Genomic DNA, 56459 nt, shown 5'->3' with positions numbered 1-56459 from the left:
GCACCTGATTCAGAAACCCGGCCAGGTAATACTCCCGAAAGGCAAAGCCAAAATCCATGGCTACACCGAGCCGGTTCGCGGTATACCGCCAGCGCCAGGCCGACAGTGCGATCTGAATCAGCGAGACCACCAATACCGCAAGGATGATCGTCGGCGAAACCATCGCCAGTCTCTGGGCGAGCCTATCGATGTCGACGAAAACAAGGACAATCCCCAGGAGCAGCAGGGTGACACACCAGCGAAACACTCCTCGGCCAAAGCCGGGGACCGGCCTCTCCGGGTTCAGGCCTGCTTCGGCCATGCCAGCAGATCCGAATGGCTCACGGTGATGGCGAGGGCGTCGGCATCCAGCTGTTGCCGCCGGGTTTCAAGCCAGGATTGGATGGCGTTCGCCTGTTCCGGCTGCTGTTCTGTGGCCGCCTCAGCCCAGCCCTCAAGCAACATGGCGGCGAGGTTTGCCTGTTCACCCGTCAATACCCAAGGGCTATCTGCCGTCTGGATTTCGTAGCCCTTGCCGGACATTAAACGACTCAAACAGGGCGTGGCGTCCGGGCCGAGCGCGGCACCGCTGCCCTTCTCCCGGTGTTGATGAGCATTGACCAGAGCGCGCAGTTCGTCATCGAAGGGATGAGCAGGTTCCAGAGCAAATAATCCGCTGTAAGTGATGACGACCAACAATGCCGCCTGACGTTTGGCCACCGCTGCAGACAAGGCGCTCAACCAGGGTTCGGAAACCAGGTCGATCAAGGCCGAAGACGTCACCAGGTCCGCGTTTTCGGGCAACGCCGTACTGAGGTTATCTTTCGTCAAGACCATTGTTTCCAGCACAGCCGGTGCATCCAGTTTTTCAACCCGCTGAAGGGCGATCCCGGCCAGGGTTTGGTCCGGCTCAACCAGCGTCCAACGCTGGGGTACCGGTAGTCTCGGGCAAAGGTAGACGGGATTGGAGCCTCGCCCGGTGCCCAGATCCACAAAGTGAAGAGGCGCGCCCGGTTCACTACCTGACGCCCGGCAGTCATATCGTTCGGTAAGCCATTCGGCGAGCCGGGCCGTCAGCCCCGCATCACGGGCCTGGTGATCGGCGGGCTCCCTTGCTTCCAGCCAATCCGCGGCAAATTGAACCGGGTTACGCGGCCTGCCCTTTTCCAGGCCGGAAAGGAAATCTTGCGCGGTTTCAGACCAGCGACGGATCTCGCACCGGGCCTGCATGGCGCCCGCGACCAGTGTCTCAAGGGCGTCCGGTTCGGCAAGCAGCCGGGTCAATTTGGTGGCCAGAGCCGCTACATTGCCCGCTTCATACAACGCAACGCCTGGTTTGGCGCCAGTCGAAACCAGCGCGCCGCCGTTGGAACTCAACACGGGCAGCCCGGCTGCGAGAGCTTCATCGATGACCATGCCATAGCCTTCGTAAAGCGAGGGAAACACAAACAGATCGGCTTGCTGATAAGCCGTCAGCACATCTGCTTCTTCCAACTCGCCAGCAAACTCAACACGGCTTTCCAGACCGGATTCTCGGACCAGGGCACGAACACCCGAGGCATAATCCGTGGCTCGCTCCGCACTGCCAACCAGTGTCAGGCGCCAGTTCAGTTGCGTGAGTTGAGCAAGCGCCTGAATCAGCTGATGCTGCGCTTTTCGGGGTGACAGATGACCCACACACAACAGATGAATCGCCCTGGTGGCATCACGCCGGTTAATCAGGGGCGCTTGCTGAAAAAAAGCGTCGTCGACGGCGGGCAAGGCGGTGGTCACTCGCGCCGGCGTCACTCCGAATGCCAGCAGCCGTTCCGCGGTGTAATAGCTGGTGGTGAATACGGCGCCAACACAGGCCAATGCCGTCGTTTCCGAGTGCTTGAACCAGGCCTGCTCCTGCTCGCTCAGGCCGTTCTCATCCGCCAGCGGGTGATGCACCAGCGCCATCAGGTTCAGGCGCCTCTGGTGTCGCTGTAAAACCTCAGGCAGGCCGCCCATGGCCAGGCCATCCAGCACGACCCGGGTTCCGTCTGGCAAGCCCGCAAGGAACCGATCCAGCGACTGCCGGGCAATGTCATCCGGTTGGGGAAACGTCCCTTCCAGGCCGGTTAACTGTACCGGAATGCCCGCCTTGGCCAACGCCGAAACCAGGCGCCGAACATAACGGTAACCGCCGGTGTTCTGGCCAGGGTCTCCCGGCACCACGAACCAGAGTTCAGATGCCGGCATGGTAGCTGGCCCACGCGATATGCGACTCGCTGAGGGTCACTTTCAGGCTGACCACGCCCTTGCCATCCTCGCCCAGGCGCCCGACGTGAATGGCCGCCGCCATGCGGTCGAACACCACCTTGGCCATGAACTCCGTGGTGGTGTTTCGTCCCGCAAACTGGGGAATATCATCCAGGTTCTTCATGTTGAATTCCGACAACACGTCCTTGAGCAACACCGAAGCCTGCCCGATGTCGACAATCAGGTCGTTGTTGTCGAGTACGTGGCGCTCGAAAGTAACATCTACCACATAGGTTGCCCCGTGAACGCCCTGGGCAGGCCCGAAAATCTCACCGTTAAAGCTGTGGGCGATCATCATGTGATCACGAACGGTCAGGCTGAACATGGTCTCTCCCTGGTTAGTAAACGATTCGGTGGCAAAGCGCATCGGCGCCCGGCATCAGGATATCTCTGGCGACTTGCGGAAGCTGGTCAAAGCTCGACTCTCCACTGATCAGCGCATCCAGAACCGGCTCTGACAGCAGGGAAAGCGCCAGCTTCAGGCGGCGGCGATGGTTCCAGCGCGGCCTCCGCTCCGGCGATAGCTGCCCCACCTGGCTTGATTTCAGAGTCAGCCGGTTCGGGTGAAACGCGTGGCCCAGCGGCACGGAAACAGGCGTGTCGCCATACCAGCTCAATTCAACCACACGGGCATCCGACCCCGCCAGCGCCAAGGCTTTGGCCAATCCCGAGGGGTGCCCTGAGGCATGAAAAACCAGGTCACAGTCCTGGATATCCGGCTCGGTTGTGAACGGTACGCCAAGTGCTTGAGCCACCGATCTTCGCCCTTCATTGGTATCAACCGCAATCAATTCCACGCCGGGAATGCGATTGACCAGCCAGGCCACCAACAAGCCCACTACGCCCAGGCCGATCACCGCGACTCTGTCACCAATGGCAGGCTGCCCGTCCCAGACGCCGTTGATGGCGGTCTCCATATTGGCTGCCAGCACTGCTCTCTCAGCTGGAACCTGGGCTGGCAAAGGCAGAACTGCGGATGCGGGCACCGCGTATCGCTGCTGGTGAGGGTGGAGGCAAAATACGTTCTGCCCCAGCAGGGCTTCCGGCCCGTCCACAACCTCTCCTACACTGGCATAGCCGTATTTCACCGGGAACGGAAAGTCACCTTCCTGAAACGGTGCCCGCATTCGCTGATATTCGTTTTCAGGAACCTGGTTGTTGTAGACGAGGGATTCCGTCCCCCGGCTGATGCCGGAATAGCGGGAACGAACGATCACATACGGTGTTTCAGAAGCGGGAAATGTCGGCTCGGGCACTGGCCCTAACCTGGCCTCCTGATACCCGGTAATCCAAAAGGCAGTGTTGTTCTCAACGTCCATGAATAGTCCATTTTATGAATGGCCGCGTACGCAAAAGCAGTCTCTCCAAACTATAGTCATAGAATGGGAGCTTGCGAACGCCACTCACAGGCTATACGGACGCAATGGCGTATGGATTCCACCAGCACCTCAATGAAAGGAAGTTTCAGCCCCATCAGTGATCTGATCCTGGGAATGCTGGGCCTGGCTGGCGTTTCGTTTTTTCTGGCCAAAGCCTTTGGTCTGCCAACCGGCTTCTGGCTAATCACCTTTGCGTTCTATCTCGGGCAAAGTGTCCTTATCCTCCGGCACTGGCGGTGGAGGGCCGACTTCGGCTGGGCCAACCGCGCCACGCTGCTGCGCTCGGTTCTGGTGCTGGCGCTGGTTGGCTGGGCTCCGTTCCTCGGCGACCACTCATCTTCAGCAACTTCACCCGCGCTCTGGAGTTATGCGGTTATCAGCCTGATCGCCCTGTTGTTGGACGGTGTCGACGGCAAAATCGCCCGGGCAACAGGAAGCCATAGCGCCTTCGGTGCCCGTTTCGATATGGAGCTGGACGCGCTCTTTATCCTCGGGCTGTGCGTTGCCACACTGGCTCTGGAGAAAGCCGGTAGCTGGGTACTTGCCCTGGGTCTGATGCGCTATCTGTTCATATTGGCCGGTTGGCCGTTGCCCTGGCTGAATAACCCGCTGCCAGACAGCTTCCGACGGAAGACCATCTGTGTCTGGCAGGTGGTCACTCTGATGGTAGCTGTTGTTCCCATTACCCCTGCACTGTTTGCCAGCGTAACACTCGGGCTCGCTCTGGTATTACTTGCCTGGTCCTTTTTTCTGGACGTGCGCTGGCTCTTCCAAAGGAGACAAAATCATGAAACTGTCATTTCCTGAAGCACTGGCAACCTCGATTCTGCTGACGATGGCTACGAGTGTCTATGCAGAGCCGGCGAAGTTCGAAGTGGACGAAGAGCACTTCTCCATGAGCTTTGAAATCATGCACATCGGCTACGCCCCGGTGATGGGCATGTTCCGGGATATTGAAGGTCAGTTTGAATACAACGAAGAAACCGGAGAACTGAATTCCGGGAAGCTGGTTTTCAAAGCCAGCAGTGTCTTTACCAACCACGATAAACGGGACGACCACCTCCGCAAGCCCGATTTTCTGGACGCCAGCAAACACCCGGACATTACCTTCGTAGTGAGTGACTTTGAAAAAACCGGGGACAATACCGGCATAGTGACCGGTGACCTGACCTTGCTGGGGCAGACCCGGCCGGTCTACGTGAACGTTACCCTCAACAAAGCGGCGGAGTATCCCATCGGTCATGAGGACTACACCCTGGGCATCAGCGCAGAGGCTGTCATCAACCGCAGCGATTGGGGCATGACCTACGGCCTGGAAAACGGACTGGTGGGAGATGAGGTGCGGCTGCGCTTCGGCTTTGAGGCCATCAAAGACAGTGGCTGGTTCTGAGTTTGAGAACCGTCTCGCAAAACGACACAAAACCTCTGCTATTCCGGCCTAATTTTTTGCCGTTTAAGACAATCCGATCCTATGGTTAAAAGTTAACCAAGCCTTCAATAACAATAACGGGGTCTGACAATGCCGTACCGGGCATTAAGCCTAACCCTGGCCATCACCGCCGGTGTGGCCGGCACCGTGTGGCTGCTCTCTGCCGAGAACGAGGGCAGCTTCCGGGGCCTTCAGCAAGACACCACCACTTCCGTTCCGGAAACGGTTTCCAGTCAGGAGTCGGCCGCCGAGGCCAAACCTGCCGCGCCTGTTTCCAAACCACCCTCCGATAACGCATTGGGGTTCATGCTGGCAAGTGTCGCAGACGAATACCAACAGACCATTCGGTACCCGGACTATTCGGTGCCGCTGACCAAAGCTCAGGCAGAGGCTTACCAGGGTAACCGCTACCACCCGGTCGTGCTTCCGCTGGAGGGCGATGGCAGATTTGTAGTGACGCTGGACAAATTCCGCTTCAGCCAGGGTGAGCCGATTCTGGTGGTAGCGTCCCTGAAAGGTCGCCAGGTGTTCGGCCAGTCTCTGTCCGCCACCCTGGAGACCGCCGTAGAGCGGGACCGGGTAGCCTCTGCCGAGCTGGAGAATGCAGACCCCGGTTATTTCCAGGGCGCCGTCAGTTCCGATCATCCCCCCGGCGAGTACCGATTGATTGTGGAGGCCCGGGTAGACGGCAAGCCCGTTCGACATGTGTCTTCACTGACCATTGAACCCGATCTGGGCAGCTTCGAGGGTCTGGAGACTGCCTATGTGTCTGGGAACGACCTGGTCATCCCTGTGCGCTTCGATCCGGAGCAATCCGGCTATTACGCCCTCTCTGCCCAGCTCTACAGTGGCGAAACCCCGCTGGCCCAATTGCAACAGGAAACGTCTCTGGGCAGCAGCTCGGCCGTCATTCGCCTGAAAGCCCATGGCAGCGTGTTAGCCAATCGCGACATTCAGGGGCCCCTGCAACTACGGCATTTGCAGATACGCCGTTTACCCGCCACCCCGGGCGACCGGACCGATTACGCCTTCGGCCCCGAGGAAGGCTATGAATTTTCACCGCCGGATCTGGACGGCCTCCGAGACCAGCCGGCGATGAATCCCGAATCAGAACAACGTGCTGCCCTGCTGCGGCAACTGGCGGACAAGTTCTGATAACACCACAACAATAAATCGGAAAGAAACGGAGCAACCAATGACAATGAAAAGAAGAGGATGCCTGACGAAAACCGCCCTTGCGACAGCGCTGGCTGGCGGCCTGTTTGCCACTGGCGCAAGTGCGCAGTTGGCCGGCCACAATGTGATTCTGGTTCACGGCTTCATGATGGATGATCTGTCCAATCCACCGGCCAACTTCCAGGAAGTCCAGCAGGCCGGCGAAGATAACTGGCGGGAATACTGGCTGAACCGGGCCGAAGCCCGTATCGACTGGGCCAGCAATGGCCGGGTAGAAGGTCAGATCGCCCAGCAGGCTTTTCAGCAACTGCGGCAGATCAGTCAGCAAGGGCTGTGTAATGACTACTGCGTTGTTGTTACCCATTCCACCGGCGATCTGGTAACCCGCCATCTGCTGGAAAACCAGGCGCGCTGGCTGCAATCGGAAGGCCTGCAACCGCTGAAAATCCTGGCAGTACTGGACATGGCCGGTGCCGGTGGTGGCACGGAACTGGCCGACCTGGCCGTGAGCATTGCCTACAACGACAGCTGGTACAACTGGCCGGTGAAACAGGCGGTCAAAGCCTTTACCGGCATTGACCCGGAGCCGGATAATCTGGGTGTGGTCAACGACCTGCAGACCAACGTTGCCCGCAACCTGGCCGTCAGCCCCAACAGCATTCCGCGCCTGCGGTTCGTTGGCGGTGGCTCATCCTACGGCGGCATCACCAAACCCTTTATTGATGGCACCGACGATGGCGTGGTTCCCACCCATTCAGCCTGCGGAGCAACCAGTGCCAGCGGCATTGATTCCTGCTCCAACAGCATCAGCCTGGCCGGTAAAGTCAGCGGACAGAACGGCCCGTCCGGGTTGTATTACAACCACTACCCGGTGCTTATGAGCGAGGGCGCCAACCATGGCGACGTGATCAATACCCAGACCGGCAACACCGCTGTCCCCGTGGTGAACAACACCACTCTGAACGGCCTGCGTGTGGACTTTGCCAGCCGCACCTACAATCAGCGTGCGTGGTGGCAGTTCTGGGGCTCTGGCGACCAGTACATTGAAGTGCCGAACTCCAGCCAGACCAGTCTGTCCAATCTTGTATACACCACACTCAACAACTGATCGATCGTTGTTACAATGGCTCAGGGATGAGCCACTCCCTCGGTTTTCGCTGCTATCTTTTTTAATTCGCAAACTATAGATTGAGCCCTCTGATTTTTGTTGATGCCGGTTCAATCATGTCTGACGCCCACAAATCCGATCTTTACCTGGTACTCGTTACCCTGCTGGCGGCGATTGGCTGGATGCTGTCTAAAGAGGCGGTTTTAATGATGCCTCCCCTGATGTTCATGGCGGCTCGCTTTCTGATTGCCGGCGCCTTTCTCGCTCTGCTGGCCCTGCCCTCACTGTTGAGGCTTAGCCGGGACCAGATACTCCGAAGCCTGGGCGTGGGCTTTGTGTTCGGCATTGCCATGACCTGCTGGATCATGGGGCTGTATCACACCGACAGCATGGGCGAGGGCGCGTTTCTGACCAGCCTGGGCGTGGTAATTGTCCCGATCATTGCCCGCACAGTATTTGGCGAACAGCAGCCTTTGAGCACCTGGCTGGCGATACCGATTGCGGTGGCCGGTCTGGCGCTTTTGTCCCTCGAAAACGGCTTCAGGCCAGACCCGGGGCAGCTCTATTTCGTTCTGGCGGCAACCATCTTTGCCCTGTACTTCACGCTCAATACCCGCGCCGCCAACCAACGCATCGTGGTCGACAAGCAAGGCAAATCGGTGGAGAAAAAGAAAGTACCGGCACTGCCGCTGACGGCCATTGCCCTGCTTACCGTTGGGACCGTGACCCTGGCGGAGTCCGCCATCAGCGAGCGTTGGACTCACACACTGACCAACCCCGAACCCATGCTCTATGTCTGGGTACTGGCCAGTGCCTTGATTGCCACAGCTGGACGTTTTCTGTTGCAGACCTATGCCCAGAGCCTGTCGGTGAACAGCCACGGTGTAGTGATACTGGTACTGGAACCGGTGTGGGTTGCTGTCTTCGCGGTTGCCTGGTTCGGCGAGACCATGACCCTGCTGCAAATAGCCGGCTGCGCGCTGATTTTTGCCGCGCTTCTGGTCAATCGCTGGAACGCCCTGAGCCGCGCCATCAAGGCCCTGATGAAAGCGAAAAATCCCCCGCAAAGAGGTTGACCAGGGCACCCGAAATCCGTATATTTCCACCCCGTTGCAGGACAGGACCATAGCTCAGTTGGTTAGAGCGCTACCTTGACATGGTAGAGGTCCGCGGTTCGAATCCGCGTGGTCCTACCAATCCTGCAGAAGAAGTCGCTTACAGCTTTGCTGGGCGGCTTTTTTTGTGTCCGGGAGTTTTCGTTGACCATCATCTAAGCTGGAAAGTTGGAACTGGTTCATGGTTCTGGCGCTACCAGCTATCCCCGTCTTTTTTATCCTTTGCCTCCTGTTCCGCTTTGCGCTGACGAATCTTCTCAAGCTTTTCTTTGGGGATTTTCATATTTGCCCCATCTCGCAGTAAAAGCAGGCTTCCGACAATCATCGCGAAGGCGGCGAATATAAACAGCCAGCCAATCATTGGCATGTCGATAACTCCTTGAGGTGGCTTTTACTCAGTGTACACCCTCAGCGCTTTCTGTCATCAATGTGCCTTGAGGTACAAGCGCCTTGTCGACACTTTCCCCGCTCCGTATTATTGCCGGCAATCATCTTGGATCTTCTCCTTCCGGATAAAAACGCCGATGCGCAAACAGTTTGATGTCACCGTAGACCAGAGCACGACGGCTGTGGATGCGCTTGCAGACGCCTCGGGCCTGCCCAAGCAGCGCATCAAGGATGCCATGGCCAAAGGCGCGTGCTGGTGGACACAGAAGGGAAAACACGTGCGTTTACGCAAGGCCAAGCGGGAACTGAAACCCGGTACCCGTATTCAGCTTTTCTACGATGATCAGGTGCTGGCGCGCAAGCCGGAAACACCGACGCTGCTGGAGAACAAAGGTCGTTACAGTATCTGGTTCAAACCCCACGGGCTGTTATCACAAGGGTCTCAATGGGGCGACCACTGCAGCTTGCTGCGCCTGGCAGAAATTAAACTGAACACACCCTGCTTTCTGGTACACCGCCTGGACGCTGACGCTGCGGGCCTGATGTTGATTGCCCATGATGGCAAGGCCGCGGCGGCCCTTTCAGAATTGTTTGCCGGGCGCGCCATGACCAAGATCTACCGGGCGCGGGTCGCCGGCAACCTGATGGCGGATGATCTTCGCCTCGACACGCCACTGGATGGCAAGGACTCAATCAGCCGCGTGACGACACTGGGCCGGGATGAGGAATCAGACACAACGGACGTGCAGGTACGAATCGAAACCGGCCGTAAACACCAGATCCGTCGACACCTGGCCGGCCTGGGGCACCCGATTGTCGGGGATCGGCTGTATGGAGGCGCTCGGTCAACCGTGCTTGAACTAGAGGCCATCTACCTGGAGTTCAAATGCCCCATGTTAGGCAAAGTAGTTAAAATCTCTGTATAGACCTCCAACCTGTTAGCTATCCCTGACGCCCACCCTCACAAATGTCAGCTTTTGATACACTCCAGCTCGCCGCCGGCTATGTCCGCAACCACCAAGCCTTTGTAACATTTTGACTTATAGGCATTATTCGTCTAAATGAAAATTATGGCTCACCTTTTGCCTAGATTATTTTAGCCAACATGGGCTACAACCCGGTATCCACCGATTGAGCAGTACGGAATGGATCCCATAGAAACGACTCAACCTGGATGAGGTGAACCATGAATCTCAAGAAGTTTTTCTCCGGCCTTATTCTGGGGACTGCCGTCGCAGTATCGCCTGCGCACGCCGCCCCCATTCTTAGCGATATCGTATTTGTTGTGGATGAATCCGGCTCCATGGGTAATGTTCAGGCAAACCTACGGACTAACATCGGACTGTTTGCCAGCATTCTGACTGGCACGGGCCAGGTCAATGCCCAGTACGGGTTGGTAGGGTATGGAAGCGGCTCTCCCGCTCCAAGGTTGATTACGGACTTCACCGATGCCACAAATTTCTCAACCGCGGCGCAAGGGCTGGTAACTAATGGCGCCTCGGAGCCGGGCTATACCGCTACCGCATTCGCGCTCAACGGTTTAGATGGCCAATCCAGCCTGTTCTCCTTCCGCAACAACGCGGTTAAGAACATCATTATACTGACCGACGAGCCTTCCAATGGCGATTTCATCAGGCGTGGATCTGTAGGAGGCCAGGCGGTTTCTGAAAGCGTTCTTGACGGACTACTGACTAGCAATAACGCGCTCTACAACGGCGTTCTGAGAAACAACAGCACAATCGCATCCTATCAACAGTTGATCTCCGATCATGGCGGAACGGTATTTGACTTGAATCTGTTCAATACCACGGACCAGACCATCGTGCAGAACTTCGTTACAGACTTCGCCAATAAAAAGCTTCAGGAAACCCTGGACTTCTGTCAGCTCAATCCGACGGACCCAGCGTGCCAACCGTCTGCATCGGTGCCGGAACCGTCCTCATTGGCCCTCATCGGCCTTGGCCTGTTTGGCCTGGGACTTCGAGCTCGCCGGAAGGCCGCCACTGCCTAACCTCCAAGGTACCGTTGAGCAAAAAGGCCAGCGATCTCGCTGGCCTTTTACTATCTTAAGCAGCACCGGCGCGGGCCGAATACTGCGGCAATGATCAAGCAGGCAAAATCATACCTTGTAAAAATCCCGATACCAGTCCACGAAGTTAGCAATGCCCTCTTCCACCGCAGTAGACGGCTTGTACCCCACATCGTTGATCAGGTCATCGACATTGGCGTAGGTGGCCGGCACGTCACCCGGTTGCAACGGAAGCAGATTCTTCTCGGCTTTTTTGCCCACCCGCTCTTCAATAATCTCGATAAAACGGGACAACTCCACCGGGTTATTACTGCCGATGTTGTAGATGCGGTAAGGCGCTTTGCTCGTACCCGGGTCCGGCTGGGCACCGCTCCAGTCTTCGTTCGGCTGGGCTACGTTGTCCAGGGTACGGATAACGCCTTCGACGATATCGTCGATGTAGGTGAAGTCCCGCTTGTGATGGCCGTGATTGAACACGTCGATGGGCTCACCGGCCAGTATCTTTTTGGTAAAGATGAACAGCGCCATATCCGGCCGGCCCCAGGGGCCGTAAACGGTAAAGAAGCGCAGCCCGGTGGTGGGCAGGTTGTACAGATGGCTGTAAGTATGGGCCATCAGCTCGTTGGCTTTCTTGGACGCCGCGTACAGGCTCAGTGGGTGATCCACGTTATCGTGCACGGAGAATGGCATGGTCTCATTAGCCCCATACACGGAGCTGCTGGAGGCATACACCAGGTGCTTGACCTCGTTATGGCGGCAACCCTCAAGGATGTTCATTAACCCGACCAGATTGGCATCCACATAGGCATGAGGGTTTTCCAGGGAATACCGGACTCCAGCCTGGGCCGCCAGGTGCACTACCCGCTCGGGCTTGTGTTCACGAAAAACCGCTTCCATGGCCTCGCGGTCGGCCACGTCCTGGCGTACTTCCGTGAAACCGGGCTTGTTCAGCAGCTGGGCCAGGCGTGCTTCCTTGAGATTGACGTCGTAATAATCGTTGACGTTGTCCACACCAATCACTTCATCGCCACGATCGAGCAAACGGTGAGCAAGATGCGAGCCGATAAAGCCGGCGGTTCCCGTAACGAGGATTTTCAAGATCTGTTCTCCATGAAAAATGGCGCCCGAAGGCGCCTTTTACTGTCCTGGTCAGAACGCCACGCCAACACTGGCAAAGGGTCCGGACATTTCCACATCCAGTTTGTCATCATCGTCTTCATAGTCGATAGACATCTGGCGGTAACCGGCCCTCAGCTGCAGCATGGCGAATTCGTACTGGCCATAAGCGTTGAAGTCGTGCAGGGAGTCGCCGCTGTAGCTGATGATGTTGCCCTCAGCACCTACGGACACGCCGGTGAACGGCAGGTCGAAACGGGCAGCGAGGTAGCCCATGGGGACGACAGCGTCGACGGAGGTTTTACTAACGTTGGCAATATCATTCACGTCCCGCAAAACCAGCTCACCATCAAAATTTCTGGCAGTCAGGCCCAGATCAAGATTCACCCAGTTATCAAGTACTTCGTAGTACAGGGTGACATCCAGTTGGTCGATATCCAGATCCGAACGAACCGGAGCTCCTGGCAGAATTCCATCAAATGCTTCCAGCCCGATCTCACCACGCCCACTCTGGGAAATACTGGTGTAATTCAACCGTACGTTCGGCAGCACCGGAATCGGATGTTCGAAAAACGCTGTGAAGTTCGCGTTGCTGTCGCTGTCGAGGTTGAGATCCTTTTCAATATCAACGGCCGAGTCCTTGTTGACCACTTCGCCGGAGAAATCGGAATCCCAATAGCTAACGTTGGCGCCAACGCCTAGTACATCAGCATCGGCCAGCGGCGCGGCCAAAGCCAGTGAGCCACCTACAACAATCATCAGTTTACGCATAACGCACCCGTTTTTGTGGTTGTATTAGCCGGTCAGTCAAACTTTATGCCGAGACGACGACCGACTTCTTCATAGGTTTCAATCACTTCGCCAAGGCCCTGGCGGAAGCGATCCTTGTCCATTTTCTTGCGGGTTTCCTTGTCCCAGATACGACAGCCATCAGGGCTGAATTCGTCACCCAGAACGATCTGACCACCACTGCGGCCAAATTCCAGCTTATAGTCCACCAGCAGCATGCCGGCGTCGTCAAACAGTTTTTTCAGCACGTCGTTGACCTTATAGGTCAGCTCTTTCATCCGGGCCAGCTCATCGGCCTTGGCCCAGCCGAAGCTGACCGCCAGGGATTCGTTCACCATCGGATCGTGCAGCGCATCGTTTTTCAGAAAGAGCTCAAAGGTGGGCGGGTTCAGCTCCTGACCCTCGTCCACGCCAAGGCGACGGCACAGGCTGCCCGCAGACACATTGCGCACCACACACTCAACCGGGATCATCTCAAGCTTCTTGACCAGGGACTCGGTATCAGACAGCAGCCCTTCGAAGTGGGTAGGTACGCCGGCCGCTTCCAGCTTTTCCATGATGAAGGCATTGAACTTGTTGTTCACCATACCCTTGCGGTTCAGCTGTTCTTTCTTCTCTCCGTCAAAGGCCGAGGTATCGTCCCGGAACACCAGAACAAACCGCTCGGGATCGTCCGTGCGGTAAACCGATTTTGCCTTGCCGGCATAAAGCTCTTCGCGCTTTTCCATTACTTTCTCCAAACGGCCGGTGGCCACGGCCACCCCGTTAATCAATACAGATGTTCAAAGAGTTGGGTAAGCAGATCTGCTGAACTGCGCTCACCCCCGTAGCTGTCCTGCTGCTCGGCGGTAACGCTCATAGCGTCCGCGCTCTGCTGAATTCGAACTGTGTGGGTGTGAACCGGCTTTTCGGCATCGCTGAACCACGAGAACCAGCCCGGGCTGCGTTCGTCTTCCGTGCGGAAATCCACCTGCAACCAGCCTTCGCTCCGGTTCAGATCCAGTACCGGCAGCCCCATTTCCTCCAAGGACCGATTGACCTCTGCCCAGGTGCGGCCGAAATCCAGTTCTACCCGAATGGCAACCGCTTCTTCCTGTTCAGACTGCAAGCGTACCAATGGCTTGGAGACCATGCCTGAGGCCGCCCGCGAGAAGGATTTGTTATCCTCACGCTGTTTGAGGAAATCCCCCAGCTCCGTCAGCAGCGCCCGCTGGTGTTGCTCGGAGGTTGCATCGGCACCGGTGTCACTGTCCCAGGGCATGAGTTCTTCCGGGGCTTGCTCCAGCTCCAGAATACGCACGCGGATTTCAGTGGTTTTACGACGGATGCCAGGTGCCAGACGGGCCTGCATCACCACTTTGGGTTCAGTTGCGGTCGGATTATCAGCGAGCCCCAGCAGTGTTCGGCTGCGCTTGCTGAAGTTCGCCAGTTCACTCTGGAGAATCCCCAGTTGCGGGCTGTCATGGGCAATGCCCAGACCGCTTTCATTCATCCAGGCACTCACCACGGGCCAGAGTCGGCCCGGCACCTCATTGACCAGTAACCAGATACGGCCGTCCAGCTCTTCAATTACATAGTTTTCATCCAGAATCTCGGATGTCATATCTGGCGGACGGGGAATCGACGACGGGTAAAGATTGCGGGAATCAGCTGTGTTGATAGCCCGTATCGGCATGGTCTCACTCAGTCGGGAGCTGTCGAGACCATCTGGCACCTGAATCGGCTCGCCTTCCGGCGCATTGACATAGCCTTCGGAACGATCATTTATGAAACTGCAACCGGCCAGGGCACTGGCAAGTACCAGCGCCGAAACAGGTCGAACGAACAAAACGGTTTTCTTACGGGCTCTTGCAGGAACCTGCATCGGGTTACTCCGGTTAACGGTAACGGTGGCCTCAGAGAACACCTGAGGCCTTGAGCGCGTCTTCCACCTCGCCGTGGAACTTTTCACTGAGCGGCGTCAGTGGCAGACGGATGCCCTCACCGATCATGCCCATGCGGTACAGCGCCCATTTTACCGGAATCGGGTTGGCTTCCAGGAACAGCTTGCGATTAAGCGGCATCAAAAGCTCATTCAAGCGGCGGGTTTCGTCTTCGTTGCCCGCAATGGCCGCTTCACAGAGCTCAGCCATGGCTTTCGGAGCAACATTGGCCGTTACCGAAACATTACCTTTCGCGCCCGCCAGCATCAGATCCGCCGCTGTGGCGTCGTCACCGGAATACACCGCAAGGCGTCCATCCAGGGCTTCGATCAGCTCGGCGCCACGGGGAATGTTCCCGGTCGCATCCTTGATACCAACGATATTGGGGATATCGGCCAGGCGAACCACCGTCTCGTTCAACATATCGCAGGCAGTGCGGCCCGGTACGTTGTAGAGAATCTGGTTCATGCCCGGTACCGCTTCCGCGATGGCCTTGAAGTGCTGATACAGGCCTTCCTGGGTCGGCTTGTTGTAGTAAGGCACCACGAGCAGACAGGCATCGGCACCGAGTTTGTGGGCTTCGGTGGTCAATTCAATGGCTTCGCGCGTACTGTTACCACCGGTACCGGCAATAACGGGAATCCGGCCGTTCACACGTTTTATGATATGCCCGATCGTCCGGATGTGTTCCTCCGGATCCAGGGTTGCGGATTCGCCAGTGGTGCCCACAGCAACAATGCCATGGGTGCCGTTTTCGATATGAAAGTCCACCAGTTTGTCCAGATCCTCCCAGTGAATATCACCGTTTGGATGCATGGGCGTGACCAGTGCGACAAGGCTACCCGTAATCATAAAAGCTCCGTCCGAATAAAACCGATATGGTAATGTTGGGCTCGAACTGACACAAGGGAATTAAAGGAGATGTCATGTCATCCGTAGCATTGAATCAACCCGTGCCAGAATTTCAGGCTGAGGCCACTGGCGATCAGACCGTTCGCCTGAGCGACCTGAAAGGCCGGAACATCGTTATTTATTTCTATCCGAAAGACAATACACCGGGCTGCACCACCGAGGGCCAGGACTTCCGGGACAGAATGGAAGCCTTCGCTGCCGAGGACACCGAGATATTCGGCGTCTCGCGGGATGGCCTGAAAGCCCATGATAACTTCCGGGCGAAATACAGCTTTCCGTTCCACCTGATTTCCGACAAGGACGAATCCCTGTGCAAGCTGTTCGACGTCATCAAGCTCAAGAAGCTTTATGGCAAGGAGCACCTTGGCATTGAACGCAGCACCTTCCTGATCGACAAGGAAGGCGTGCTGCGCAGGGAATGGCGCGGCGTCAAGGTCAAAGGGCACGCCGACGAGGTGCTGGAAGCCGTCAAGGCCCTTTAACGCCCTATTCCGCAATGGCTGGTGGCGGAGGCGACTCCTTCACCGGCCAGGCCGCGAAAACCGCTTTCAGCATCGTCGCCAGTGGAATCGCAAAAAACACGCCCCACAAGCCCCAGATTCCGCCAAAGAACAACACGGCAACAATAATCGCCACCGGGTGCAGGTTGTTCACTTCCGAGAACAGAATCGGTACCAGGACATTGCCATCAAGCGCCTGAATAATGCCGTAGATGACCATGACCCAGATAAAATGGCTGCCCCAGCCGAACGCAAACAGGCCGATCACTGCCACCGGAATGGTGACCACCGCAGCGCCAATGTAGGGAATCACCACGCTCAGCCCCACCAACAGGGAAAGCAATGCCGCATAGGGCATGCCGAGAAACTTGAAGGCGACATAGGTGACGCCACCCACTATCAGGATCTCCACCGCCTTGCCACGGACGTAGTTGGCACATTGCAGATTAACCTCGTGCCAGATGCGAACCATCATTGGTCGCTGCGGAGGTAGCAGGCGGGCAAATGAGTTCACCAGGACCCGACGGTCTTTCAGAAAGAAAAAGACCAGGATAGGCACCAGAACCATGTAGATCAGCAAGGCCACAAGGTCCGGAATGCTGGAGAGCGAGAAAGACACCAGCCATTGAGTCAGGTGCCCTACTTCGGCCGAGATCTGCTGATACATGGTATTCACAGATTCAGCAGAAACCAGATGCGGATATTGTTGCGGCAGAACCTCAAGATAGGACTGCAGCTCGCGGATGATCCGTGGCGCTTCGCCGGCAAGGGTACTCAGTTGGGTCCAGATCAACGGCAACAAGCCGAAGATAAAACCCACCAGCACGCCCAGGAACACGACAAACACGCCAATTACGGCGATCAGCTCAGGCACACCCATCCGGTTCAGTTTTGACACCAGGCCCTGCAGAATGAACGCGACAATCAGGGAAGCGATGGCCGGCGCCAGCATGGCCCCGAACCAGATAATAAAGACGGTGCCTGTCACCAGCAGCAAAAAAAGGATGACGGCTTCTTCGTCTGAAAAATACTTGTGGGCTAGACCGCGCAGAATTCTGACCATGAATGACTCCGGAAATTAACCGCCGCACTTTATCACGAAACGGTATTCCCCATTACTCTCCGATTGGCTGACAAGCGTATGGGCCGACAACGCCAGCCAGGCAGGTATGTCCCTCAGTGAGCCGGTATCCGTGGCGACAACCACCAATTCCTCCCCGGGCGTCATGGAGTTGAGCTCCAGCTTGGTTTTCAGCAGCGGCATGGGACAACGCAGGCCGCTGGCATCCAGGGTTCTGTCAGCCATAATCAGCATTTACCATTACGTTTCATACAGTAATCAGGCAGGCATTATGCCGCTGGTGTTACTCTATTGCATCACAAGAGTTGGTAATACTCCGGAGAACTTGCCGGCTGCCGCCTTGTCAAACGGGCAACACGAATTCGAGGCATCCTCAGACATATGAAGTACCAGAACGAAGGCCAACACCGCTCCCCCTGGGCCCTGATCGTTTTTCTGGCCCTCAGCATGGCGGTCACCAGCCCGGCCACACGCGCGCAGTCGTCAGACCTGCCAAGCATCGGCGGTAGCGGCGGCCTGATCTCCGGACAGATGGAAGCTGATATTGGCCAACAGGTTATGGCCTCCATTCGCCGTTCAGCCCCGCAACTTCAGGACCCACTGGTCTACGACTACCTGAGCGCGATCATTTATCGTCTGGTGCCGTCCGCACCGCTGGATAACCGCGACCTGAAACTGGTTCTGATTGACAGCCCGGCCATCAACGCTTTCGCCGTGCCCGGCGGCGTAGTAGGCGTCAATGGGGGCCTGTTTCTGAACGCCGCCACCGAACAACAGTTTGCCTCGGTCCTGGCCCACGAACTGGCCCACCTCAGCCAGCGCCATTTTGCTCGCCGAATGCAGCAACAGGAAACCAGCGCTCCGTTAACCCTGGCCGGCATGATCGCCGGTATCGTGCTTTCTGCGGTTACCCAGTCAGACATTGGCATTGCCGCCATCGCCGGCACCCAGGCCATGGCGGTGCAGAACATGCTGGCCTACAGCCGCTCCCACGAACAGGAAGCCGACCGGGTTGGCATGGACATCCTGGCCAGTGCCGGCATGGACCCGAGAGGCATGCCCGAGATGTTCGAAATCATGATGCGCCAGAACCGCCTGCAGGGGAATCGCCTGCCGGAATACCTTTCCACTCACCCCCTGACCCAGAACCGGGTTGCCGACACCCGCAACCGGGCCGAACAATACCCTGATACCCGGGTGCAGGATGGCCAGGAATACCACCTGGTGCGCAGTCGCCTGCAGGTGCACTACAGCGAATCCCCGGAAACGGCGATAGAAACCTTCGAGGCCTACCTGGCTCGGGAAGACGCCCAGCGCAACGATGCTATCCGCTATGGTCTGGCGGTGGCTTATCAGGAAAGCCGGCGCTACGAACAGGCCGAACAGTTAATGCGGGAATTACTGAAAGCCAACCCCGGGCGCATCACGTTCCAGGTATCACTGGCGGAGGTACTGATCAGCCAGAAACGGTATGAAGACGCCAGAGCGCTTATGCAGGAGGCACTGGCGCGCAATCCCGGCAACTATCCAATAACCTCCACGCTGGCGGCCATAGAGATTGCCGATGGTAACGGGGCCGCCGCTGCCGACTACCTGAGGGAACTGACTCGCCGCCTGCCCAGCCAGGAGCAGCTATGGTTGAGACTGGCCGAAGCCGAAGGTATGGCTCGGAATATTGTCGGGGTGCACCGGGCGAGAGCGGAATACGACGTACTGATGGGCGATCTGAAATCAGCACAGCGGCAATTGCGCCAGGCTCAAGAAAAACTGCCGGCCGGCTCCGCCGAACGTCAGGTGGTCAGCGAGCGCCTTGGAGAGCTGACCAACCGGCTTCAGGCGCGCGAAGCCGGTTAGGAATAACCACGGAACCTTCAGGCGTTGCCGGCAGCTTTGAGGTTCATGTTGGCGGTAAAGTCCAGCATGCGGCGCAGCGGGCGCAGCGCGTCTTCTCGCAGCGCGTCATCCACATGCACTTCCTGGTCGCCATGCTCGAGCACGTGCAGCAGATTCTCCAGACCGTTCATGGCCATCCAGGGACAATGGGCACAGCTTCGGCAGGTTGCGCCGTTGCCCGCGGTGGGCGCCTCAATCAACGTTTTGTTGGGCGCCAGCTGTTGCATCTTGTAGAAAATGCCGTTGTCGGTTGCAACGATAAACTCTTCGTTCGGAAGCGTTTGCACCGCGTGAATCAGTTGCGAGGTTGAACCGACCACATCCGCCATCTGTACCACCGCATCGGGTGACTCCGGGTGCACCAGGATCGCTGCATCCGGGTACAGGGCCCTGAGGTCTTCCAGGCCACGGTACTTGAACTCTTCGTGCACGATACAGGACCCGTCCCACAACAGAACGTCTGCGCCTGTGGTTTTCTGGACATAGCCACCCAGGTGCTTGTCCGGCGCCCACAGGATTTTTTCGCCTTTGGCGTCCAGATGCTCAACAATGGCCTGGGCACAACTGGAGGTAACAACCCAATCAGCCCGGGCCTTTACCGCGGCCGAGGTATTGGCATAAACCACGACGGTGCGATCCGGGTGCTGATCACAGAACTCCGAAAACTCATCTGCGGGGCAACCAACATCGAGCGAGCAGGTCGCCTCCAGGGTTGGCATCAGAACCTTTTTCTCCGGATTCAGAATCTTTGCCGTCTCTCCCATGAAACGAACGCCGGCAACGACCACGGTGGAGGCCGGGTGCTGGTTGCCGAAGCGCGCCATTTCCAGGGAATCCGCCACACAACCACCGGTCTCTTCTGCCAGCCGCTGGATGTCCGGGTCGGTGTAATAATGCGCAACCAGAACGGCATCCTTCTCCTTCAGAGCCACCTTGATCCTGGCCTCGAGATCAGCTTTCTCTGAGGCGCTCAGGGGCTTGGGCTCCGCCTGATGGGCGAGATGTTCCTGAACCAGAATGCGGTCTTGCGCTTTAGTCATCACTTATTCTCTGATTGACGTTAACGGCCAGAGTATATCACTTCTGCCTTTGGTTTCATGATCCTGCAATGTGGGTATGCCAGGTTGCAGGGTAGCGTCCGTCCTGTGGGTATAGGTGGGTTCTTGCAGGCAAAAAAAAAGAGCCTTTCGGCTCTTTTTTCCGCAAACCCCGTAGTGACGGCTTGCCTTGTTGGTGGGTCGTGAAGGATTCGAACCTTCGACCAATTGGTTAAAAGCCAACTGCTCTACCAACTGAGCTAACGACCCCTAACTGGCTGTGCTGGCTTTTCATCCAGCGAACGCGTGGCACAAACCTCGCGCTCTGAATTTGGTGGGTCGTGAAGGATTCGAACCTTCGACCAATTGGTTAAAAGCCAACTGCTCTACCAACTGAGCTAACGACCCAAACGAGGCGCACATATTACTGATATTTTTTTGGTGATCAACCCCTTTTTTTCATGGTCGACCAACTTTTTTCAATGACCGATCAAGATCCGTGCAGGTTGACCAGATACCGATCAACCCTGGGCGGAATCCAGATACTTCTTCGCCAACTCTGCCGCTCCTGAATTCGGGTACTGCTCAACTACGGAGGTCATCCGGCGCCGAGCTTCATCTTTTTCGCCCAGACGATCCAGGGTCACCCCCAGCTTGTACACAGCGTCCGGTGCCTTGCGATGATCACTATAGCGCGTCGCAACAATGGTAAAAGCCTGACGGGCCTGCTCCAGCTGGGGTTTCGCCAGATAGACTTCACCAAGCCAGTAATAGGCATTAACGGTGAGGTCGCCCTCGGGATAGGTATCCACAAACTCGTACAGGCGCGTTATCGCCGTGTCGTAGTCTTTCTTGTTACGGATAAGGTCGATAATGTCGTTATAGGTTTTCTGCTCTTCCGGTTCCGGCGAGCGATACACCCGGGCAGGCGTCAGTCTTCCACTATCTGCTGAAGCCCCCGCTGCAGTCGGCTGCTGGGCTGCACTAGCCCCGGACTCGACGGCCTTGGACAGCTCCAGTATCCGCTGATCCAGATCCACATAGCGGTCCCTGCCCTGCTGTTGCAGACGACTGATCTGGTGTTGCTGTTCTTCAACCTGGCCCCGCAGGTCTCGCACTTCGCGCTGCAGTTGCTGAATCATGTAGAACAGCTCTGCCGTGGCCTGGTTGTTGCCGGCCTTACGCTGGGCCTCGGAACTGTTGTTCTGGAATGCGGGTGTGGACGACTGTGCATGGATGACTCCCGCCAGGCCAAGGCCCAGCGGGATCAGCACGGCCGCCATGAGCTGTTTTCTCATGGATACGTCCGTCTAGGTCGGTTTTACTGGAACACCAGCTCTACGCGACGGTTCTGTGCCCAGGCACTTTCAGTGGAACCACGCACGGCCGGCTTTTCTTCACCATAGCTTACGGTTTCAATCTGGCCACGGGAAGCGCCGTTTACGATCAGGAAGCGCTGTACAGCGTTGGCGCGACGCTCACCCAAAGCCAGGTTGTATTCCTTGGTACCACGCTCATCAGCATGACCTTCCAGGCGTACCTGCTGACGCGGGTTGTCCGCCAGGTAGCGAGCGTGGGCAACCAGCACGTCACGGGCGTCCGGCTTGATTTCAGAGGTATCGAAATCGAAGTAGAAAGTGGTGATGTCACGCAGGGCTTCCTGCTCGGCTTGCTCCTGAGCGGCCCGACGCTCGTCATCAGTCAGCTCGGAGGCGGAAACGCCGGAGCCATCCGCACCACCGTAAACGGTAGAACCGCCATCCTGATCAATCGCGGCCACGTCAGAACCGTAGGCACCCTCTTCCATGTTCTCACCGGTGGAGCTACAACCAGCAACCAGGCCGGCGGACAGGAGCATGGCAAACGCTTTTGTAGAGAAAGACATCTTCATCACGTTATTTCCTCTTTTCAGGTCTTCGTTGAATTAATTCCGTTCAGTGCATTTTCAGCGGGTAACCGGCCCCCAGGCCGGCTCCCGCACTTCGCCCTCGGAGGCCGGCAGGCTATACGCCGCACCTCCGTCTGCGGATACCACGGTCAGTACGCCTTCCCCATTCTGACGGGTTGCGTAGATCAGCAACCTGCCATTGGGAGCCACACTGGGTGATTCGTCGGAACCGGTTCGGGTGATAACCGTCTCTTCACCGGTCTCCAGATTGGTTCTGGCGATATGGAAGGCACTGTCGCGCTGATGAACGTAATAGACATAGTCACCCGTGGGGCTCGGTCGCGGCCTTGCGTTGTAGCGACTGCCAAAGGTAATTCGACGCGGTTCAGCACCCGGACGTTCCATATGATAGATCTGCGGCCCGCCGGAACGGTCAGAGGTAAAGTAGATACCCCGGTCGGCATGGTCCCATGCGGCTTCGGTATCAATCGCCCAATGGTCGGTCAACCGCGTCAGATTGCGGCTGGCAAGGTCCATTCGGTAAATCTCGGCGTTACCGTCACGGGAAAGCGTCATCAACAGCGAACGGCCATCGGCCGACCAGGCCGGTGCCGAGTTCAGCCCCGGGAAGTCCGCAACCTTCTGGCGCTCACCGGTGGCCAGTTCGTGGACAAAAATGACCGGTTTGCCAGTCTCGAAGGAAACGTAGGCCAGCTTTTTGCCATCCGGCGACCAGGCCGGTGACAGAATCGGCTCCCGGCTTTCCAGCCGGACTTTGGAGCGCTTACCATCCACATCGCTGACCTGAAGCCGGTAACGGGTCTGCTCGCCCTCACCAGACACGGTGATGTAAGCCAGCTTGGTGGAGAATACACCGGGAGCCCCGGTAATGGCTTCATACACCCGGTCACTGATGTGGTGGCCCAGCGACCGCAGGTTAGAGGCAGGAACTGCCGCCGTTTCACCAAGAATCCGCTTCTCCTGGTTAACATCAAACAACTCGTAGCGGGCCTGAATCCGATCACCATTGCGGGTCAGTTGCCCCACCAGCACATAGCGCTGCCCCAGCATGCGCCAGTCCCGGAAATACACCTCGGAGCGCTCAGAGGGAAGGCTCAGCATTTTTGATGGTTCTAGCGGACGAAACTCACCACTCATGGTCAGATCTGCCTGCACGATACTGCCCACCTTGTCCCCGGCGGGCATACTGCCACTCTCTGCGAACGGTACGACGGCAATCGGAATGGCCGACCCCGCACCTTCGGTGATGCGGATCAACAGTTCCGCCCGGGCGCTCAGGGATGCCGCCAAAAACAGCACCAGGCAGGCAATAATCGGTGTCTTCAGAAAGCTACCAGAGCAATGGGATCTGCTTTTCATAAACATTATCAACCTCACCGCAGTCTTTGCGGGTTGAATTCAATCGTGAACTGGCGGAAATAACGCTCAAACGTGTCACGATTATCCGGAATGGGATAGCGGTTCAATGATCGGACCGCACTCAGGGCCGAGTTATCAAACGCAGTGTTGCCACTGCTACCGACCAACTTCACACTGGCCAGTTCACCGGTGGGCAACAGTGTGATCTGCAACCTCGCCGTCATGTTTTCAGTCGCCGAGGACGGCGGATACCACGCCTGGCTTAACCGCTCGCGAATCAACGCCTGGTATTTCTCACTCTCGCTCAGCATCTGTGCTTCTCTGGCACGTGCTGCCGCGGCTTCCTGCTGGCGGCGGGCTTCCGCTTCACGCTCCTGTCTGGCCTGATCCGCCAGTGCTTCCAGCTGCTGTTCACGCAGGCGCCTCTCAGCCTCAAGACGTTTCCGCTCCGCCTCTTTGCGAGCTTCCTCTTCGCGGCGCTGTCGTTCAGCCTCTTCTTTCTTTCGCTGTTCTTCCTGGCGGCGCTTTTCTTCCTCGGCCCGGCGCTTAGCTTCTTCTTGCCGCTTGCGCTCTTCCTCAGCTTTCTGCCGCTCCCGCTCTTTGGCTTCGGCTTCCGCTTTCTGGCGCGCCGCTTCACGCTCTCTGGCTTGCTTCTCTGCCAGCTCCTTTGCCTGCGCCTCTTGCTGACGACGCTCTTCTTCGCGCCTGCGAGCTTCTTCCTGAGCCTTCCGTTCCGCCTCCTGCCGGGCTTTTTCTTCAGCCTGGCGCTGGCGTTCGGCTTCTTCCCGCTCGCGCGCCTGTGCCTGCTTGCGCTCCTGCTCTTTATCCGCCTCGTCCTGCTCTTCCACCACCGGTGTCGGCCTTGGTTCAGGACTGATCAGCCGGGCCGAAATACTTCTGGGCTCCGGTTCTGGTGGCGTATTCCACGACCACCCGGCCAGAGCAATACCGAACACCAGCAGGTGCAGCCCTACCGAGACCGCCACCGGTGATTTCAGAGGTGCTTTTCCGGTACTGACGATGTCCCGCTTGTGGCCCTTCAAAATGTCACCATCTTCCAATTACTGATTATCATTGGGCGCGTCGGTAATCAGGCCAATCCCGGTGGCCCCGGCAGCCTGAAGCTCAGCCATCAGGCGCACCACCACACCGTAGTCCACGTACTCATCGCCCCGGACGAGCACTTCACCGTTGCTCCGTTGGGACAGAATCTTTGCCACCTGGTTGCGCACCTCGTCCAGCGCCATCGGCTCGCTGGCGTCGTCACCCACTTCCAGGTAGTAGGCCCCATTGCTATCCACAGATACGGTGATGGATTCCACGTCTTTGTCCTGCTGAATCGGATCGGAGGTTGTCTCCGGCAGATCCACCTTCACGCCCTGGGTGAGCATCGGTGCCGTCACCATGAAGATCACCAGAAGCACCAGCATCACATCGATGTAGGGGACTACGTTGATCTCAGACATCGGCTTGCGCCGTTGCTGAGGCATCATTCCCATACCTTTCATCTCGCTATACTCCTGTTACCGCCAGATGGCAACTTATGCTGCGGCCTGATCGCTGTTGTGGACCCGGCGATGCAGAATGCTGGAAAACTCTTCCGCAAAGGTTTCATAGTTCTTCAGCAAGGCGTCTGACATGGCCGAGAACCGGTTATAGGCAATGACCGCAGGGATGGCCGCGAACAGGCCCATCGCCGTGGCAATCAACGCCTCAGAGATACCCGGCGCCACCGTGGCCAGCGTGGCTTGCTGCACCTGGGCCAGCCCGCGGAAGGAGTTCATGATGCCCCACACGGTACCGAACAGGCCAACGTAGGGACTGGTGGAACCGACCGTCGCCAGGAACGGCAGATGGGTTTCCAGGCGCTCCTGCTCCCGGGAAAAAGCCACGCGCATGGCTCTTTGGGTACCTTCCATCACGGCGTCGGCATCTCGGCTCTGCTGACGAAGGCGGGAGAACTCTTTGAACCCTGCCCGGAAAACAGACTCCATACCAGAAAACGGCGTTGGCTCCGCACTCACTTCTTTGTAGAGCTGGCCCAGATCCATTCCGGACCAGAACCGGTCCTCAAATTCCAGTTGAGCCTGACGGGCTTTCCGGAAGACCTGCAGGCGCTGGAAAATCAGTGCCCAGGAGACGACCGATGCCAGCATCAGCAAGAGCATGACCAACTGCACCAAAATCCCTGCATTCGCAATCAGATGCCAGACTGACAGTTCCGTTTCCACTGTTCACTCCCAAGTAGTTTTGTAAATCTTTCAACAAATTATACGAAATTCTTAAGAATTTCCTGCATATTTTCCGGAAGACGCCGGGGTTTACCGGTATCCAGTGCAACACAGGCCACACGGACGTCTGCATCACACAGCAACTGCCGATCATCCGCCCGATACACGCATTGCCGAAAGCCCATCCAGACCCGAGATGCCGCTTTCAGCTCAGCCGTAACCAGCAACTGATCATCCAGCTTCGCGGGCATCCGGAAGTGCAGATTCATCTTTTGCACCACGTAGCTGATGTTGTGCTCCAGCCCCGCACGAAGCCCGACACCCTGGCTACGGACCCACTCCGTTCTGGCACGCTCCATGTAGTGCAGGTATTTGGCATGAAAAACAATGCCACCGGCATCTGTATCTTCTATGTAGACCCGAACCGGCAATTCAAAGCTGGCAGAGGGATCACTCAAACAGGTCGTCCTCCCGGCCGGATCTGGGCGGCACCACTCCGAAATGCTGGTAGGCATTCGACGTTACCATACGCCCTCTCGGTGTACGCACCATGTACCCCTGCTGAATCAGGAACGGCTCCAGTACGTCCTCAATGGTACCCCGCTCCTCACTGATTGCGGCCGCCAGACTCTCCACACCCACCGGGCCACCATCAAATTTCTCGATCATGGCCAGCAACAGGCGACGGTCCATGTGGTCGAAGCCCTGGCTGTCCACCTTCAGCATGTTCAGTGCCTGGTCGGCAATATCCGCCGTGATATGGCCATTGGAGCGCACTTCGGCAAAATCCCTGACCCGGCGCAGCAGCCGGTTGGCAATCCTCGGGGTTCCCCGGGACCGGCGGGCAATCTCGAACGCCCCAGCCTCGTCGATTTCCACCGACGACAGCCGGGCCGAACGGGTAATAATATGGGTGAGGTCCTGGTGATTGTAGAACTCCAGGCGCTGGACAATGCCGAACCGGTCTCTCAGTGGCGACGTCAGCAGACCAGCACGAGTGGTTGCCCCAACCAGCGTAAACGGCGGCAGATCGAGCTTGATAGACCGTGCAGCCGGCCCTTCACCAATCATGATATCCAGCTGATAGTCTTCCATGGCCGGATAGAGCACTTCCTCCACCGCCGCACTCAGGCGATGGATCTCGTCGATAAACAGGACGTCGCCTTCCTCGAGATTGGTGAGCATGGCAGCCAGATCTCCGGCCTTTTCCAGTACCGGGCCGGACGTGGTCTTGATCGAGACACCCATCTCATTGGCAATGATGTTGGCCAGGGTGGTCTTACCAAGCCCGGGAGGGCCGAAAATCAACACATGGTCCAGCGCTTCCTGGCGGCCCCGGGCAGCGGAGATAAAAATCTCCATCTGTTCGCGTACCGTAGGCTGGCCCACATACTCGGAAAGCAACGTCGGACGGATGGCCCGATCATGCACTTCCTCATATTCTCCGGCCTTGGCCGATATCAATCGGTCCGATTCAATCATGGCATTATCCGCTTGCTGGGAATAAACAACATGCCCGCTGGCTCACCCTGTAAGTCAGGTTGCACCAATTGTACAAAGGGGCGCTTGTGAGTCACGTTACGCTCTATACACATTGGTGTCATGGTTCTGTGGCCATAGCCAACACAAAAACGCCGGGTTGTTACCCGGCGGGAATCATATTCTTCAGGGCCAGACGTATCAGCGTTTCGCTGTTCATATCCGGGCCGGCCACCTTGCTGATCACTTTGGCCGCCTCCTGGGGCTTGTAGCCAAGCGCAATCAATGCGGCCTCAGCCTCCTCCCGTGGGTCAGGGCTACCCAGGCTCGCCGTACCCGCCCCGGCTCCAGCCGGGACATCGGGCTGGGACGGGACGAACTGCCCTTCCAGCTGCCCTATCCTGTCGGCCATTTCAATCAACAGCCGCTCGGCCGTTTTTTTGCCGACACCGGGCAGTTTGACCAGCGAATTCGCATCCCGTGCCTCAACACAGCGAATGAATTGTTCCGCATCCAGGCCCGACAGAATACCCACCGCAAGCTTGGGCCCAACACCGTTAACCTTGATCAGCAGCCGGAACAGATTTCGATCCAGACGGGAGGCAAAACCATAAAGGCTCTGGGCGTCTTCACGAACGGCGAAATGGGTATGAAGGATCACTTCCTGCCCGGTCTCGGGCAGATGAAAGAACGTGGTGTAGGGAATGTCAATTTCGTAACCCAGGCCAGAACACTCCACCAGCGCCTGCCCAGGAGACTTTTCAATCAGCATTCCTCGGATTCGACCAATCAAACGGGCTCTCCTGTCGCGGCAAACCGCCGCTTATGGTTGGCGTACACGGCCGCTTCGGACTTTACCTCCGGTCCTGGCCATACGTAATACGCTCTGATTCATATGGGCATGGCACAGGGCAATGGCCAGGGCATCGGCGGCATCCGCCTGTGGTTTTCGGGACAGCCCCAGAAGCGCCTGCACCATGTGCTGCACCTGGGATTTATCCGCTCCACCAGTACCCACCACCGCCTGCTTCACCTGTCGGGCAGAATACTCATGGACCGCCAGGCCGCTGTTGGCGGCACTGACGATTGCAGCTCCCCTCGCCTGACCGAGCTTCAGGGCCGAGTCCGGATTCCGCGCCATGAACACCTGCTCGATAGCGAACTCCTCCGGGCGATATTCGCCAATCAGCACGGCGAGACTGTGGAAAATGGTCTGCAGCCTCTCCGCCATTGGCTTTTCACCTACGCGAATGCAGCCACTGTCGAGGTACTCAAGAACCCGGCCTTCAGAACGAATAAGACCGTAACCAGTGATTCGGGAGCCGGGGTCTACCCCCAGGATGATTGCCATCCGTCTGCCCTCGGAAGTGGGAGAGTTTGGCCAGGCCGGAGGTGGCGCACCACCTCCGGCATTGTGCCCTTACTCTTTGTCTTCTGCCTTGTTGCCTTCAACGGCCTTGGCAGAGCGGCGCAGGCGAATGTGCAGTTCTTTCAGCTGCTTTTCATCAACCTCGCCCGGCGCCTGGGTCATCAGACAGGTGGCGCTCTGGGTTTTCGGGAAGGCGATGACATCGCGGATAGACGAAGAACCGGTCATCAGCATCACCAGGCGATCCAGGCCAAAGGCCAGGCCACCGTGCGGCGGGCAACCGAACTTCAGTGCATCCAGCAGGAAGCCGAACTTGGCGCGGGCTTCTTCCTCACCAATGCCGAGGATGCGGAATACGGCTTCCTGCATCTTGCCATCGTGGATACGGATGGAACCACCACCCAGCTCGGTACCGTTCAGAACCATGTCATAGGCACGGGACAAGGCGTTCGCCGGGTCTGCTGCCAGATCTTCCGGACTGCAGGACGGCGCCGTGAACGGGTGGTGAATGGCGGTCAGATTGCCATCCGGCAGCTCCTCGAACATCGGGAAGTCTACAACCCACATTGGTGCCCACTCGCAGGTAAGCATATTGAGGTCGTGTCCTACCTTGATACGCAGGGCGCCCAGGGCTTCATTCACGACGGTAGCCTTATCAGCGCCGAAGAAGACGATATCGCCATCTTCCGCACCTACGCGCTCCATGATGGCCAGCGCAACGTCGTCACCCAGGAATTTCACGATTGGCGACTGCAGGCCTTCGGCACCCTTGGCCAGTTCGTTTACCTTGATGTAGGCCAGGCCCTTGGCACCGTAGATACCAACAAACTTGGTGTAGTCATCAATCTGTTTACGGGTCAGCTCGGCACCCTTGGGCACGCGAAGGGCGGCGACACGGCCTTTCGGATCTTTGGCGGGACCAGCGAACACCTTGAAGTCCACGCTTTCCACCAGATCACCCACATCCTGAAGTTCCAGAGGGATACGAAGGTCCGGCTTGTCGCTGCCGTAACGCTGCATGGCTTCAGAATACGGCATGCGCGGAAACTCCGGCAGCTCAACATCCAGCACATCCTTGAACAGGGAACGAATCATTTCCTCGTTCAGGCCCATCAGGGTTTCTTCATCAATGAAAGAAGCCTCGATGTCCACCTGGGTAAACTCGGGCTGACGATCGGCACGCAGATCTTCATCGCGGAAACACTTGGCAATCTGGTAGTAGCGATCTACACCAGACACCATCAGCAACTGTTTGAACAGCTGCGGCGACTGTGGCAGAGCGAAGAAGGAACCTTCGTGGGTACGGCTCGGTACCAGGTAGTCACGGGCACCTTCCGGGGTGGCACGGGTCAGGATCGGGGTTTCCACATCCATGAATCCGCGGCTGTCCAGGAAGTTACGGATGTAGCTGGTCACACGGGAGCGGAACCGCAGACGGTTGATCATCTCCGGGCGACGCAGATCTACGAACCGGTAGCGCAGGCGAACATCCTCACCCACATCGACGTGCTCATCCAGCGGGAACGGCGGGGTGGCGGCTGCGTTCAGAATGACCAGCTCTTTGCCCAACAGCTCGACCTGGCCGGTGGGCATGTTGTTGTTCTCGGTACCCGCCGGACGACGACGAACGCGGCCGGTCACCTTGATAACAAATTCGCTGCGGACTTTCTCCGCCAGAGCAAAACTTTCAGGGGTGTCCGGATCGACCACAACCTGAGACATGCCATCCCGATCTCGCAGATCCAGAAAGATGACCCCACCGTGGTCACGGCGGCGGTGTACCCATCCGCAGAGTGTGACTTCCTGATCGATGTGAGATTCGTTAATCCCACCGCAATAATGGCTGCGCATATCGGTTCCCGTTCGTTCTGAATGTGTTCGCGTTGAATCAAAGCATTTGGGCGCGCTGGTGGGGATGGCTTTCCGAAACCGTGGTAGCCATGGATGGCGAAGCCGAGCGTACATGGATGTATTCACAGCGTGTTTCGGAAAGCCATCCCCACCAGCGTGCTTGCCGCATCTTGGGGCTGGCTGCAAAGTTAGCGGCCAAAGCCGAAAAGCCGCCCATTATAAACACAATGACAGGGAAAATCAGGCGTCCGGAAACAGAATTGACACCGGATATCCGGCAGCGGGATGACTATCAAAAAACCGGGGGCTAGAATGCATGGTTTGACCGGACCATGGAGTAAGACGTTGGCCACCCGAGCGGAACAGAAACTGAAAACCCGTCGCGCACTGATGGACGCCGCCCTCGCTCAGCTGAGCGCAGACCGGGGCTTTGGCAGCCTGAGTTTGCGGGAAGTGGCCCGGGAGGCCGGCATTGCCCCCACCTCCTTTTATCGGCACTTCGCCGAGCTGGACGAACTTGGCCTGGCCCTGGTGGACGAAGGCGGCGTGGCCCTGCGACAGCTGATGCGCCAGGCCCGTAAACGTATTGCCCGGGACGGCAGTGCGATTTCCACTTCGGTGGATACCTTCATGGAGTACCTGGGCAACAACGCCAACCTGTTCCGCCTGATGCTGCGGGAGCGCACCGGCGTATCCAAGCCGTTCCGGACGGCGGTGAAAGCAGAGATCGACCATTTCGTAACGGAGCTGGCCGACGACCTTGGCCGGTTTGCCGACGAACAGAACAAACCCCTTGCGGAAGCCAGGATTGTCGCCGAAGCCATGGTGACACTGGTCTTCAATCAGGGCGCTGAGGCGCTGGATGCAACCCCGAAAGAGCGTGAAGAACTCAAGCAGAAACTGAAAACCGAGCTGAGAATGATTCTGGTAGGTTCCCAGACCCTGGCCCAGTGGCAGCAGGGTCTGGATTGAGCTACTAAAGCTTAGGCAAGTTGCTCAAGTAGCGGCTGCAGCTTTGCTTTCACACTGGCTAGCTGCTCTTCTGTGTAAGGCACAGGAGGCTGCTTGCCCCATACCGGGCCGGGCCACGCGGCATCGCCCTCAAACCTCACAATATGATGCAGATGAAGCTGCGGCACCATATTGCCCAGCGCCGCCACATTCATTTTGTCGCCGCCAAACAGCTGCATCATCCCCTCACTCAATGCAGAGGACTCGAACAGCAGGCGTTGCTGCTGCTCGTTCGGCAACTCATAGATTTCCCGAATGCCTGATATGCGGGGTACCAGGATAACCCAGGGCCAGGTGTTGTCGTTCATCAGCAAGACATCACACAGACGGCTTTCCCCCAGCTTGTGGGTATCCGCCGCCAAACGCTCGTGAAGCTGGAACATCAACACCCCTCCCCGACCGTCAGACCGCTGAATGGAACTGGTTACGGCCGCGGCCAATGGCGTAGTAGATCAGGCCATGACGATCCAGCATTTCCGGCTCGTACAGATTGCGACCATCAAACACCACCGGCTCACTCAGGGTTGAGGCAATCACATCAAAGTCCGGTGACCGGAATTCTTTCCACTCGGTGCAGATCACCAATACGTCAGCCCCCTTCAACGCCTGTTCCTTGGTACCGCACAAAGTCAGTCCCTCGTGATCCCCGTAGATGCGCTGGGTTTCTTCCATGGCTTCCGGATCGAAAGCCTGCACCTTCGCACCGGCTTTCCAGAGATCTTCCATCAGGGTGCGGGACGACGCTTCGCGCATATCGTCGGTGTTGGGCTTGAACGCCAGCCCCCACAGCGCCACGGTCTTGCCCTTCAGGTCACCCTGGAAGTAATGCGAGACCTTGTCGAACAGCACGTGCTTCTGGGCATAGTTGACGGCTTCCACTGCATTCAGCAGCTTGGATTCGTAATCACAGTCGCGGGCGGTGCGGGCCAGGGCCTGCACATCTTTCGGGAAGCAGGAACCGCCGTAACCGCAACCCGGGTAGATAAAGTGGTAACCGATACGCGGATCTGAACCGATACCCCGGCGCACTTCTTCAATATCCGCACCCAGCCGCTCGGCCAGGTTTGCCACTTCGTTCATGAAGCTGATCTTGGTGGCCAGCATGGCGTTAGCGGCGTACTTGGTCAGCTCCGCAGAACGGATGTCCATGAAGATCATGCGATCGTGGTTGCGGTTGAACGGGTAGTACACTTCCCGCAACAGATCCGCCGCCTTTTCGCTCTCGGTGCCAACCACAATCCGGTCCGGCTTCATGAAATCGTTGATGGCAGCGCCTTCTTTCAGGAATTCCGGATTGGACACAACATCAAAATCCAGTTCCAGCCCCCGCTTGTCCAACTGGGCACGAACCGCCGCCTTGACCTTGTCGCCAGTCCCGACCGGTACGGTGGACTTGTCCACCACCACCTTGTAATCCTCCATGTGCTGGCCAATGGATTTCGCCACGGCCAGAACATACTGAAGATCCGCAGAACCATCTTCATCCGGTGGCGTGCCAACGGCAATAAACTGGAGAGTGCCGTGTTTGACCGCCTCTTCAGTGTCCGTGGTAAATGCCAGGCGACCAGCCTCAACGGTGTGCTTGACGATGTTGTCCAGGCCCGGCTCGTAAATAGGAATCTGGCCGTTCTTCAGTTTTTCGATCTTGCCCTGGTCAACGTCCATGCACAGCACGTGGTGCCCGACATCCGCCAGACAGGCGCCGGTCACAAGCCCGACATAACCGGTTCCAAAAATCGTAATCTTCATGCAACTCTTCCTGAAAATTTAGAATGAAAACTGTCAGTGGCCTGCTTTCTTTTGCTGCCAGATCTTTTCCCAGGCCAGCGCGGTCCGCACAATGGTATTCAGATCGTCGTAATCCGGCTGCCAGCCCAGCACGCTCTTGATCCGTGTATTATCGGCCATCAGCGCGGCCGGGGCGCCGGCTCGGCGTTCGGTTTCCTGTACCGGGAAATCAACGCCGGACTCGGCTTTCACCACATCGATCACTTCACGCACGGTGAAACCACGGCCATAACCGCAATTGAGTACCTGGGACTCGCCACCTTTGGCCATATAATCCAGCGCCATAACATGGGCCTTGGCCAGATCTTCCACGTGGATGTAGTCACGGATACAGGTACCGTCACGGGTCTCGTAGTCGGTGCCAAACACGCTCATACCATCTCTCTGCCCTGTCACGCACTCGCAGGCTACCTTGATCAGGTGCGTTGCCTCCGGCGTTGCCTGCCCCAACAAGCCGTCCGGATTGGCACCGGCCACGTTGAAATAGCGCAGGATCACGTAATTCAGACTGCTGGCGGCGGCGAGGTCCATCATCATGCGCTCGCTCATCATTTTCGAGGCACCGTAGGGGTTGATGGGCGCCAGCGGAAGGCCTTCCGTCAGTACGGTTTGTTCGGGCATGCCGTAAACCGCTGCGGTGGAGGAAAACACCATGTAGGGAACCTGATGGCGCTCAACCATCTTGAGAAGATTCAGGGTGTTACGGGTGTTATTGCTGTAATACTTAAGGGGGTTGGCAACCGATTCCGGCACCACAATATTGGCGGCAAAATGCAGCACCGCCTCGAATTTGTGTTCGGAGAACACCGCTTCAAGCGCCTGCTCATCGGCGAGATCACCCACCACCAACTCGCCGGCGGTCACGGCCCAGCGATAGCCGGTAGACAAATTATCAAAGACGACAATGTCGTGACCTGCGGCCGCCAGCTGACGCACAACGTGACTGCCAATGTACCCGGCACCGCCCGTTACCAGTACTTTCATGGAGCTTCGCTTCCCTTCCCTGAGTGTTGTTTGCGACGTTGCCGGATTTCACGGCGACGCCGGCTGAAAAATTCAGATATCACCTGGCCGCATTGCTCTGCCAACACCCCAGCGGAAACCTCTACCCGCCAGTTCAGGTGCGACTCTTCCAGGGTTCGCCTGGCTGATTCCACCGCTCCGGCCTTGGGCTCAAGGGCACCAAATACCAACCGGCTAACACGGCTGTGAACGATCGCACCGACACACATGGTGCAGGGCTCCAGGGTGACGTACAAGGTGGCACCGGCCAATCGATAATTGCCCACCCGGGCCGCCGCATCCCGTAACGCCCGGATTTCCGCATGGGCCGTGGGGTCACAGCCGGAAATCGGTGCATTGAAGCCCGCACCCACTTCCTTGCCGTCAAGCACAACCACGGCTCCTACCGGCACCTCACCGGCAGCATCCGCCTGGCTGGCCAGGGCCAGTGCCCGGGTCATCCAGAACTCATCCTCAGCAGCTGTCGTCACCGTCAAACAGCTCCCGGCCGCTTATTCCCACTCTATTATCAATAAGCCATTTTTGTCTTTTATTTTCAACGGCTTATTATACTGATAATCGGTAACACCATGATAAATACCATGCTCAGAAATTCCTTAAAAATAATTTCATTTTTTACTGGCAGCTCCTCTCAACAGGGTCAGAACCAGCCAAACCGGGTAAAAAGCCACCAACCCTGTGGAGACGCCCATCCCCGCTACTGTCAGAAAAAAGGTATAACGCTGACGCTAACCATTTTACCGTATCTCTCCCGACCCAACCTAAAGAGATTTCAGTCCCCCTCGAAGCCTGCCGAAATGCTCAGGGCAAGTGTCGGGAGTTCATTGCGCCCCAATGATACTATCGTGCCCTCGAAAAAACAGCGGGAACAGCCTTAAATGCGCGAACAATTGGAGCGATATCAAGTCTGGCTTTATCTCCTAGCCATCCTGGCCGGCATGACCATCGGCTGGATGTCATCAGAGCAGACCCGTCATTGGGAAGCGCTGCTTTGGCCCGCACTGGGCGTTCTCCTGTACACCACTTTCACTCAGGTACCACTGATACATCTCAGGTCGGCATTTCGTGATCGCCGCTTTCTGGCCGCTTTGCTGACGGGCAATTTTATTCTGATACCAGTGGTCGTTGGTCTTCTATTGTGGCTGTTACCGGATGATCCCGCTATTCGTCTCAGCGTGCTGCTGGTACTGCTGGTACCCTGTACGGACTGGTTTATCAGTTTTACCCATCTCGGTGGCGGGGACGGTGCCCGGGCCATCGCGGCCGCGCCGATCCTCCTGATTGTCCAGCTCATTTTGCTGCCCGTTTACATCTGGCTCTTCATGGGCAATATCGCCATTGAACTGGCGGTTGGCAGCCACTTGTTGCCAGCCTTCTTCGGACTGATTGTCACTCCGCTGATCCTGGCCTGGTTAACCGAACGGCTGACGGAAAAGCACCAGCGAGCGCAAACACTGGTGGACTGGCTTGGGTGTCTGCCCGTGCCATTGCTGGCGCTGGTGGTGTTTCTGATTGCCGGCTCCCAGGTCAGCCTGGTGATCGACAATGGCGCCCTGCTGTGGTCCGCGCTCCTAGTCTTTGTACTTTACCTGGTTGCCGCCGCCATTATCGGCAAGGGGCTCAGCGAACTATTCGGGTTCACACCCACTACCAGCTGCACCCTCACCTTCAGCTTTGGCACCCGAAACTCCTTCGTTATGCTGCCACTGGCCCTGTCACTGCCGGAACCCTGGCGGGCCGCTGTCGTTGTCATTGTTTTCCAATCCCTGGTCGAGTTGTTCGGTATGGTCGCGTATCTGCGCTGGCTGCCGCACCTGATCAGGCATTCCGACTGAGCCGGGAACGCAGCCTTACCCGGCACAACAGGACAATTGAGTCACGTCCTTGGTAAAAGTCTGGGCGCAGTGCTTGAGCCCTTCCACTGTGGTCCGGTAGGGAAACAGCTCTTCAGCCAATTTCTGCACGGTCATATTGGCCCGCATCGCCATGACCGCCGGCATGGCGCGAAGATCGAGCATAGCGTCGCCGCCGGCCATATTGATCCCGGCCCGGCTGCCCCCGGCGGCAGCCACATAGACGAACTGCGGTTGGTCGGTGCAATCGCCCGCCACTCAGGGCAGCGCACTACGGACACACGTAACGCCATGGGAGTCCAGTCCTTTCTATGTGGTTGCCTTTCTGCTAGGCTCACGATCAAATTCCGGGACCACTTGCATGATTAAACGCTGTTTCATAGTCGCAATGACGCTGTTGATTGCTTTGCAGTCAGTGGCATCTATTGCCTATGAAGCACAACCGCACAACCCCGCAATGCCACATTATGATGAGCATTCACACGAATCAGCGGATTTTTCCAGCGAAAATCAGGCAACCAAGTCGTCTCCCGACAGCCCCAGTCATTCAGCGGACCATGGCCATCACAGCCACAGCTGCTTTCACATGGTGTTGCTGGGAACCCTCACAGACATTTCCGGCTTGGCTGCGGGAATAGTACAGTCCGACTACCAAGCCAACTTCACCACCGGGGTTCAATCCTCCCTTTTCCGCCCTCCCGTTTCCTGACCCTGCGAATACCTTCCCCACCCGGGGAACAACTGTCATTTAGACTTTCGTAGGAGCAGCCTCATGCTTTTCAGAATGCCCATGAAAACTGGGCGGCGCGCAATGCCGTCCCACTCTATTATCCATGCCTTTTCCCTTCTAGCGCTGGCATTCGGTGCTGCCCTGGCACACGCCGGGGAGAAACCGCTCACTCTGTCCGAGGCCCTCTCGCGGACCATGGCGCAAAACCCCGGCCTCCAGGTCTTCGATTTTCGCCTTCAGGGCCTTGATGGCCGCCGCATTACGGCAGATCAAAATCCTGCCCTGGAGGCCGGCCTGGAAGTGGAAAACTTCCTCGGCAGCGACAATCTGCGAGGAGTTGACGGGGCAGAGTACACCCTATCCCTGTCATCGGTTCTCGAACTTGGCGGCAAGCGTCAGGCCCGCGTCAGCGTGGTTGACTCACGATACGGGCGCGTCGAGGCCGAGCGCCGGGCCGAGACCCTGGATGTGCTCGGACAGGTGACCCAGCGCTTTGTCGCCACCCTGGCCCTGCAGGAAAAACTCCAACTCGCCGCTGAAGCCGTGGCGCTGGCCGAGGCCACCCACGAGATCGTCACCCGTCGCGCCGACCGCGGCGCGGCGCCCCAGGCCGAAGTCCTGCGCGCCAGGGCCGCGCTCACCCAGAGTCGTATTGAGCAGTCCCATCTGCGAGCCGCCTACGAGAGCCGGAAAATGGCTCTGGCTTCCCTGTGGGGTGATACCAGCCCGGACTTTCAAATGCTGGAAGGCGACCTGTTCCAGTTCGGTTCCTCCGACAACTTCGTTGCTCTGTACCAGCGGGTCAGCGACAGCCCGGCCATTCAAATCTACGCCAGCGAACAGCGTATCCGCGAAGCGGAAATTCAGCTGGCGCGCAGCCAGTCCGAGAGCGACATCCGTTGGCAGGTCGGCATCCGGCGCTTCGAAGAGACGGATGATACGGCCTTGACCGCTGGGCTCTCGGTACCGCTCTTTTCCGGACGGCGCAATCGCGGCGAGGTGCAGGCCGCCCTGGCGGCGCGGGATGAGGTCCGATTCCGCCGGGAGGATACCCTGCTGCGCCTCCATTCGCGCCTGTTCGACGCCTACCACTTGCGGCAACAAAGCATCGAGACTGTTGAGCAGATTCGCAGCCAAATGCTTCCCGACCTGACCGAGGCACTCACTCAGACCCGCGAAGCCTATGAAAACGGCCGCTACAGCTATGTGGAGTGGACCGCCGCACAGCGGGAGCTGCTCTCAGCACGGGAGGCACTGGTCGACGCCGCCACCACGGCGCTGCTCAACCAGGCGTTGATCGAACAACTTACGGCGCAGCCACTCGCGACTGTTCCGGGCGCCCCGACGCGCTAACCCACAAATTCAGGATTCACACCATGCAACTGATAAAACAACTCTGTCTGATTCTGGTGGCCACCTGCCTTGCCATCAGCCCCTTACAAGCTGCCGAGGAACAACACGACGAATCGCAGGCAGAGGCCAGGGGGCCTCACGGCGGCATACTGCTGCAACAGAACGACGCCACCGTCGAACTGCAGATCTTCGAGCAGGGGGTCCCACCGGAATACCGGGCCTGGGTCACCAGGGATGGCCGCGCCGTTACTGATGATATTGACCTCAATGTCCAGCTCACCCGCCTGGGTGGGCAAGTGGACACCTTCGACTTCGCCTACCAGGGGGACTACTGGCTGGGGGATGGCGTGGTGACCGAACCCCACTCCTTCGACGTAGAAGTGAGCCTCGCCATGGACGGCAAGAACTACCGCTGGCACTGGGAATCCCACGAAGGTCGCACCCGGATCGCCCCGGCTATCGCCCGAAAAGCGGGTATCACAACGGCCGCAGCCGGGCCGAGTGCCATCGAGCGCAGCCTCACCACCTACGGCAGCCTGACCACGGCACCGCAGCAGATTGCCCGGATCCGCGCCCGTTTCCCGGGCGTGGTCAGCCAGGTGAAGGTCAATCTGGGCGATCGGGTCGAGCGTGGTGACGTGCTCGCTCAAGTCGAGTCCAACGAAAGCCTGCAAACCTACGCACTGCGAGCGCCCATCGACGGGATCGTCATTGAGCGTCGGATCAGCAACGGAGAAATGACCGGGGAGCAACCCCTATTCGCCATTGCCGATTTGACCACTCTGTGGGCGGAATTCAAGGTCTTCCCCGGCCAACGGGCCGAGGTTGCCATTGGCCAGAAAGTCCGACTGAAGGCTGACGGCATTGACCGGGAAGGCACCATCCGCCACCTGCTGCCGGCACCCGGCAACGCGCCCTACACCCTGGCCCGGGTCGAAGTCGACAATGCCGAGGGACTGCTGACCCCCGGTTTGCTGGTGGCCGGGGATATCGTGGTGGAAACGGTGGAGGCCCCCTTGGTGGTTGACAACCGCGCCCTGCAATCCTTCCGGGACTGGACCGTGGTGTTTATTCAGGTGGATGACACCTACGAGATCCGCCCACTGGAGCTGGGCCGCAGCGACGGCAACCTGACTGAGGTGCTGGGCGGCCTGCAAGCAGGCGATCGCTATGTGGTGGAAAACAGTTATTTGATCAAGGCCGATATCGAAAAATCCGGCGCATCCCACGACCACTAACCCAGGAGGCTTTGATGATAAACGCCATCTTACGCTTCTCGGTAGAGCGGCGGTTTTTAACGTTATCCCTTATTCTGGTGCTGGTCGGCGTGGGCGTGTGGAGTTTTCAGCGCCTGCCCATCGACGCGGTGCCGGATATCACCAATGTCCAGGTACAGATCAACACCGAGGCACCGGGCTATTCGCCCCTGGAGGCAGAGCAACGCATCACCTTCCCGGTGGAAACGGCCTTGTACGGCCTGCCCAACCTGTCCTATACCCGGTCCCTGTCCCGCTACGGCCTGTCCCAGGTCACGGTGGTGTTCGAGGAAGGCACGGACATCTATTTCGCCCGCAACCTGATCAATGAGCGCTTGGGCGCCATCAAGAGCGCGCTGCCACCCGGGCTGGAGCCGGAGATGGGTCCCATCGCCACCGGTCTTGGCGAGATCTTCATGTACACCGTAGAAGCCCTGCCCGGTGCCACTCAAGCGGATGGCAGTCCGCTGGACGCTACGGCACTGCGTGAGATCCAGGACTGGATCATCAAACCCCAGTTGGCCCAGGTGCCCGGCGTGATCGAGGTCAACACCATTGGCGGCTACGACAAGCAGTACCACGTCACGCCGTCGCCCCAACGGTTGCTGGAGTTCGGCATCACGGTGGATGAACTGGTCAGCACCCTGCGGGCCAATAACACCAATCGCGGCGCCGGCTATATCGAACGCAACGGCCAACAGCTGTTGGTGCGCTCGCCCGGGCAGCTGGCCACCATTGGCGATATTGAACAGGTGGTGATTGCCAACCGGGATGGTGTGCCAGTCCGGGTAGCCGATGTAGCTGAAGTGGCCATTGGCAAGGAGCTGCGCACCGGCGCCGCCACCCGCGACGGCAAGGAAACGGTGATGGGCACCGCCATGATGCTGGTGGGGGAAAATTCCCGGGCGGTAGCACAGGCGGTGGCCGAAAAGCTGGAGGCCATTCAGCCCTCCCTGCCCGACGGCGTCAAGGTGGAGGCGGTATACGACCGCACAGCCCTGGTGGACAAGGCGATTGCCACGGTGGAGAAGAACCTGCTTGAAGGGGCACTGCTGGTGATCGTGGTGCTGTTTCTGTTGCTGGGCAACCTGCGCGCCGCCTTGATCACGGCAGCTGTCATTCCGCTTTCGATGCTCGCCACCATCACCGGTATGGTGCGGTCTGGCGTATCCGCCAATTTGATGAGTCTGGGGGCGCTGGATTTCGGCCTGATCGTCGACGGCGCGGTCATCATCGTCGAGAACTGTATCCGGCGCCTGTCCCAGGCCCAGCACCAGGGTCAGTTGGCCCTCAAGGAACGTCTGCAATTGGTGTTCGAGGCCACCAACGAAGTGATTCGTCCCAGCCTGTTTGGTGTCGCCATCATTACTGTGGTGTACCTGCCGATCTTTGCTCTCACCGGGGTCGAGGGCAAGATGTTCCACCCCATGGCGGCCACTGTCGTAATGGCACTGCTGGCGGCCATGGTGCTGTCACTGACCGTGGTGCCCGCCGCTGTTGCGGTCTTTATGGGGGGCAAGATCAGCGAAAAGGAAAGCCCGGTAATCAGCGGTGCTAAATCGCTCTACAGGCCTGCGCTGCGGGTGGCTATGAGGTTCCGCTGGCTGGTGTTGGGCGGCGCGACCACGCTGGTAGCGGTCTGTCTCTGGCTGGCGACCACCCTGGGGTCGGAATTTATTCCACAACTGGATGAAGGGGATATTGCACTCCATGCCCTGCGCATCCCGGGCACCGGGTTGGAGCAGTCCATCGAGATGCAATCGCAGCTGGAAGAACGGCTGAAGGCCTTTGGGGAGGTGGACAAGGTGTTCGCCAAGATCGGCACGCCGGAAGTGGCCACCGACCCCATGCCCCCCAGCGTAGCGGACAACTTTGTTATCTTGAAGCCCCGCAGCCAATGGCCGAACCCAGACAAAACCAAGGATGAACTGGTGGCGGAAATGGCAGCAGCGGTGGAAATGCTTCCCGGCAACAAGTATGAGTTCACCCAGCCCATAGAAATGCGCTTCAACGAACTGATCTCCGGCGTGCGCGCCGACCTCGGCATCAAGGTGTTCGGCGATGACCTGGATCAGCTGCTGGCATCGGCCAACGACGTCCTTGAGGTTGTGGAATCCATGGAGGGCGCCGCCGATGCCCGGGTCGAACAGGTGACCGGCCTGCCCATGCTGTCGGTACACCCCAAGCGCATGGCGCTATCCCGCTACGGGCTGACCGTGGATGATCTCCAGGATCTGGTGGCAGCCGGTGTCGGGGGCGAAAACGCCGGCCTGATTTACGAAGGCGACCGCCGCTTCCAGTTGGTGGTGCGTCTTCCCGAAGACATCCGCCGGGATGTGGACAGCCTCGCGGACCTACCTGTCCCCCTGCCGGACGGTGGCTATGTGCCCCTGTCGGAAGTGGCCGAGCTGGAGCTGGCTCCGGCGCCCAACCAGATCAGCCGGGAAAACGGCAAGCGTCGGGTGGTGGTCACCGCCAACGTGCGGGACCGCGACCTGGGCGGATTTGTCGAGGAAGCACAGGCGCGCATTGCGGACGACGTGGACCTACCCGCCGGATACTGGCTGGATTACGGCGGGACCTTCGAGCAACTGCAGTCCGCCAGTCAGCGGCTTGCCATCGTGGTGCCCGTGACCCTCGCCATCATCCTCGCACTCTTGGTGATGGCCTTCGGCTCCCTCAAAGATGCCTTGATCATCTTCACCGGCGTGCCACTGGCCCTCACCGGCGGGGTTCTGTCCCTGTGGCTGCGAGACATGCCCCTGTCGATCTCGGCGGGTGTTGGCTTTATCGCCCTCTCCGGGGTGGCGGTGTTAAACGGCTTGGTGATGATCGCCTTTATCCGCGATCTGTGGCACGAGCAGGGTGACCTGATGAAGGCCATTGTCGAAGGCGCCCTGATCCGCTTACGGCCGGTATTGATGACCGCCCTGGTAGCAAGCCTCGGCTTTGTACCCATGGCACTCAATACCGGCACCGGTGCCGAAGTACAGCGTCCTCTGGCGACCGTGGTGATCGGCGGGATTATCTCGTCCACCCTGTTGACGTTGTTTGTACTCCCTGTGCTCTATGCGCTGTTGCATGGCAGAAGTGCCAGTAACTCCACGCCCACAGGCGACATTAATCACGACACTGATAGTTAACCAACACTCCATCGTGGGGGGGGGAATCTCCCCATGATTTTTTCAATGTTCTTTTATTGCGGTTTATATCCTGGAAAGACTATGAACGATCCACCCAAGCAACGAATAGATGACTTGAAAGAAGCCTCACCCTTTCGAACACATCGCATCCACGCCATCAACAGTGACTGGTATTTTTTAACCCGTGAAGGTCAAAATATCGGGCCATTCCCGAACAAAAAAGCGGCCGAAGACAGCCTTGCGGAACTCCTGAAAACTGTCAAAATGGATGAGTAGCCAATGGCCCAAAATCCACAAAGTCGCCAAGGTACAGGCGACCAGGCACAGAGTAAGCTGAATACAGCAGATGCCTCTTTATAAATAGCCACCAACTAGGTTAACCCAATGAGTCACGACCATGTGCATATACCCCCCGAGACCAAGGATAAACGCGTTGCCATCGCCATCTGGGCGAACGGGATCCTGACCCTGGCTCAGATTGGGGGAGGTATCTTTGCCGGCAGTCTCGCCCTTATCGCGGACGCCTTGCATAACTTCTCTGACATGGCCTCACTCGTCATCGCGTTCGCGGCGCAAAAAATTGCGCGCCGCCAGGCTGACGCAAGGATGACCTTTGGCTACGGACGCATTGAAATCGTTGCAGCTCTCATCAACTACACTACCTTGATCATTATCGGGATCTACCTGGTTTACGAAGGTGGCATGCGGATAATCGATCCTCCAGAGGTAAAGGGCTGGTGGGTCGTCTGGCTTGGTGGTATCGCTCTGGCTGTGGACGCCTTGACAGCGTTGCTCACCTATTCGATGCAGAAAGACAGCGTCAATATCCGTGCACTGTTTCTTCACAATCTGTCGGATGCACTCGCGTCGGTCGCCGTGGTCATTGGCGGGACTCTTATTTTGCTCTACGACATGCGCTGGGTTGATCCTGCCATCACCATCGGTATCGCGGGCTATATTCTCTACCTGGGCCTGACAGAAATCGGCGGCACCATCAGAACACTCATGCTGGGTAGCCCGGTGGACATCGATACCGATGCCGTCATTGTTGCCCTCTCCAACATCGAAGGCGTTATCGACCTTCACCATGTGCATTTTTGGCAGATGGGCGAACACGATGCCTCGCTGGAGGCCCATGTGATTATCGAGGAAAGTGCATGGGATCAGCTTGAGAATATCAAATACAGGATAAAACAGGCTCTGGCGCAGGAATTCAACATACGTCATTCAACACTGGAATTCGAGCACCCGGACCACATGCACAAGGATGCCCACACCTATGGGCACGGTTGACAGAAAATTCTCCATAAGCATCGGCGAGAGCGGCGACTATTTTAATAGGCCGCCCAGGCGCGGAATTTTGCCGGCATGAATCCGAGCAGCGAGAAAGAGCCAGAGACTAATAGCGCAGTTGCAGAATACGCCGGGCGCCATTCAGCACAATCAGCCCGATGATCAGACCAATGACCAGGTCGGGATGACGGGAGCCCGTCCAGGCGACCAATACACCGGCGACGATAACCCCCACATTGGCGATGACATCATTAGCCGAAAAGATCCAACTTGCTTTCATGTGTGCGCCGCCGTGCCGGTTTCTTGCGATAAGCACCAGACACCAGACGTTGGCCGCCAGGGCCACAAGACCAAAACCCATCATTAACGCGGATACAGGTTCGCTGCCGAAGACAAATCGCCGCCCGACTTCAGCCAGGACTCCCAGCGCCAGAATCAACTGAAGCCAACCGGAAAAATGCGCAGCGCGCAGCTTCATCCGTACACTGTGTCCAACGGCATACAGTGCCACGCCATAGACGGCGGCATCAGCAAACATGTCCAAAGAATCCGCGATCAAGCCAGTGGATTGCGCCAGCCAGCCTACTGTCAGTTCAACCACGAACATAACGCCGTTGATGGCCAGCAACCACTTCAGTATACCGGCTTCGACCTGGGCGGTTGCCTCTTCCTTCTCCCTGGCCAGGACTAGATCCCCTTCCCCCACCGGGGTGGTTTTTTCCAGCGTGGCACCCAGCCCCAGGGAGCGCATCCTCTCCTCGATGGCAGCCCCATTGTCGCCATGGAATACCCGCACCTTCCGATTCGGTGTATCGAACTCCAGTAAAACGCGGGGCTCAATACTGTCCAGAGCCATGCGGATCATCCCCTCTTCCGACGGGCAGTCCATTTTTGGTACCCGGTAGTCACTGACATAGCCATGCTGCAAAGCTACGTCAGTATTCGCTATCCCAGAGGTGGGGGCACTGGCAATCTTGTTGCTCTGACAGTTGTCATTGCACGGGTCAGACATCGAATAAAGCCCTTGTGGATGTACAGACAGCCACTATAAACTCTATAACAACTATAGAGTCAATCGGAATATTGAGAGATGATGAAAATCGGCGAACTGTCGAAAGTGACTGGCTGCTCCGTGCAAACCATCCGGCATTATGAAAAGGAACATTTGATTGCCTCTGTAGAACGCAGTGAAGGCAATTTTCGCCTGTACGATGAAGCTGCCGTTGAGCATTTGCTGTTCATCAAGCACTGCCGCAGCCTGGATCTCAGTTTGCCGGAGATCCGGCAGTTGTTGGCTTTAAACCGGTCACCCGGTGCGCAATGTGATGATGTGAATCGGATGATGGATAGGCATATCGAGCAGGTGGAGGCGCGTATCCAGGAACTAACCAAACTGAACGAGCAACTGAGAATGCTGCGCCGCAGCTGTTCAAACCGTCGGACAGTCGAGCAATGCGGCATATTGCGGAATTTGTCGGCTACTCCGGTTTCGAGCGGCTGACACCCGGTTCCAAAAACTCTCCTGAACGTTCTGTAACAGGGGCATTTTTCCAGCGTAGGCGCCGACCGCAATGGTGAGAGAAGAACTGCACAGCGGAAAACCGGTCAGTCTGTTGAATGACTGGTTTACCACCTATGACGGCTATTACCTGTATTACCCGAGTCGCCGTCAATCATCCCCGCTGTTTCGCTTGCTGGTGGATGCACTGAGGTTCAAATAGAAAAACCGGGTAATTCCAGGTAATTAATCAAAGTCCAAAAACAAACAACCCGGCAATGGCGCCGGGTTGAATGAACGCCTGTCATTGACAGACGGTTACCAGAGAGTGCCCGTCGTTGCCGGCTACTCCCACTCAATGGTTGCAGGCGGCTTGGAAGAGATGTCGTAGGTTACCCGCGAAACACCGGAGATTTCGTTGATAATCCGGTTTGACACGGTTTCGAGCAATTCATACGGCAGGCGCGCCCAGCGAGCCGTCATGAAGTCGACGGTTTCAACCGCGCGAATAGCGATGACATATTCATAGCGACGGGCATCACCCACTACACCCACTGATTTCACCGGCAGGAAGACGGCAAACGCCTGGCTGGTCTTGTGGTACAGATCAGCACGGTGCAACTCTTCCAGGAAGATCGCGTCGGCACGGCGGAGGATGTCCGCGTACTCTTTCTTGACCTCGCCGAGGATACGAACGCCCAGCCCCGGCCCCGGGAACGGATGGCGATACACCATGTCGTATGGCAGACCCAGCTCAAGGCCGATCCGGCGCACTTCGTCTTTAAACAGCTCGCGCAGCGGCTCTACCAGCTTCATCTTCATGGTTTCCGGCAAGCCACCCACATTATGGTGGGATTTGATGACGTGAGCTTTACCGGTTTTGGACGCCGCAGATTCGATTACGTCCGGGTAAATGGTGCCCTGGGCCAGCCAGTTCACATCTTTGATGTTGGCCGCTTCGTCGTCGAACACGTCAATGAAGGTGTTACCGATGATCTTGCGCTTCTGCTCCGGGTCGTTCACACCCTTGAGCTTGGACAGGAACAGATCTTCGGCGTCAACCCGGATAACCTTCACGCCCATGTTACTGGCAAACATGTCCATCACCTGATCGCCTTCGTGCAGACGCAGCAGGCCGTTGTCCACGAACACGCAGGTAAGCTGGTCACCGATGGCTTTATGCAACAAAGCCGCCGTAACCGAAGAATCCACCCCACCGGACAGGCCCAGCAACACTTTGTCGCTGCCGACCTGCTCCCGGATCTGCCGAACCGCGTCATCCACGATTTTCGCCGGCGTCCAGAGCGCTTCGCAGCCACAGATGGTCATCACGAAGTGTTCCAGAATTCGCTTGCCTTGCAGCGTATGCGTCACTTCCGGATGGAACTGGACACCGAACAAGCCGCGGCTCAGATCCTGCATGGCTGCAATCGGCGCACTTTCAGTGGAAGCCAGCAGTTCAAAACCTTCAGGCATGGCCACCACTTTGTCACCGTGGCTCATCCACACATCCAGCAGAGATTCACCGGCCGGCGTCAGATGGTCTGTAATGTCCGCAAGAAGTGGACCCTTGGCACGCACTTTCACCTGGGCGTAACCGAACTCCCGCTTCTCGGAACTGGCCACCCGACCACCGAGCTGCTCAGCCATGGTCTGCATGCCGTAGCAGATACCCAGCACCGGAATACCACGATCAAACAGACCTTCCGGGGCGCGCGGGCCACCCAGCTGGGTTACCGATTCGGGGCCGCCCGCCAGAATAATCCCCTTGGGATTGAACTCGTTGAGCTCGTCATCGGTGATATCGAATGCCTTGATCTCGCAGTAAACGCCGATTTCGCGAACGCGACGGGCGATCAACTGGGTGTACTGGGAACCGAAATCGAGAATCAGGATACGGTGGTCGTGAATGTTCTGGGCCATGGAGTCCTCGGGCTGTAAAGAAACAACGCGGCCCGGAAACCGGGCCGCGTCTGATCAGGCAAAGATTAACCGATTCGGTAGTTGGGCGCTTCTTTGGTGATGGTCACATCGTGAACGTGACTCTCACGCATACCGGCATTGGTAATGCGAACAAACTCGGGCTTGGTACGCATTTCGTCCATAGTGGCGCTACCGGTGTAGCCCATGGAGGCCCTGATACCGCCAACCAGTTGATGCACGATATTGCGCATCGGGCCTTTACAGGCCACACGGCCTTCAATGCCCTCCGGCACCAGTTTCTCGATGCCTTTGCTGGCATCCTGGAAATAACGGTCGCTGGAACCCTGGCCCATCGCGCCGATAGAGCCCATGCCACGGTACGCCTTGTAGCTGCGACCCTGGAACAGTTCGACTTCGCCCGGCGCCTCATCGGTACCCGCCAGCAGGCTGCCGATCATGACGCAGTGAGCGCCAGCGGCAATCGCCTTGGCAATATCACCGGAGAAACGGATACCGCCGTCTGCGATCAGCGGCACACCGCGATCTTTCAGAGCCGCAGCCACATTGGAGACGGCAGAAATCTGAGGCACACCAATGCCGGCAACGATCCGGGTGGTACAGATGGAACCGGGGCCGATACCTACCTTCACAGCATCAGCGCCAGCTTCGGCCAGCGCGATGGCAGCATCACTGGTGGCGATATTACCGCCAATGACCTGAACATCCGGGTAGTTTTCTTTCACCCAGCGAACGCGATCAATCACGCCTTTGGAATGACCGTGGGCAGTATCCACCACGATCACATCCACGCCGGCTTCCGCCAGTGCTGCAACGCGGGCTTGCGTGTCGCCACCTGTACTGACCGCAGCACCAACCCGCAGGCGACCCTGCTCGTCCTTGCACGCCAGCGGATAGTCCTTGGCTTTCTGAATGTCTTTTACCGTGATCAGGCCACGAAGCTGGAACTCATCGTTAACCACCAGAACTTTTTCAATGCGGTGACGATGCAGAAGCTCTTTTACTTCTTCCAGATCGGCGCCTTCCTTGACGGTAACAAGCTTGTCCTTGGGCGTCATGATGTCCCGGACGGGGGTATCCATGCGGCTTTCGAAACGGATATCACGGCCGGTGACGATACCGACAAGGTCATTGCCATCGACAACCGGGAGGCCTGAGATATTGTTGGCCATGGTGATATCGACCAGTTCGCGCACGGTGGTCTCGGGAGATACGGTGATCGGATCCTTGACCACACCACTTTCGAATTTCTTGACCTTGCGGACAGCAGCCGCCTGCTGCTCCACCGTCATATTCTTGTGCATGATACCGATACCGCCTTCCTGGGCCATGGCAATGGCCAGCTCCGCCTCGGTTACCGTATCCATGGCCGCCGACACCAGCGGAATATTCAGGGTAATACCCTTGGTCAGCTGGGTTTTCAGGTCGACCTGGTGAGGGAGAACTTCAGAATATCCGGGCACGAGCAGAACGTCGTCAAACGTGAGGGCTTCTTCGGCAATACGCAGCATTGGGATCCGCCTTTTGAACATGCTAAGTTGGGAATTTCCGTGCCGCACCCGCGGCGGTGCGACAAAGCAAAATCCTTAATCGATCTATTATAAAGTGGTGCGTAAGGACAGTAAACCGCGCGGTTTTTGCCATTTGGTTGCATCTTTTTGAATTTCCGTTATTTTTGGCCACCTCTTTCGGCTATTGCTTATGAATAATCCTGGAGCCCGCCCTGTGAGCACCCCCTATCCGGACACCCGCCCACGAGCACTAACGGTCAGTGAGCTCAATCACCAGGCGCGCCACCTGCTGGAATCAAGCTTTATGCAGGTCTGGGTTGAGGGGGAACTCTCCGGCTTTTCCAGACCATCCTCCGGGCACTGGTATTTCTCGCTCAAAGATCAGAAATGCCAGATCCGGTGTGCCATGTTCCGTGGCGCCAACCAGCGCATACGCACCCTGCCCCGGGAAGGAGACCAGATCCGGATTCGCGGCAAGGTGACCCTGTATGAGAACCGCGGGGATTTCCAGATCATCGTGGAACACCTCGAACCCGCCGGCCTGGGTGCGCTCCAGCAAGCTTTTGAGGCACTCAAAGCGAGACTCCAGAGTGAAGGCCTGTTTGATCCGGCCCGAAAGAAACCGATTCCCGCCACGCCCAGGCATATTGGTGTGATCACCTCACCAACTGGCGCCGCCATTCACGATATCCTGACGGTACTCAAGCGACGTTGCCCGGCTATTCCGATCACGCTCTATCCCACCGCCGTTCAGGGCCAGGCGGCCACCGCAGATATCGTCCAAGCCATTGACCGTGCTCAACGGCACGGTCTCGCTGACGTCCTGATCATCGGCCGTGGTGGCGGCTCCCTGGAAGACTTGTGGTGCTTCAACGAAGAAGCCGTCGCGCGGGCCATTGCCGCCTGCCCCATCCCGACCGTCAGCGCCGTTGGCCATGAGGTCGACGTCACCATTGCTGATTTTGTCGCGGACTTGAGAGCCCCCACGCCGTCGGCTGCCGCTGAGAAGATCTCGCCCGACCAGCAGGACTGGCTCCGTCGACTGGCCGAGCAACAGGGGCGTCTTGGCCAGTCTGCACGCCGCTTATTGCAAAGACTGCATAACCAATTGGGGCACCTGTCTGCCCGGCTCCGGGATCCTCGACGGGAACTACTGGAAAAGGCGCAACGCATGGATGAGCTTGAGCTGCGGCTGAACAAGGCGATCCGTGACAGACTGGACCAGCAGAAGCAGAAAACCGATTACCTGCTTCAAAGGATGAGCGCACAATCCCCACGCCGAACGCTGAAAACGGTAAAAGAACAGACCCAACGTCTCGAGGAGCGCCTGACACTCGCGACCCGTCACCAGCTGCGCCAAAAAGACGAGCGATTACAGCATATTGCACAAACCCTTCATGTTGTCAGCCCCCTGGCCACCCTCGGAAGAGGCTACGCCATCGTCAAAGACGACAATGACCGGATCGTTCGCAAGGCTGGTGATCTGGAAACTGGCAGTCAGATTACCGCAAGACTTGGTCACGGCTCGGTGTCCGCCCGGGTGACAGAGATCAATTCTTCGAGCGAATAGAGCCGCAGAGCCTGGCAACTACGCCTATGGTCTACTAGCCCCGGATTTCAAAGCTCCTAAAGTTGTCGATAACAACGATAAAACAACAACACGGACAACCGAGGTGGAGCACAATGAGCTACAACTCCGAATTTCGCCGGTCCATTGACCAGCGGGATGATTTCTGGCGTGAGCAGGCGCAGCACATCGACTGGATCAAAGCCCCGAATACGATCTGGCGCGCCCTCGACAATGGCCACGGCGAGTGGTTTCCAGACGGGGAACTGAACACCAGCGACGTTGCTCTGGATGCCAATATCCGTGCCGGCCGTGGCGACCAGAAAGCCCTGATTTACGACTCCCCGGTCACCAATACCAAGCAGTCATTTACCTACAACGAACTGCGTGATGAAGTCGCTCTGTTTGCCGGCGCCCTGCGCGCCCGCGGAGTCGAAAAAGGTGACCGCGTCATCATCTACATGCCGATGAGTCCTCAGGCAGCCATAGCCATGCTGGCCTGCGCCCGGCTCGGCGCTATCCATTCGGTGGTCTTCGGCGGGTTTGCCGCACACGAACTGGCCGTTCGCATTGAAGATGCCAAGCCCAAGGCCCTGATTACCGCCTCCTGCGGCATCGAAGTTACCAAAGTGATCGAATACAAACCGCTGGTAGACAAGGCCATTGAGCAATCAAGCCACAAACCGGAAGCCTGCGTGGTATTCCAGCGGCCCCAGGTCAAGGCAACCATGCAGGAAGGCCGAGACTTTGACTGGAACGAGATCGTGGCCAACGCCACCCCGGCCGAACCGGTACCCGTCAAGGCCAACGACCCGCTTTATATTCTCTACACCTCCGGTACCACCGGGAAACCTAAAGGCGTAGTCCGTGACAACGGGGGCCACGCCGTTGCCCTCACTTACAGCATGAAGCTGGTCTACGACGCCAAACCCGGAGACGTTTACTGGGCTGCTTCAGATGTTGGCTGGGTGGTAGGCCACAGCTACATTGTTTATGCACCGCTCTTTACCGGCTGCACCACCATTTTTTACGAAGGCAAACCGGTAAAAACCCCGGATGCCGGCGCATTCTGGCGTGTGGTTCAGGATCACAAAGTCAACATGCTGTTTACCGCGCCCACCGCATTCCGTGCAGTGCGCAAGGAAGACCCGGAAGCAGATCAGCTGAGCCGCTACGATGTCTCCTCTCTCAAACGCATCTTCCTGGCCGGCGAGCGCCTGGATCCGCCGACCTACGAATGGCTGAAAGAGCACACCGGTCTGCCCATCCTCGATCACTGGTGGCAGACCGAAACCGGCTGGGCCATATGCTGCAACCCGGTCGGCATTGAAATGATGACCACCAAACCCGGTTCTGCAACCGTCCCCTCACCCGGCTTCAACGTTCAGGTGGTGGACATGGAAGGTAGCCAGGTACCGGCAGGCGAACAGGGCCAAATTGCAGTCAAACTGCCATTACCCCCGGGTTGCCTGATGACCGTATGGGGCGATGACCAGCGCTTCCAGAACAGCTACCTGAAGCCGATTCCGGGCTTCTACAGCTCCGGCGACGGCGGCTTTATCGATGATGACGGCTATGTCTTCATCATGGGGCGGACGGATGATGTAATTAACGTCGCCGGGCACCGGCTCTCTACCGGCGAGATGGAAGAAGTCGTTGCTTCCCATCCGGCCATCGCAGAATGCTGCGTGGTGGGCGCCCATGACGACATGAAAGGCCAGATTCCGGTTGGCCTGGTGCTGATCAAAGATGGCGCCACCATCGACCAGGACGAACTGGAGGAGGAGCTGGTAGAGATGGTTCGCGAGAAGATCGGGGCTATTGCCTGTTTCCGCCGGGCCATCGTTGTTGACCGTTTACCCAAAACCCGCTCCGGCAAGATCCTGCGACGTATTATTCGCCAGATTGCCGATGGGGAGGAGTACACGGTACCCAGCACCATCGACGACCCGGCCATTCTGGAAGAAATCAGCGAGAAATTCGGTCGCTGACCAAACCTCCATCCGCTGAGCCACAGAACACCCGGGGCGCTCTTGATCAAGAGCAGCCCCGGGTTTCACTTTGATTACAACTTATTGTTTTTTATCAATTAAAAAACACTTACTGATCATAAAAAAAACAATTGACGCCTTTCAAAGTCGGTCTATACTTAAAATTGCTGTGTACTTCTGCAGCGTTATTTGGCGAATGCGTTACAACGTCCTGCCCTTGGCTTTTCGTTGCCCCTTCCTCAGTGCGCTCCGGATGTCCCAGCTCGAAAGAAGGTCCCGTGAGGGAAAATTATCAGTAAGACAGGAAAGATCGATGTCCGATACCAAAACCGGCCACGTAAAGTGGTTCAACGAATCCAAGGGCTTTGGCTTCATCGCCCAGGAAGGCGGCAGTGACGTTTTCGTTCACTACAGTGCAATCAACGCAAACGGTTTCCGTACTCTGGCCGAAGGTCAGCAGGTGCAGTTCACCGTAACCCAGGGCCCGAAAGGCCCGCAGGCCGAAAACGTAACGCCGCTCTAAGCCGTTATGTTAACGTCCTGATGCCCCTCACGGGCAGAAACAAGAAAGGCCGGTAATCCTTGGATTACCGGCCTTTCTGTTTGTTTCAGGGATTATCCGTTCAGGCAGTCTCGGCTGTTTCTGCAGAGACAGACTCGGACCGACTATCATCGAGCACCTGAGCGACAGCCGAGAACAGGGCCTGCAACGTTGCCGAGGTGGTATCCTCCGCCAGGGCTGCCGCACTGCAGTGCCTGCCATTGGCTGTCAGCCGGATACACGCCAGAGCATTGGCATTGGTACCTTCGCCCAGCGCGTACTCATCATAGGCTTCGACCGCCACCGAGACCCCAAACTGCCTGGACAGTGCGTCGGAAACCGCCTCCACGGCTCCCAGCCCTCGACCTTCCAGGGTAGCCGGAGCCGCATCGCCACCGACGACCACTTCGGCCCGCACACCATTGTCATCCCGATGCAGGTCGTAGGAGCGAAGAGCCCAGTCGCTGTGTACTTTCAGATAACGCTCTTCAAACAGACGGTGGATAGTATGTGAATCAATCTCTCCACCATTGGTTTCAGCTTCGCGCTGGACCACCTTGCTGAACTCGATCTGCAGCCACCGCGGCAGGGTAATATCGTAGTCCCGCTCGAGTACGTAAGCGACACCGCCTTTGCCGGACTGACTGTTGATACGAACCACTTCCTCGTATCGGCGCCCGACATCGAACGGGTCGATGGGCAGGTAAGCCACGTTCCAGGCATCGCCCTCTTTCCGACGGGAGAGACACTTGCGAATGGCGTCCTGATGGCTGCCGGAGAAAGCGGTAAAGACCAGCTCACCGGCATAAGGATGACGCGGATGGGTGGAAATTTCGGTGCACGCCTCCACCACTTCGGTGATTTCGGCCATGCCAGACAGATCCAGGGTCGGGTCAATTCCCTGGGAATACAGGTTCATGGCCATGGTAACCAGGTCCATGTTACCGGTGCGCTCGCCGTTACCCATCAGGGTACCTTCCACCCGGTCTGCACCCGCCATCACGCCAAGTTCGGCGGCTGCCACCGCGCAGCCCCGGTCATTGTGGGTATGCAGGCTGATGCTGATGTGCTCCCGATAGCGAATGTTGTCGCAGATCCACTCCACCTGATCCGCGAACACATTGGGCGTTGCCATTTCAACGGTCGCCGGCAGGTTAATGATGACCGGCTGGCCCTGGTCCGGGCGCCAGACATCGTTGACGGCATCAATCACACTGGCAGCAAAATCCAGCTCCGTGCCGGTAAAGCTCTCCGGCGAATACTGGAAGGTCCACTCTGTGCCCGGATAGCGAGCAGCGATATCCCGCACGATAGTGGCACCACGTACGGCGATATCGCGAATACCTTCCCGGTCAAGACCAAATACCTGCTCCCGCTGCACGGTCGAGGTGGAATTGTAGACGTGCACAATCGCCCGTTTGGCGCCCTCAAGGGCCTGATAAGTCCGCTCGATCAATTCCGGGCGAGCCTGGGTCAGGACCTGGATTTTCACATCATCCGGGATCCGGTTTTCTTCGATCAGCTTGCGGCAGAAATCAAAGTCCGGCTGGCTGGCTGCCGGGAATCCGATTTCGATCTCCTTGAAACCCAGCTTGACCAGCAAATCAAACAAACGCTGCTTCTGGGCAACAGACATGGGTTTGACCAGGGCCTGGTTGCCGTCCCGAAGATCTACAGCGCACCAGGCCGGGGCTTTCTGGATAACCTGATCGGGCCAGCGACGGTCTTTCTTGGCGACCGGCTGGAAAGCAACGTATTTGCGATGGTCAAAAGCCATGATGAAAATTCCTTCCGAGATCAGACAGTGATTGGAACACGCACAGTGTAAAGGCTGGAGCGAGCTATTTGGTTGCCATTTTCTGGCCGCACAACCAAATAATGCCATATAATTTCAAAAACCCGCAAATAAGAGACAGAAAATGCCAGACACAGAGAAAACGCTTGTCAAAATTGACAAGCTCGACCGGAAAATACTCGAACAAGTGCAAAAAGACGGCTCCCTGACCAATCAGCAGCTGGCCGAGAAGGTCGGGCTGTCCCCCTCTCCCTGCCTGCGCCGGGTTCGCGCCCTCGAGGAGGCCGGCATTATCGTGCGGACGGTCACCATTCTGGATCACAAAAAACTGGGACTGTCGCTCACGGCGATTATTCTCATTGGCATGGACCGGCATACACCAGAGCGCTTTGCTGCGTTTGAGGAACAGGTGGGAGAATACCCGGAGGTTCAGGAGTGTTATCTGATCACTGGTCAGAGCGCGGATTACATGCTCAAAGTGGTCGTGCCGGATATGGACCACTACCACCACTTTCTGTTGAACCGGATAACCCGCATTCCCGGTGTCAGCGGCGTTCACTCCAGCTTTGTTCTGCGGCGGGTCATCGACAGCACTGCCCTGCCGCTGGGTTACCTGTCCTGAGCCACCAGGTTGTCCAGGTAAGCACGGGCCATGGTTTTCATTTCCTGTACCAACAATACGCCCTGCTCATCCGGCAGGGTGGCCGCCAGCCGAAGAATCGTGCCGGCAGAACGGGGTAACAGCAAACTGGCTGTCCAGCGGCGATCTGCCGGCAAATCGGGATACTCCTCCTGCAGACGGGCATCCAGATCCCGGGCATTGCTGTAGAGTTCGCGAAGATCCAGCTCCCTCAGTTCCGGCATGGCTTCCACGCCACTCCAGATGGCGGAATAGGCGGGCTCCGTTCGGTAGAAGTCGTAAAACAGATCGATCAGAACATCCACCGCATCGCTCAGACTCAGTTGCGGCAGCCTGGCCCGCAACGCCTGCTCCATCTTCTCAACGTGACGCTCCGCAATGGCATGAACAATCGCTGCTTTATTCGGGAAATAGCGGTAAAGCGATGCCAGAGACATACCGGACTGCCGGGCAATGGCCGACATACTGGTACTGTCGACGCCCTGCTCGTGAAAGATCCCGGCGGCATGGTGCAGTATGGTGTTCACCCGTTCCCGGCTGCGAGCCTGAACCGGGCGCCGGCGGGGTGACACATCGATGGATTCGTCAGTCATTATCTGTACCTTGTGATGCAGGCTCCGTACAATAACGCCCACTCTACGACAATGAAAGGCTGTGGCGGGCATCCCGCCTTGCCAATTAGTCTGACTCCCACTTTTCTGATGACAGCGGAAGACACGATGCGAGCGAGCCGTTACCTGATAGCTACCCAGAAAGAGACCCCTTCCGACGCCGAGATTATCAGCCACCAGCTGATGCTGCGGGCGGGCATGATCCGTAAACTGGCCGCCGGCCTTTATACCTGGTTGCCTTTAGGGTTGCGCACCCTGCGCAAGGTGGAGCGAATCGTCCGTGAAGAAATGGACAAGAGCGGTGCCCAGGAAGTTCTGATGCCGGCGGTACAACCCGCCGAGTTGTGGCAGGAATCCGGGCGCTGGGAACAGTACGGCGGTGAACTCCTGCGCCTGAACGACCGCCATGGCCGGGATTTCTGCTTCGGCCCCACCCACGAGGAAGTCATCACTGATCTGATCCGGAACGAGCTGAAAAGCTACAAGGAGCTGCCGGCCAATTTCTACCAGATCCAGACCAAGTTCCGCGATGAGCGCCGCCCCCGGTTTGGTGTGATGCGCGCCCGCGAGTTCATCATGAA

The 56459-nt window shown here is 57.6% G+C and carries 58 protein-coding genes, 3 tRNA genes and 1 pseudogene (2 of these 62 cut by a window edge); 26 read left to right on the top strand and 36 right to left on the bottom strand.

Features of this window, described 5'->3' with window-relative positions; all coding sequences use genetic code 11:
• The 4 genes in view from ARC85_RS04335 to ARC85_RS04320 are tightly spaced (at most 13 nt apart) and all read right to left on the bottom strand, a layout consistent with a single transcriptional unit that may run on beyond the window.
• A protein-coding gene (locus ARC85_RS04335) for a lysylphosphatidylglycerol synthase transmembrane domain-containing protein (RefSeq protein ID WP_228223488.1) crosses the window boundary here: on the bottom strand, window positions 1-301 show its start. 671 nt of this gene lie to the left of the window's left edge; 301 of the gene's 972 nt are visible here — the first part of the coding sequence; it begins with the start codon at window positions 299-301; its stop codon lies beyond the left edge, outside the window.
• Window positions 283-2202 (bottom strand): glycosyltransferase family 4 protein, encoded by a 1920-nt coding sequence (locus tag ARC85_RS04330; protein WP_286714352.1) that lies wholly within the window; start codon window positions 2200-2202, stop codon window positions 283-285. Before ARC85_RS04330 ends, ARC85_RS04335 begins: the two co-directional genes overlap by 19 nt.
• Window positions 2189-2587 carry a 6-pyruvoyl trahydropterin synthase family protein gene (locus tag ARC85_RS04325; RefSeq protein WP_153739981.1) on the bottom strand — a complete coding sequence of 133 codons (399 nt, stop codon included), beginning with the start codon at window positions 2585-2587 and terminating at the stop codon, window positions 2189-2191. Before ARC85_RS04325 ends, ARC85_RS04330 begins: the two co-directional genes overlap by 14 nt.
• 13 nt (window positions 2588-2600) lie before the next feature.
• Window positions 2601-3581 carry a zinc-dependent alcohol dehydrogenase gene (locus ARC85_RS04320; RefSeq protein ID WP_206769659.1) on the bottom strand — a complete coding sequence of 327 codons (981 nt, stop codon included), beginning with the start codon at window positions 3579-3581 and terminating at the stop codon, window positions 2601-2603.
• A gap of 111 nt (window positions 3582-3692) precedes the next feature.
• Between ARC85_RS04320 and ARC85_RS04315 the strand changes: the two genes are divergently transcribed.
• The 6 genes from ARC85_RS04315 to ARC85_RS04290 all read left to right on the top strand — a co-directional run bounded on the left by ARC85_RS04315 (window position 3693) and on the right by ARC85_RS04290 (window position 8550).
• Entirely contained in the window at window positions 3693-4448 is a 756-nt protein-coding gene (locus tag ARC85_RS04315; protein ID WP_153739982.1) for a CDP-alcohol phosphatidyltransferase family protein, read from the top strand.
• Window positions 4429-5031: a YceI family protein gene (locus tag ARC85_RS04310; RefSeq protein WP_286714351.1), complete on the top strand. Its 603-nt coding sequence runs from the start codon at window positions 4429-4431 to the stop codon at window positions 5029-5031. Before ARC85_RS04315 ends, ARC85_RS04310 begins: the two co-directional genes overlap by 20 nt.
• Window positions 5032-5160: 129 nt before the next feature.
• Window positions 5161-6225, top strand: coding sequence for a hypothetical protein (locus ARC85_RS04305; protein WP_286714350.1), 1065 nt, complete (start codon window positions 5161-5163; stop codon window positions 6223-6225).
• Window positions 6226-6265: 40 nt separating this feature from the next.
• On the top strand, window positions 6266-7354 hold the full coding sequence (locus tag ARC85_RS04300) for a hypothetical protein (RefSeq protein WP_011785165.1): 1089 nt from the start codon (window positions 6266-6268) through the stop codon (window positions 7352-7354).
• A gap of 116 nt (window positions 7355-7470) precedes the next feature.
• The gene (locus tag ARC85_RS04295; RefSeq protein WP_286714349.1) at window positions 7471-8430 is read left to right on the top strand and encodes a DMT family transporter; all 960 of its coding nucleotides are present in this window, start codon (window positions 7471-7473) and stop codon (window positions 8428-8430) included.
• Window positions 8431-8473: 43 nt separating this feature from the next.
• Window positions 8474-8550 (top strand) — tRNA-Val (locus tag ARC85_RS04290).
• Window positions 8551-8662: 112 nt separating this feature from the next.
• On the opposite strand, the gene ARC85_RS04285 is transcribed toward ARC85_RS04290, so the two are convergent.
• Complete coding sequence (locus tag ARC85_RS04285) at window positions 8663-8836, bottom strand: DUF2897 family protein (protein WP_278350710.1); 174 nt, start codon at window positions 8834-8836, stop codon at window positions 8663-8665.
• 157 nt (window positions 8837-8993) lie between these two features.
• Between ARC85_RS04285 and ARC85_RS04280 the strand changes: the two genes are divergently transcribed.
• Window positions 8994-9782: an RluA family pseudouridine synthase gene (locus tag ARC85_RS04280; RefSeq protein ID WP_286714348.1), complete on the top strand. Its 789-nt coding sequence runs from the start codon at window positions 8994-8996 to the stop codon at window positions 9780-9782.
• Window positions 9783-10042: 260 nt separating this feature from the next.
• Window positions 10043-10867: a vWA domain-containing protein gene (locus ARC85_RS04275; RefSeq protein ID WP_278350712.1), complete on the top strand. Its 825-nt coding sequence runs from the start codon at window positions 10043-10045 to the stop codon at window positions 10865-10867.
• A 108-nt stretch (window positions 10868-10975) separates the two neighbouring features.
• Here the strand turns inward: ARC85_RS04275 and ARC85_RS04270 are convergent, their stop codons facing one another.
• From ARC85_RS04270 to dapA, 5 genes are read right to left on the bottom strand one after another with little or no spacing between them, the layout of a single operon-like run.
• On the bottom strand, window positions 10976-11983 hold the full coding sequence (locus ARC85_RS04270) for an NAD-dependent epimerase (protein WP_286714347.1): 1008 nt from the start codon (window positions 11981-11983) through the stop codon (window positions 10976-10978).
• Window positions 11984-12034: 51 nt separating this feature from the next.
• Entirely contained in the window at window positions 12035-12772 is a 738-nt protein-coding gene (locus ARC85_RS04265) for a TIGR04219 family outer membrane beta-barrel protein (RefSeq protein WP_286714346.1), read from the bottom strand.
• A gap of 32 nt (window positions 12773-12804) precedes the next feature.
• Window positions 12805-13518, bottom strand: a complete 714-nt coding sequence (gene purC, locus ARC85_RS04260; protein ID WP_272998903.1) for a phosphoribosylaminoimidazolesuccinocarboxamide synthase — start codon at window positions 13516-13518, stop codon at window positions 12805-12807.
• 41 nt (window positions 13519-13559) lie between these two features.
• Window positions 13560-14654, bottom strand: a complete 1095-nt coding sequence (gene bamC, locus ARC85_RS04255) for an NlpB/DapX family lipoprotein (RefSeq protein WP_278350714.1) — start codon at window positions 14652-14654, stop codon at window positions 13560-13562.
• A gap of 31 nt (window positions 14655-14685) precedes the next feature.
• Window positions 14686-15564: a 4-hydroxy-tetrahydrodipicolinate synthase gene (gene dapA, locus ARC85_RS04250; RefSeq protein WP_278350715.1), complete on the bottom strand. Its 879-nt coding sequence runs from the start codon at window positions 15562-15564 to the stop codon at window positions 14686-14688.
• Window positions 15565-15638: 74 nt separating this feature from the next.
• Between dapA and ARC85_RS04245 the strand changes: the two genes are divergently transcribed.
• Window positions 15639-16106 (top strand): peroxiredoxin, encoded by a 468-nt coding sequence (locus tag ARC85_RS04245; protein WP_022991090.1) that lies wholly within the window; start codon window positions 15639-15641, stop codon window positions 16104-16106.
• A gap of 4 nt (window positions 16107-16110) precedes the next feature.
• On the opposite strand, the gene ARC85_RS04240 is transcribed toward ARC85_RS04245, so the two are convergent.
• Both ARC85_RS04240 and ARC85_RS04235 read right to left on the bottom strand, forming a co-directional pair.
• Window positions 16111-17187, bottom strand: coding sequence for an AI-2E family transporter (locus ARC85_RS04240; RefSeq protein ID WP_011785176.1), 1077 nt, complete (start codon window positions 17185-17187; stop codon window positions 16111-16113).
• A gap of 15 nt (window positions 17188-17202) precedes the next feature.
• A complete protein-coding gene (locus ARC85_RS04235; RefSeq protein WP_011785177.1) occupies window positions 17203-17430 on the bottom strand; it encodes a sulfurtransferase TusA family protein in 228 nt (75 codons plus the stop codon).
• Window positions 17431-17586: 156 nt separating this feature from the next.
• On the opposite strand from ARC85_RS04235, the gene ARC85_RS04230 reads away from it, so the two are divergent.
• Window positions 17587-19059 (top strand): M48 family metalloprotease, encoded by a 1473-nt coding sequence (locus ARC85_RS04230; RefSeq protein WP_286714345.1) that lies wholly within the window; start codon window positions 17587-17589, stop codon window positions 19057-19059.
• A gap of 17 nt (window positions 19060-19076) precedes the next feature.
• Here the strand turns inward: ARC85_RS04230 and nadA are convergent, their stop codons facing one another.
• From nadA to aspS, 14 genes are all read right to left on the bottom strand, one after another.
• A complete protein-coding gene (nadA, locus tag ARC85_RS04225) occupies window positions 19077-20138 on the bottom strand; it encodes a quinolinate synthase NadA (RefSeq protein ID WP_286714344.1) in 1062 nt (353 codons plus the stop codon).
• Window positions 20139-20329: 191 nt separating this feature from the next.
• A tRNA-Lys gene (locus tag ARC85_RS04220) sits at window positions 20330-20405 on the bottom strand.
• A 62-nt stretch (window positions 20406-20467) separates the two neighbouring features.
• Window positions 20468-20543, bottom strand: a tRNA-Lys gene (locus ARC85_RS04215).
• 113 nt (window positions 20544-20656) lie between these two features.
• Entirely contained in the window at window positions 20657-21433 is a 777-nt protein-coding gene (gene ybgF, locus ARC85_RS04210; RefSeq protein ID WP_286714343.1) for a tol-pal system protein YbgF, read from the bottom strand.
• 23 nt (window positions 21434-21456) lie between these two features.
• Window positions 21457-22026 carry a peptidoglycan-associated lipoprotein Pal gene (pal, locus tag ARC85_RS04205; RefSeq protein WP_011785181.1) on the bottom strand — a complete coding sequence of 190 codons (570 nt, stop codon included), beginning with the start codon at window positions 22024-22026 and terminating at the stop codon, window positions 21457-21459.
• 54 nt (window positions 22027-22080) lie between these two features.
• Entirely contained in the window at window positions 22081-23403 is a 1323-nt protein-coding gene (gene tolB, locus ARC85_RS04200; protein ID WP_286714342.1) for a Tol-Pal system beta propeller repeat protein TolB, read from the bottom strand.
• A gap of 14 nt (window positions 23404-23417) precedes the next feature.
• On the bottom strand, window positions 23418-24446 hold the full coding sequence (gene tolA, locus ARC85_RS04195; RefSeq protein WP_206769660.1) for a cell envelope integrity protein TolA: 1029 nt from the start codon (window positions 24444-24446) through the stop codon (window positions 23418-23420).
• An 18-nt stretch (window positions 24447-24464) separates the two neighbouring features.
• Window positions 24465-24911, bottom strand: coding sequence for a protein TolR (gene tolR / locus ARC85_RS04190; RefSeq protein ID WP_011785184.1), 447 nt, complete (start codon window positions 24909-24911; stop codon window positions 24465-24467).
• A gap of 33 nt (window positions 24912-24944) precedes the next feature.
• Window positions 24945-25634: a protein TolQ gene (gene tolQ / locus ARC85_RS04185; protein ID WP_011785185.1), complete on the bottom strand. Its 690-nt coding sequence runs from the start codon at window positions 25632-25634 to the stop codon at window positions 24945-24947.
• Window positions 25635-25672: 38 nt separating this feature from the next.
• Window positions 25673-26092, bottom strand: coding sequence for a tol-pal system-associated acyl-CoA thioesterase (ybgC, locus tag ARC85_RS04180; RefSeq protein WP_011785186.1), 420 nt, complete (start codon window positions 26090-26092; stop codon window positions 25673-25675).
• On the bottom strand, window positions 26085-27116 hold the full coding sequence (gene ruvB, locus ARC85_RS04175) for a Holliday junction branch migration DNA helicase RuvB (RefSeq protein WP_011785187.1): 1032 nt from the start codon (window positions 27114-27116) through the stop codon (window positions 26085-26087). The genes ybgC and ruvB overlap by 8 nt, the downstream gene beginning before the upstream one ends.
• Window positions 27117-27276: 160 nt before the next feature.
• Complete coding sequence (gene ruvA / locus ARC85_RS04170; RefSeq protein ID WP_286714341.1) at window positions 27277-27906, bottom strand: Holliday junction branch migration protein RuvA; 630 nt, start codon at window positions 27904-27906, stop codon at window positions 27277-27279.
• A gap of 30 nt (window positions 27907-27936) precedes the next feature.
• The gene (ruvC, locus tag ARC85_RS04165; protein ID WP_286714340.1) at window positions 27937-28464 is read right to left on the bottom strand and encodes a crossover junction endodeoxyribonuclease RuvC; all 528 of its coding nucleotides are present in this window, start codon (window positions 28462-28464) and stop codon (window positions 27937-27939) included.
• Window positions 28465-28533: 69 nt separating this feature from the next.
• Window positions 28534-30333, bottom strand: coding sequence for an aspartate--tRNA ligase (gene aspS, locus ARC85_RS04160; RefSeq protein WP_286714339.1), 1800 nt, complete (start codon window positions 30331-30333; stop codon window positions 28534-28536).
• A gap of 32 nt (window positions 30334-30365) precedes the next feature.
• Between aspS and ARC85_RS04155 the strand changes: the two genes are divergently transcribed.
• Together ARC85_RS04155 and fabR are read left to right on the top strand one after the other, a co-directional pair.
• On the top strand, window positions 30366-30644 hold the full coding sequence (locus tag ARC85_RS04155) for a hypothetical protein (protein ID WP_286714338.1): 279 nt from the start codon (window positions 30366-30368) through the stop codon (window positions 30642-30644).
• 34 nt (window positions 30645-30678) lie between these two features.
• The gene (gene fabR / locus ARC85_RS04150) at window positions 30679-31305 is read left to right on the top strand and encodes an HTH-type transcriptional repressor FabR (RefSeq protein WP_014421258.1); all 627 of its coding nucleotides are present in this window, start codon (window positions 30679-30681) and stop codon (window positions 31303-31305) included.
• Window positions 31306-31316: 11 nt separating this feature from the next.
• Here fabR and ARC85_RS04145 read toward each other — a convergent pair whose 3' ends face one another.
• The 4 genes from ARC85_RS04145 to tadA are packed head-to-tail and all read right to left on the bottom strand — an operon-like array spanning window position 31317 to window position 34625.
• Window positions 31317-31727 (bottom strand): HIT domain-containing protein, encoded by a 411-nt coding sequence (locus ARC85_RS04145; protein ID WP_153740016.1) that lies wholly within the window; start codon window positions 31725-31727, stop codon window positions 31317-31319.
• A gap of 19 nt (window positions 31728-31746) precedes the next feature.
• Window positions 31747-33093 carry a UDP-glucose dehydrogenase family protein gene (locus ARC85_RS04140; protein WP_022991079.1) on the bottom strand — a complete coding sequence of 449 codons (1347 nt, stop codon included), beginning with the start codon at window positions 33091-33093 and terminating at the stop codon, window positions 31747-31749.
• 33 nt (window positions 33094-33126) lie between these two features.
• Window positions 33127-34116 carry a UDP-glucose 4-epimerase GalE gene (gene galE, locus ARC85_RS04135; protein WP_286714337.1) on the bottom strand — a complete coding sequence of 330 codons (990 nt, stop codon included), beginning with the start codon at window positions 34114-34116 and terminating at the stop codon, window positions 33127-33129.
• Window positions 34113-34625 carry a tRNA adenosine(34) deaminase TadA gene (gene tadA, locus ARC85_RS04130; protein WP_286714336.1) on the bottom strand — a complete coding sequence of 171 codons (513 nt, stop codon included), beginning with the start codon at window positions 34623-34625 and terminating at the stop codon, window positions 34113-34115. Before tadA ends, galE begins: the two co-directional genes overlap by 4 nt.
• Window positions 34626-35033: 408 nt before the next feature.
• Between tadA and ARC85_RS04125 the strand changes: the two genes are divergently transcribed.
• Window positions 35034-35990, top strand: coding sequence for an arsenic resistance protein (locus ARC85_RS04125; protein ID WP_153740019.1), 957 nt, complete (start codon window positions 35034-35036; stop codon window positions 35988-35990).
• 15 nt (window positions 35991-36005) lie between these two features.
• Here ARC85_RS04125 and ARC85_RS04120 read toward each other — a convergent pair.
• Window positions 36006-36263, bottom strand: a pseudogene (locus ARC85_RS04120) (mercury(II) reductase); the annotation flags it as partial.
• Between the two features lie 106 nt (window positions 36264-36369).
• On the opposite strand from ARC85_RS04120, the gene ARC85_RS04115 reads away from it, so the two are divergent.
• The 6 genes from ARC85_RS04115 (at window position 36370) to ARC85_RS04090 (ending at window position 43783) form a co-directional block, all read left to right on the top strand.
• On the top strand, window positions 36370-36717 hold the full coding sequence (locus tag ARC85_RS04115; RefSeq protein WP_153740020.1) for a hypothetical protein: 348 nt from the start codon (window positions 36370-36372) through the stop codon (window positions 36715-36717).
• 102 nt (window positions 36718-36819) lie between these two features.
• Window positions 36820-38091 carry a TolC family protein gene (locus ARC85_RS04110; RefSeq protein ID WP_227548807.1) on the top strand — a complete coding sequence of 424 codons (1272 nt, stop codon included), beginning with the start codon at window positions 36820-36822 and terminating at the stop codon, window positions 38089-38091.
• A 23-nt stretch (window positions 38092-38114) separates the two neighbouring features.
• Window positions 38115-39329 (top strand): efflux RND transporter periplasmic adaptor subunit, encoded by a 1215-nt coding sequence (locus tag ARC85_RS04105; RefSeq protein WP_009575228.1) that lies wholly within the window; start codon window positions 38115-38117, stop codon window positions 39327-39329.
• Between the two features lie 14 nt (window positions 39330-39343).
• Window positions 39344-42490, top strand: a complete 3147-nt coding sequence (locus ARC85_RS04100) for an efflux RND transporter permease subunit (protein WP_044629832.1) — start codon at window positions 39344-39346, stop codon at window positions 42488-42490.
• A gap of 81 nt (window positions 42491-42571) precedes the next feature.
• Window positions 42572-42766 (top strand): DUF6316 family protein, encoded by a 195-nt coding sequence (locus ARC85_RS04095; protein ID WP_044629833.1) that lies wholly within the window; start codon window positions 42572-42574, stop codon window positions 42764-42766.
• A 108-nt stretch (window positions 42767-42874) separates the two neighbouring features.
• Window positions 42875-43783 (top strand): cation diffusion facilitator family transporter, encoded by a 909-nt coding sequence (locus ARC85_RS04090; RefSeq protein ID WP_042924023.1) that lies wholly within the window; start codon window positions 42875-42877, stop codon window positions 43781-43783.
• A 106-nt stretch (window positions 43784-43889) separates the two neighbouring features.
• On the opposite strand, the gene ARC85_RS04085 is transcribed toward ARC85_RS04090, so the two are convergent.
• Window positions 43890-44795, bottom strand: a complete 906-nt coding sequence (locus ARC85_RS04085; RefSeq protein WP_153740021.1) for a cation efflux transmembrane domain-containing protein — start codon at window positions 44793-44795, stop codon at window positions 43890-43892.
• 81 nt (window positions 44796-44876) lie between these two features.
• On the opposite strand from ARC85_RS04085, the gene cadR reads away from it, so the two are divergent.
• Entirely contained in the window at window positions 44877-45284 is a 408-nt protein-coding gene (gene cadR, locus ARC85_RS04080; RefSeq protein ID WP_063142036.1) for a Cd(II)/Pb(II)-responsive transcriptional regulator, read from the top strand.
• Window positions 45285-45354: 70 nt separating this feature from the next.
• On the top strand, window positions 45355-45504 hold the full coding sequence (locus ARC85_RS04075) for a type 2 periplasmic-binding domain-containing protein (protein ID WP_080530605.1): 150 nt from the start codon (window positions 45355-45357) through the stop codon (window positions 45502-45504).
• A gap of 122 nt (window positions 45505-45626) precedes the next feature.
• Here the strand turns inward: ARC85_RS04075 and guaA are convergent, their stop codons facing one another.
• Both guaA and guaB read right to left on the bottom strand, forming a co-directional pair.
• Window positions 45627-47204, bottom strand: coding sequence for a glutamine-hydrolyzing GMP synthase (gene guaA, locus ARC85_RS04070; RefSeq protein WP_014421253.1), 1578 nt, complete (start codon window positions 47202-47204; stop codon window positions 45627-45629).
• Between the two features lie 65 nt (window positions 47205-47269).
• Window positions 47270-48733 (bottom strand): IMP dehydrogenase, encoded by a 1464-nt coding sequence (guaB, locus tag ARC85_RS04065; protein ID WP_286714335.1) that lies wholly within the window; start codon window positions 48731-48733, stop codon window positions 47270-47272.
• Window positions 48734-48923: 190 nt separating this feature from the next.
• Here guaB and xseA point away from each other — a divergent pair, with 190 nt between their 5' ends.
• From xseA to ARC85_RS04050, 3 genes are all read left to right on the top strand, one after another.
• A complete protein-coding gene (gene xseA, locus ARC85_RS04060; protein WP_286714334.1) occupies window positions 48924-50303 on the top strand; it encodes an exodeoxyribonuclease VII large subunit in 1380 nt (459 codons plus the stop codon).
• A 62-nt stretch (window positions 50304-50365) separates the two neighbouring features.
• A complete protein-coding gene (locus tag ARC85_RS04055; RefSeq protein WP_286714333.1) occupies window positions 50366-52291 on the top strand; it encodes a propionyl-CoA synthetase in 1926 nt (641 codons plus the stop codon).
• A 313-nt stretch (window positions 52292-52604) separates the two neighbouring features.
• A complete protein-coding gene (locus tag ARC85_RS04050; RefSeq protein ID WP_011785214.1) occupies window positions 52605-52814 on the top strand; it encodes a cold-shock protein in 210 nt (69 codons plus the stop codon).
• Between the two features lie 100 nt (window positions 52815-52914).
• Here the strand turns inward: ARC85_RS04050 and leuA are convergent, their stop codons facing one another.
• The gene (gene leuA, locus ARC85_RS04045) at window positions 52915-54609 is read right to left on the bottom strand and encodes a 2-isopropylmalate synthase (protein ID WP_286714332.1); all 1695 of its coding nucleotides are present in this window, start codon (window positions 54607-54609) and stop codon (window positions 52915-52917) included.
• Between the two features lie 142 nt (window positions 54610-54751).
• Between leuA and ARC85_RS04040 the strand changes: the two genes are divergently transcribed.
• Window positions 54752-55249 (top strand): Lrp/AsnC family transcriptional regulator, encoded by a 498-nt coding sequence (locus ARC85_RS04040; RefSeq protein WP_286714331.1) that lies wholly within the window; start codon window positions 54752-54754, stop codon window positions 55247-55249.
• Here ARC85_RS04040 and ARC85_RS04035 read toward each other — a convergent pair.
• Complete coding sequence (locus tag ARC85_RS04035) at window positions 55237-55860, bottom strand: TetR/AcrR family transcriptional regulator (protein ID WP_278350049.1); 624 nt, start codon at window positions 55858-55860, stop codon at window positions 55237-55239. The genes ARC85_RS04040 and ARC85_RS04035 overlap by 13 nt on opposite strands.
• 126 nt (window positions 55861-55986) lie before the next feature.
• On the opposite strand from ARC85_RS04035, the gene ARC85_RS04030 reads away from it, so the two are divergent.
• Window positions 55987-56459, top strand: the beginning of a protein-coding gene (locus tag ARC85_RS04030) for a proline--tRNA ligase (protein ID WP_286714330.1). The gene runs 1261 nt beyond the window's last position; 473 of the gene's 1734 nt are visible here — the first part of the coding sequence; it begins with the start codon at window positions 55987-55989; its stop codon lies off the right edge, out of view.

The sequence above is a fragment of the Marinobacter sp. tcs-11 genome (assembly GCF_002049515.1).
GTDB lineage: Bacteria > Pseudomonadota > Gammaproteobacteria > Pseudomonadales > Oleiphilaceae > Marinobacter > Marinobacter nauticus.
The sequence above is the reverse complement of the archived record's forward strand: the minus strand, read 5'-3'. Positions and strand labels throughout refer to the sequence as shown.

Bases quoted from the DNA above. Each gene is read 5' to 3' on its own strand.
- ARC85_RS04330 (WP_286714352.1), bottom strand. From the start codon at position 2,202: ATGCCGGCATCTGAACTCTGGTTCGTGGTGCCGGGAGACCCTGGCCAG.
- ARC85_RS04325 (WP_153739981.1), bottom strand. From the start codon at position 2,587: ATGTTCAGCCTGACCGTTCGTGATCACATGATGATCGCCCACAGCTTT.
- ARC85_RS04320 (WP_206769659.1), bottom strand. From the start codon at position 3,581: ATGGACGTTGAGAACAACACTGCCTTTTGGATTACCGGGTATCAGGAG.
- ARC85_RS04315 (WP_153739982.1), top strand. From the start codon at position 3,693: ATGGATTCCACCAGCACCTCAATGAAAGGAAGTTTCAGCCCCATCAGT.
- ARC85_RS04310 (WP_286714351.1), top strand. From the start codon at position 4,429: ATGAAACTGTCATTTCCTGAAGCACTGGCAACCTCGATTCTGCTGACG.
- ARC85_RS04305 (WP_286714350.1), top strand. From the start codon at position 5,161: ATGCCGTACCGGGCATTAAGCCTAACCCTGGCCATCACCGCCGGTGTG.
- ARC85_RS04300 (WP_011785165.1), top strand. From the start codon at position 6,266: ATGACAATGAAAAGAAGAGGATGCCTGACGAAAACCGCCCTTGCGACA.
- ARC85_RS04295 (WP_286714349.1), top strand. From the start codon at position 7,471: ATGTCTGACGCCCACAAATCCGATCTTTACCTGGTACTCGTTACCCTG.
- ARC85_RS04285 (WP_278350710.1), bottom strand. From the start codon at position 8,836: ATGCCAATGATTGGCTGGCTGTTTATATTCGCCGCCTTCGCGATGATT.
- ARC85_RS04280 (WP_286714348.1), top strand. From the start codon at position 8,994: ATGCGCAAACAGTTTGATGTCACCGTAGACCAGAGCACGACGGCTGTG.
- ARC85_RS04275 (WP_278350712.1), top strand. From the start codon at position 10,043: ATGAATCTCAAGAAGTTTTTCTCCGGCCTTATTCTGGGGACTGCCGTC.
- ARC85_RS04265 (WP_286714346.1), bottom strand. From the start codon at position 12,772: ATGCGTAAACTGATGATTGTTGTAGGTGGCTCACTGGCTTTGGCCGCG.
- purC (WP_272998903.1), bottom strand. From the start codon at position 13,518: ATGGAAAAGCGCGAAGAGCTTTATGCCGGCAAGGCAAAATCGGTTTAC.
- bamC (WP_278350714.1), bottom strand. From the start codon at position 14,654: ATGCAGGTTCCTGCAAGAGCCCGTAAGAAAACCGTTTTGTTCGTTCGA.
- dapA (WP_278350715.1), bottom strand. From the start codon at position 15,564: ATGATTACGGGTAGCCTTGTCGCACTGGTCACGCCCATGCATCCAAAC.
- ARC85_RS04245 (WP_022991090.1), top strand. From the start codon at position 15,639: ATGTCATCCGTAGCATTGAATCAACCCGTGCCAGAATTTCAGGCTGAG.
- ARC85_RS04240 (WP_011785176.1), bottom strand. From the start codon at position 17,187: ATGGTCAGAATTCTGCGCGGTCTAGCCCACAAGTATTTTTCAGACGAA.
- ARC85_RS04235 (WP_011785177.1), bottom strand. From the start codon at position 17,430: ATGGCTGACAGAACCCTGGATGCCAGCGGCCTGCGTTGTCCCATGCCG.
- ARC85_RS04230 (WP_286714345.1), top strand. From the start codon at position 17,587: ATGAAGTACCAGAACGAAGGCCAACACCGCTCCCCCTGGGCCCTGATC.
- nadA (WP_286714344.1), bottom strand. From the start codon at position 20,138: ATGACTAAAGCGCAAGACCGCATTCTGGTTCAGGAACATCTCGCCCAT.
- ybgF (WP_286714343.1), bottom strand. From the start codon at position 21,433: ATGAGAAAACAGCTCATGGCGGCCGTGCTGATCCCGCTGGGCCTTGGC.
- pal (WP_011785181.1), bottom strand. From the start codon at position 22,026: ATGAAGATGTCTTTCTCTACAAAAGCGTTTGCCATGCTCCTGTCCGCC.
- tolB (WP_286714342.1), bottom strand. From the start codon at position 23,403: ATGAAAAGCAGATCCCATTGCTCTGGTAGCTTTCTGAAGACACCGATT.
- tolR (WP_011785184.1), bottom strand. From the start codon at position 24,911: ATGAAAGGTATGGGAATGATGCCTCAGCAACGGCGCAAGCCGATGTCT.
- ruvB (WP_011785187.1), bottom strand. From the start codon at position 27,116: ATGATTGAATCGGACCGATTGATATCGGCCAAGGCCGGAGAATATGAG.
- ruvC (WP_286714340.1), bottom strand. From the start codon at position 28,464: ATGGCAATCATCCTGGGGGTAGACCCCGGCTCCCGAATCACTGGTTAC.
- aspS (WP_286714339.1), bottom strand. From the start codon at position 30,333: ATGCGCAGCCATTATTGCGGTGGGATTAACGAATCTCACATCGATCAG.
- ARC85_RS04145 (WP_153740016.1), bottom strand. From the start codon at position 31,727: ATGTTCCAGCTTCACGAGCGTTTGGCGGCGGATACCCACAAGCTGGGG.
- ARC85_RS04140 (WP_022991079.1), bottom strand. From the start codon at position 33,093: ATGAAGATTACGATTTTTGGAACCGGTTATGTCGGGCTTGTGACCGGC.
- galE (WP_286714337.1), bottom strand. From the start codon at position 34,116: ATGAAAGTACTGGTAACGGGCGGTGCCGGGTACATTGGCAGTCACGTT.
- ARC85_RS04125 (WP_153740019.1), top strand. From the start codon at position 35,034: ATGCGCGAACAATTGGAGCGATATCAAGTCTGGCTTTATCTCCTAGCC.
- ARC85_RS04115 (WP_153740020.1), top strand. From the start codon at position 36,370: ATGATTAAACGCTGTTTCATAGTCGCAATGACGCTGTTGATTGCTTTG.
- ARC85_RS04110 (WP_227548807.1), top strand. From the start codon at position 36,820: ATGCCGTCCCACTCTATTATCCATGCCTTTTCCCTTCTAGCGCTGGCA.
- ARC85_RS04105 (WP_009575228.1), top strand. From the start codon at position 38,115: ATGCAACTGATAAAACAACTCTGTCTGATTCTGGTGGCCACCTGCCTT.
- ARC85_RS04100 (WP_044629832.1), top strand. From the start codon at position 39,344: ATGATAAACGCCATCTTACGCTTCTCGGTAGAGCGGCGGTTTTTAACG.
- ARC85_RS04095 (WP_044629833.1), top strand. From the start codon at position 42,572: ATGAACGATCCACCCAAGCAACGAATAGATGACTTGAAAGAAGCCTCA.
- ARC85_RS04090 (WP_042924023.1), top strand. From the start codon at position 42,875: ATGAGTCACGACCATGTGCATATACCCCCCGAGACCAAGGATAAACGC.
- ARC85_RS04085 (WP_153740021.1), bottom strand. From the start codon at position 44,795: ATGTCTGACCCGTGCAATGACAACTGTCAGAGCAACAAGATTGCCAGT.
- cadR (WP_063142036.1), top strand. From the start codon at position 44,877: ATGAAAATCGGCGAACTGTCGAAAGTGACTGGCTGCTCCGTGCAAACC.
- ARC85_RS04075 (WP_080530605.1), top strand. From the start codon at position 45,355: ATGGTGAGAGAAGAACTGCACAGCGGAAAACCGGTCAGTCTGTTGAAT.
- guaA (WP_014421253.1), bottom strand. From the start codon at position 47,204: ATGGCCCAGAACATTCACGACCACCGTATCCTGATTCTCGATTTCGGT.
- guaB (WP_286714335.1), bottom strand. From the start codon at position 48,733: ATGCTGCGTATTGCCGAAGAAGCCCTCACGTTTGACGACGTTCTGCTC.
- xseA (WP_286714334.1), top strand. From the start codon at position 48,924: ATGAATAATCCTGGAGCCCGCCCTGTGAGCACCCCCTATCCGGACACC.
- ARC85_RS04050 (WP_011785214.1), top strand. From the start codon at position 52,605: ATGTCCGATACCAAAACCGGCCACGTAAAGTGGTTCAACGAATCCAAG.
- leuA (WP_286714332.1), bottom strand. From the start codon at position 54,609: ATGGCTTTTGACCATCGCAAATACGTTGCTTTCCAGCCGGTCGCCAAG.
- ARC85_RS04040 (WP_286714331.1), top strand. From the start codon at position 54,752: ATGCCAGACACAGAGAAAACGCTTGTCAAAATTGACAAGCTCGACCGG.
- ARC85_RS04035 (WP_278350049.1), bottom strand. From the start codon at position 55,860: ATGACTGACGAATCCATCGATGTGTCACCCCGCCGGCGCCCGGTTCAG.